Consider the following 42946-nt stretch of genomic DNA (forward strand, 5'->3'; position numbering starts at 1 on the left):
GCCCCGAACTCACCACGATCGGCGGCGAAGCCGACACCTGCACCGACGACACCTGCGCCGTCCCTCCGCAGTAGCCCGGAACGGGATGATCAAAGTGTGATCATCTGAGCGGGCTTCGGCGGTGAACGGATACTCGATCGCGCGCGTCGACTCCATACCAGTATCAAGTGGAGAGGTCCTCCGTTGCGCCGATCGTTCGCCCTCCTCGCGGTTCTCGCCGCGGTTCTGTCTCTGACCGCCGTCCCGGCGGCCGCGATGCCCCATCTGCGGTACCGGACCGCCGACGGCGCCATGGCACCGCTGGTGGACGCCCGGCTTCACCTGACGCGGTCCGACGGTGGGGCCGCGACGGCGGTCACCAGAGCGGACGGCCGCGCTGAGGGCACCATCGACTTCTTCCGCTCGGCCAACCGGCCGAAGGACTACGTGGACGTGCGCTGACGTAGGCTGCGTGGGTGGCCAAGGACTTCGATCTTTACGAGCGGGAACTGTGGGCCGGGCGCGCCTCCGCGTACGAGCGGGGGTTCGCCCGGCTCACCCGTTACATGGTCGGCCCGCTGCTGGACGCCGCCCGTGTCGCCGGCGGGACGCGGTTCCTCGACGTGGGGACGGGCCCGGGATTCGTGTCCCAGGAGGCGGCCCGCCGCGGCGCCGACGTGTCGGCGATGGACGCCGACCCGGACATGGCCGAGACGGCCCGCCGGAACGTCCCCGGCCTGGACGCGCACGTCGCGATCCTGCCCGACGTGCCGTTCGGGGACGGGGCGTTCGACGCCGTCGCCGGCAACTTCGTCATCAACCACGTCGGTGCGCCGGACCGGGCGCTCGCGGAGCTGCGGCGCGTCCTGCGGCCGGGCGGGCGGCTGGCGCTGAGCTGCTGGGTGATGCCGGGCAGCGGTGCCCTCGCGGTCGTCCGGGAGGCGATCGAGGAGGCGGGCGTGCCGTGGCCGGACGACATCCCGGAGCCGCCGTTCATGGAGTACGGCGAGGCGGTGGAGTTCCGGCGGCTGGTGAGGGAGGCCGGGTTCACCGACGTGGCCGTCGAAGAGGTGACGTGGGAGCACGTCGCCGACCCCGAGGACTGGTGGGAGACGGGCGCGCTGTCCAGGGTCGGCACGAACGGCGTCATCGTCGGGCGGCAGGACGCGAAGACCGTCGCGCGGATCAAGGAAGCCTACGACGGGATCATCTCCGGCTACGCGGTGGAGGACGGCAAGGTCGCGCTGCCCGCGCACGCGCTGCTGGCGAGCGGCGCCCGCTGAACCGGCGATACTCGCGCGCGGACGAGGGGCCGGGCCGGTAGCCTCGGGTCTGTGATTGACCTGCGAGCTCTTCGAGAGGATCCCGAGCGGCTGCGCGCCTCGCAGCGCGCCCGCGGTGAGGATGACGCCGTCGTCGACCGGTTGCTGGACGTGGACGGGAGGCGCCGGTCGGCGCTGACGTCGTTCGAGCAGCTCAGGGCGGAGCAGAAGAGTTTCGGCAAGTCGGTGTCCAAGGCGCGGGGCGACGAGCGGCAGGCGCTGCTGACCCGCGCGAAGGAACTGGCGCAGCAGGTCAAGGAGCGCGAGGCGGAGGCCGACCGGCTCGGCGGGGAACTCGACGCGCTGATGAAGGGCGTCCCGAACCTCATCGAGGACGGCGCCCCACCCGGCGGCGAGCAGGACTACGTCGTCCTGGAGCACGTCGGCGAGCCCGCGGCGTTCGACTTCGAACCCAAGGACCACCTGGAGCTGGGGGAGAGCCTCGGCGCCATCGACATGGAGCGCGGCGCGAAGGTGTCGGGCGCGCGGTTCTACTACCTGACGGGCGTCGGCGCGCGGCTGCAGTACGCGCTGCTCAACCTCGCCATGGAGCAGGCCGTCGCGGCCGGGTTCGTCCCGATGTACCCGCCGGTCCTGGTGAAGCCGGAGGCGATGGAGGGCACCGGGTTCCTCGGCGCGCACGCCGCCGAGGTGTACCAGCTCCCGCAGGACGACCTGTACCTCGTCGGGACGTCGGAGGTGCCGCTCGCCGCGTACCACATGAACGAGATCATCGATGAGCTGCCGCGGCGGTACGTGGCGTGGTCGTCGTGCTTCCGCCGCGAGGCCGGCTCGTACGGCAAGGACACCCGCGGCATCATCCGCGTCCACCAGTTCGACAAGGTGGAGATGTTCTCCTACTGCGACCCGGCCGACTCGCACGCCGAGCATCTGCGGCTGCTGGAGTGGGAGAAGGAGATGCTCGCCAAGGTCGAGATCCCGTACCGGGTGATCGACGTCGCGGCGGGCGACCTCGGGTCCAGCGCGGCGCGCAAGTACGACTGCGAGGCGTGGGTGCCGACGCAGAACACCTACCGCGAGGTCACCTCCACGTCGAACTGCACCGAGTTCCAGGCGCGGCGCCTCGCGGTGCGGCACAAGGACGCCGACGGCAGGAATCAGCCGGTCGCGACCCTGAACGGGACGCTGGCGACCACCCGCTGGATGGTCGCGATCCTGGAGAACCACCAGCGGGCGGACGGGACCGTCCGCGTACCGGAGGCGCTCCAGAAGTTCCTCGGCCTGGAGGTCCTGGAGCCGATCAAGCGTTGACGCCCGGCGGGGAGTGTGTCGGGGGTGTGGCTTATGGTGTGAGCCATATGCCCTGGAAGGTGACATGACCCATTCCCCGCCGCGTGTGATCGCCACTGACCTCGACGGAACGATCGTGCGCTCCGATGGGACGATCTCCGCCCGCACCGTCGCCGCCCTGGCCCGCGTCGAGCGGGCGGGGGCGATGCTCGTCATGGTCACCGGGCGTCCGCCGCGCTGGATGACGGAGATCGCCACCGCCGTCGACCACCACGGCGTTGCGATCTGCGCCAACGGGGCCGTGGTGTACGACCTGCACACCGAGACCGTCCTGGAGGCCAAGGAGATCCCGGCGCCCGTGATCGCCAAGACGGTCGGGCGGCTGCGCTCGGTCGCACCCGAACTGCGGTTCGCGGTGGAGCACCCGGACGGGTTCCTCTTCGAGGACAGCTACGACCTCGGCCGCTGGGACGCGAAGGCCCTCGGCGGCCGTCCCGTGGGCAGCGAGGAACTCGTGACCCACAACGGAACCAAGCTCCTCGCGTTCCATCCCGACGCCGACCCCGACTCGCTCACGGAGAAGGCGGTGAAGGCCGTCGGCGACCTCGTCACCGTCACCCACTCGTCCGGGCGGGGCCTGCTGGAGATGAGCGCGCAGGGCGTCACCAAGGCCAGTGCCCTCGCCGCCCTGTGCACCCAGCACGGCGTCACGTCCGACGGCGTCACCGCCTTCGGCGACATGCCCAACGACCTGCCGATGCTCACCTGGGCCGGTACCTCGTACGGCGTCGCCAACGCGCACCCGCTCGTCCTCGCCGCCGTCACCCACAAGACGTCACGCAACGACGACGACGGCGTGGCCGAAGTCCTCGAACGCCTCTTCCCGTAAAGGCGTCCCCACATGAGAACGGCCGCACCCCCGCGTGGGAGTGCGGCCGTTATCGCGGCGTCCTACAGGTAGGGGCCGGACGAACGCGGCCCCGGCTTGGGCTGCTCTTCCTCGGCGCCGGGCGGGATCATGCCGGCGGGCAGGGCGCGCCGCATCTGCTCAAGCTGGGCGCGCGCCGCCATCTGCTGCGCGAACAGCGTCGTCTGGATGCCGTGGAACAGGCCCTCCAGCCAGCCGACGAGCTGGGCCTGCGCGATCCGCAGCTCCGCCTCGCTCGGCACCGTCCCCTCGGTGAACGGCAGCGACAGCCGCTCCAGCTCCTCGACCAGCTCCGGCGCGAGACCGTCCTCGAGCTCCTTGATGGACGACTTGTGGATCTCCCGGAGCCGCGCGCGGGACGCCTCGTCCAGCGGGGCGGCCTTGACCTCCTCCAGCAGCTGCCGGATCATCCCGCCGATCCGCATGACCTTCGCGGGCTGCTCGACCATCTCGGTCACCGACTTGCCCTCGGACTCGCCCTCACCGCCGCCCTCGAAGGCGATGCCGTTCGGGCCGACCACGAGCACCTGGGGTTCCTGTTCAGACTGGTTCTTCGAAGGCTCGCTCATAATCCTCAATCCTCACACGGTCAGCAGGATCTTGCCGACGTGACCGCTCTGTTCGAGCAGGCGGTGCGCGGCCGCCGCGTCCGCCATCGGGATCCGCCGGTCCACGACCGTCCGGACCCGCCCCGACTCCAGCAGCGGCCACACATTCTCCCGGACACCCGCCACGATCTCCGCCTTCTCCTCCGGCGGGCGGGCCCGCAGCGTCGTCGCGTGCACCAGCGCCCGTTTGCGGAGCAGCCTGCCGATGTCCAGCTCCGCCTTCGCCCCGCCCTGCAGCCCGATCACCATCAGCCTTCCGCCGACGGCCAGCGCGTCGACGTTCCGGGCCAGGTACTTCGCGCCGATCAGGTCCAGGATCACGTCGTAGGGGCCGCTCTCGACGAAGTCCTCCTCGCGGTAGTTCACCGTCACGTCCGCGCCGAGGTCCCGGCAGCGGGCCGCCTTCTCCGCGCTGCCCACCGTCGTCACCACCCGCGCGCCGCGCGCCTTGGCCAGCTGGATCGCCAGCGTCCCGATGCCGCTGCCGCCGCCGTGGACCAGAAGCGTCTCCCCTTCGCGCAGCCCGGCGAGCATGAAGACGTTCGACCACACCGTGCACGCGACCTCCGGGAGTCCGGCCGCCTCGACGACGTCCACCCCGCGCGGCACCGGAAGCACCTGCGAGGCGGGCACCGCGACCCGTTCGGCGTACCCTCCCCCGCTGAGCAGCGCGCACACCTCGTCCCCGGCGTTGAAACCGGTCACGTCCGCGCCCCGCTCCGCGATCCGACCGGACACCTCCAGCCCCGGATAGGGCGGAGCGTCCGCCGGCGGCGGGTAGAAGCCCTGCCGCTGCATGACGTCCGCGCGGTTCACCGCGCTCGCCGCCACGTCGATCAGCACTTCACCCGGTTTCGGCGCCGGATCCGGAACCTGCGTCCACTCCAGGACTTCGGCGTCCCCCGGCTCACGGATAACGATCGCATGCATACCCGTCACGCTACCGGGCTCCGCACCCCCCGCCCCGCCCCAGCCGGAGGGGGCGCCAACGTCGATCTCCACGCGGGATACGTGGTATTGGTGCACAGGTATCCTGCACGGGGACCATTTTGCCCACCTGCTCCGTGTTGATCATCAGAGGCGTGCCCGAGGGGGAAGAACGGTGGCAAGGAACGAGCACGACGGGCGTTCCCTGGAGGAGCGGCTGGCCTCTCTGGACGCGATGAGCGGCGACACGACCGGGGCGCCCGCCGAGGGCGAACAGGAGGCGCAGCAGGCCCCGGCGCAGCAGGAGAACGCACCACCGGACGAGGGCGCCGCCCAGCCCCCGGCGGAGCCCGAGCAGGCCGACCCGAACGCCAACCCCTGGCTCGCCGCGCCCCCCTCGTTCCAGCAGGCCCCCGAGACCGGCTACCCGCCCCAGACCTTCGGGCCGCCGCAGCCTCCGCCCTACGAGGGCGGCCCCCAGCCGCAGCCGTTCGACGGCGGGATGCTGCCGCCGCCGTACGCGGCCGGCGGCTACGACCCGTCCCAGGTCCCCCAGCAGCAGCCTGCGTACCAGCCGCAGCAGTCGCCGTACGACGCCAACGGCAACACCGCCCCGCCCCTCGACCAGCTCCCGCCGTACACCGCCGACCCGAACGCGCCCGGCCAGCAGTACCAGCCGATCGACCCCACCACGGGGCAGCCCTTCCCCCAGGACACCGACGCCTCCGGCCAGCCCTACGTGCCGATCGACCCGAGCACCGGCCGCCCCCTCCCACCCGACGCCGGCGCCCAGCCGTTCCCGCAGGACCCGAACGCCGCCGGAGCCCAGTACCCGCCGCCGGACCCGACCACGGCCCAGCCGTTCCCCCAGGACCCGAATGCCGCTGGGGCCCAGTACCCCCCGGTGGACCCGGGCACCGGCCAGCCGTACATGCAGGATCCGGGTGCGGGCGGTGGGCAGTTCCAGGCGGTCGATCCGGCCACCGGCCAGCCGTACATGCAGGACCCGAACGCGGGCGGGGGTCAGTACCCGCCGGTGGATCCGGGTACCGGGCAGCCGTACATGCAGGATCCGGGTGCGGGCGGTGGGCAGTTCCAGGCGGTCGATCCGGCCACCGGCCAGCCGTACGCGCAGGACCCGAACGCGGGCGGGGGTCAGTACCCGCCGGTCGACCCGGCCACCGGCCAGCCCTACGCGCAGGACCCGAACGCGGGCGGTGGGCAGTTCCAGGCGGTCGATCCGGCCACCGGCCAGCCGTACGCACAGGGGCCGAACGTGGCGGGGCCGCAGTACCCGCCCGTTGACCCCAACACCGGGCAGCCTCTGCCTGGGTACGGCTACCCCGGCGGCCCGCCGCAGGATCAGCAGGGGTATCCGCAGGCGCTCAACCAGATGATGCAGCCCGCGCCGGGCTACCCGCAGCATCCGCAGCAGCATCCGCAGCAGCCGCAGGAACCGCAGAACGCCGACAGCCTCAGCTCCGAGAACCTTCTCGGTGAGCGGCGCATCGCCCCGTCGTCGGGGTGGCGGCGCGCCGTCTACAAGGCGACCGCGGGCGGCATCCACCCGGGTGAGTCGCAGACCGACCTGCGCCGCAAGGACCTGATAGCGCGGGCGCGCACCGTCGTGGCGGGCGGGCACCACCGGGTCGCCGTCATGTCGCTGAAGGGCGGCGTCGGCAAGACGACCACGACGACCGGGCTCGGCTCGATGCTGGGGTCCTTCCGCGGCGACCGCGTCATCGCGGTGGACGCCAACCCGGACCGCGGGACGCTGTCGGACAAGGTGAGGCTGGAGACGGCCGCGACCGTCAGGGACCTGCTCAACAACCGGGACCAGATCCAGCGGTACGCCGACGTGCGCGCGTTCACCTCGCAGAACGAGGCCCGGCTGGAGATCCTCGCGTCCGACCGGGACCCGGCGGTCAGCGAGGCGTTCAGCGCCGAGGACTACGCCGCCGTCGCCGTCGTCCTGGAGCAGTACTACTCGGTCTGCATCACCGACTGCGGCACCGGGCTGCTGCATTCGGCGATGGCGGGCGTGCTGAGCCTCGCCGACCAGCTCGTCCTGGTCAGCTCCCCGTCGGTGGACGGTGCCCGCTCCGCGAGCGCCACTCTGGACTGGCTGGAGGCGCACGACCACGGCCACCTCGTCCGCAACGGCGTGGTCGTGCTGTCGATGGTCCGCAACCGCACCCGCAGCCAGGTCGACCTGGACAAGCTGCAGGCGCACTTCGAGAGCCGCTGCCGCGCCGTCGTCCGCATCCCGTACGACGACCACCTGGAGGAGGGCGCCGAAGTGGAGCTGGAGCAGCTCGCCCCCGCGACCCGCGAGGCGTACCTGACCCTCGCCGCCGTCGTCGGCGACGGCTTCGCCTTCCAGCGTCCCACCGAATCCTGACCGTAAGGGCTACGGTCGCGACCTGTGGACGGCGTGTACGTGGGGAAGGCGGGCCCGGACGCCGCCGGTGACCGCGGCTGGCTGCTCGGGCACTTCAAACCGGCGGGCGACCTCCGCCACAGCGGCGAGGTGGAGATCAAGTGGGGTGTGCATCCGCGGGGTGAGCGCCGCGCCGAGTGGACGGACGGTGAGAAGCGCACCGCGCTGCTCATCTTGATCAGTGGCCGTTTCCGCCTGGAGTTCCCCGAGGGGGACGTGGTCCTGGCCGAGCGGGGCGACTACGTGGTGTGGGGACGCGGTGTCGACCATTCGTGGCAGGCCGAGGAGGAATCGGTCGTCCTGACGGTCCGGTGGCCCTCGATCCCCGGCTACGCCGTCCCGGACGCACCGGAACCGTGAGCGCCGGGGCCGCGTCCCAGCACCCGTGATCAGTGGATCTCGGCCGGTGCTGGCCGCGGCGGCGATGGCGTTGTCCCTGGGGTGCTCGTCCTCGTCGGACGGGGAGGTGATCTGCGCGCCGTGCCGGCCGCCGGTGATGGTCACGGTCACGGGGCTCGACCGGTTCGCGGGGGACGGGTGGAGCATGCGGATGTGCGTCGGCGAGTTGCCGTGCACCGAGTTCCGGGTCCCGCGCCGTGCCGGCTCGGGCTCCTGCGGGCCGCTGGCGTGTTTCCTGGACGAGAAGGGCGCCCTGCAGGTCACGCTCCAACAGAGGGACGCGCGGACGGTCGCCGACCTGCCCGTGCGGGTAACGGCGCACGGCACGGACGCTCTGCGCGGTTCGGGGACGATGACCTACGTCCCGGACAAGGGCCCCTGCCGATGCGACTACTCGTACGCCCGCGTCGCACTGACGTGAACCCGTGTTATGCGGTCGAAGGTACAGGCCCGTGACCGCTATCGTGGGCGATGGCCGTCGGGAAGACGGTCACCTGGAGAGTTCGCATAGTGGACTAGTGCAGGCGCCTTGAAAGCGCCCAGGGCTGGGGACAGTCCTCGTGGGTTCGAATCCCACACTCTCCGCTCGGAGTCCGGGATGGTGTGTCCGCGCTAGGGACGGACAGACCATCCCGTTGCGTATCCGTTACCCTCTTCGGCATGTCGCAGACACCCAATGATCCGGCAGGCACGACACACCAGTTCCAGAACTTCGCCAACCAGGCGCAAACCCAGAAGTCCGGACCGAACGTCGCCCTGATCGCGGGCGTCGCGGCCGCGGTGGTCATCGTCGCGGTCATCGTGATCGCGCTGATGATGATGTGACGCGGGCTCAGCGGCCGGTGCTGGAGAAGTGCTGGTAGTCCTTGGCGCCGCTCCACTCGCCGCCCCAGCCCCAGCCGATCGAGTCGAACGCGTCGACGACCTTGTCGCCGGCGTGGATCATGCCGGGGGCGTCCTTGTCGCGGTTCTTGTACTCCGCGCATTGCTCGTGCGCGATGTGCCCGTCGGCGTAGACGTAAGGGTTCTGGCAGGGGTTGATGTCGACGGCGAGGCCGTACGCGTGCTGGGAGAACGAACTCGACCCGGTCGCCCGGCGGCAGTTGAAGGCCGAGGTGTTGTTGGCTTCGATCGACTGGAAGTCGCTGCCCTTGTACTTGTCGACCGGTTCCATGCGCTCGATCGGGTAGCGCATGTCGTACAGGCTCCGGAACACCGTGACGAGGTCCTCGGCGGCCTTGGCGTTGACGACGAGCTGCCCGCCGGTGTGCGGCTGGTCGTCCATGCCCCAGTAGGTCATCTCGATCATCCGCAGCCCGGACGGCGCCACCGGGCAGCCCTCCCGCCAGGAGTGCTCAAGGTCCCCTGCGGTCACCTTCTTGATCTCCGCCTGGAAGCCCTGTTCGGCCGGCGGCGCCGAAGGGGTCGCGGCCGTCCCCGTCGCGGTGGGCGGTGTGGCAGGAGGCGTCGGCTCGTCGGAGCCGCGGCCACAACCGGTCGCGGCGGACGTCACGGCGACCAGGGCGGCGATCGCCGCCGCGCTGCGAATGGCCCTTCTACCTGGCATCTTTCCAGCATGGCATGTCAGGTGGACTGTGTGTGCCACCCTTGATCCGCTACCGTGCGTTTGAAGGCGCGCCCGCCGGAAAGGGGCCGGGACGGACGGGCCGTGAACCTCGATCATCCGCCGGGCATGTCGTCCGGCGGCTTCCGGCCCCAGGGGAGCGGGATGGCGGAACCTCAGGAGAGGGACCTCCCAAGCCTCGAAGACGAGATCTTCGCCGTGGCGCACAATGTGGAGGTCGAGCAGGCGGCGCAGGGGCGGCCGCGGCTGCGGACGGACAGGGCTCAGGTGCTCGTGGAACGGGCCCGGGCCTTCCTCGGCCGCGACGTGAAGTCGCTCGCGGCGGGTTTCGGCCTGTTCCTGTTCGTCGACGCCGTGATGATGTGGGCGCCGCTGATGATGAGCCGCCGCCCGAGCCTGCTGCCGCAGTTCATCACGCTGCTCGTCCTGGCGTTCGGGCTCGGCAGCCTGCTCGTATGGAAGGTCGGCGGGCGGTGGCGGACGTTCGGCATCGGCATGATGCTGGCCTGGGTGTTCCTGACTTTGGTATCCGTAGGCTTCCTCACCGGAGTCACCGTCCCCCTGTAGGCCGGGACGCCGAGCCGATGGGGGTGGAGGCCAGCCAAGGGTTGGGGGCGTGCGGCGATCGGGGGTCAGGTCGTGGGACCCAGGCGTTTGCGGATGAGTGCGAAGGCGCGGCCGATGGCTTCGAGGTCTTCGGGCTCGACGACGTCGATGAAGTAGGTCCGGACGGTTTCGACGTGGTCGCGGGCGGCCCGTTCGAGTGCGGCGTAGCCCTCGTCCGTCAGGTGGGCGAAGACGCCGCGCTTGTCGTTGGGGCAGCTGTCCCGCTTGACCAGGCCCTTGGACTCCAGACGGGAGCAGGTGTGCGACAGCCGGCTGCGTGACTGGCTGGCGTTCTCGGCGAGCTCCGCCATGCGCAGCCGCCGCTCGGGGGCCTCGGACAGCCGGACGAGGATCTCGTACTCCGACACCGAGAGGCCGTGCCTGGTCTTCAGATCCCGGTCCATGACCTCGGTGAGCCGGACGCTGCCGTCCACGTATGCCCGCCAATCGCGCTGCTGGGTGGCATCGAGCCAACGAGGTTCGCTCATACCGGCAAGTATAGGGCACAGGTTGAAGATTCAACCAATCCCGGCTATCTTCACGGTAGCAGGATCTCGCGACGGTCGTCCGCGGAAATAGTTGAAGCATCAACTACGTTGTGGCCTGCAGTGCACCGCCCGGTCGTGGACGGGCACCCGAACGAGGGGAGATCCCATGCCCGCCGTGATGGCCGATCCGCTGACCCTTCCCCGCCTGCCGCTGCTGCCGGAGGCCGACATCGACTGGCGCCGCGTCGCGAAAGTCGTGACCGCCGCGCGTCATCTCGAGGGCGAGGGCTTCGAGGTCAGGCGCCCGTTCCCCGGCGTCGACCTGTCCCTGGCCGACCCGTTCCTGCTCCTCGACCACATGGGCGCCGTCGAGTACGCGCCGGGCGAGGCGATGGGCACCCCGTGGCACCCGCACCGCGGGTTCGAGACCGTCACCTACATCATCGACGGAGCGTTCCAGCACCAGGACACGACCGGTGGCGGCGGCCTCATCTCCGACGGCGCCACCCAGTGGATGACCGCCGCGTCCGGGATCCAGCACATCGAGCAGCCGACGCCGGAACTGGTCACCAGGGGCGGCCTGTTCCACGGCATCCAGCTCTGGGTCAACCTGCCCCGCGCTCAGAAGTGGGTCCCGCCGCGCTACCAGGACATCGAGGCACGCGACGTCAAGCTGCTGGCCGCCGACGACGGCTCGTCCCTCGTCCGCGTCATCGCGGGGTCGGTCGCCGGCTACGACGGTCCCGGCGTCACCCACACCCCCATCAACTACCTGCACGCGACGGTCGCGCCCGGTGCGCGCCTCACCCTGCCCTGGCCGCGCGATTTCAACGCGATGGTCTACGTGCTCTCCGGGCGCGGAACGGCGGGCGTCGAGGAGGCCGGGCTGGACGAAGGACAGCTCGCGGTCTTCGCCGGCTCCCACCACAAGGGCACCGGTGACGGCCTCGTCGTCCGCGCCGCCGACACCCAGCCCGTCGCGAGCGCGAACGGCTGGGAGATCCTCATTCTCGGCGGCCTCCCGATCCGCGAGCCGATCGCGAGGTACGGCCCGTTCGTGATGAACACCCGCGAGGAGATCATCCAGGCGTTCGAGGACTTCCAGGCCGGCCGCATGGGCACTATCCCCGCAGAAAAGGTCCCACATAGGTCCGAAGCGGACGAGCCCCTCACCTGACCCCAGCTCCCGGCCGCGGTGGTGGTGCCCGCGGCCGGACCCCGCTCAACGGCCACGTGCCACCGGATGGTGGGCACGTGGCCGTTCTCGTTCCGAATCCGTCGCGGGAGTTCCCCGGGTTCGGATGACGAGGGCGGCGGCGTGCGCTAGTGTGTTCGAATAGTCGAACAGAGATTCGACGGACGTGAACGCGCTCGCCCGGGGAGGCGGCATGGTGGCGACGGTGGCCATGAGGGGGGTGGACGGTCCCGCGCGCTGTGGACGGCGGCGGGAGAACGCGACACGCCGCAGCGGTTTCTACGCAAATCTACGGCCTCAGCTATATCGCCTCATAGAGTCCGAGAGCGTGGACCCCGTGCGCAATCCCTATGCCCCTGGCGCCGGGCAGCGCCCCCCGGAGCTGGCCGGCCGCGACCGCGAGCTCAAGCAGTTCGAGGTGGTGATCGAGCGGGTGGCCCGCGGCCGCCCCGAGCGCAGCATGATCGTCACCGGGCTGCGCGGGGTGGGCAAGACCGTGCTGCTCAACGCGTTCCGTTCGATGGCGATCCAGCGCCTGTGGGGGACCGGGAAGATCGAGGCCCGGCCCGACCAGTCGATCCGCCGGCCGGTCGCCTCGGCGCTGCACCGGGCCGTCCGGGAACTGGCGCCCCGGCATCGCGCACCCGACCGCATCGAGGAGTTCCTCGGCGTGCTGAAGGCGTTCGCGCAGGCCGAGCCGGAGCCGTCCGGCAAGGGCAGGGCGCGGGCGCACCGCTGGCAGCCCGGCATCGACGTGCCCGCCTCGCGGGGACGCGCCGACTCCGGCGACCTGGAGATCGACCTGACCGAGCTGTTCGTGGACGCGGCGTCCGTCGCGACGGACGTCGGCGTCGGCATCGCGCTGTTCGTGGACGAGATGCAGGACATCCCCGCCGACGACGTGTCCGCGCTGTGCGCCGCGTGCCATGAGCTGTCGCAGGTCGGCGGTCCGCTGATCGTGGTGGGCGCCGGGCTGCCGCATCTGCCGGCCGTCCTGTCGGCCAGCAAGTCCTACTCCGAGCGGCTGTTCCGCTACGCCCGCATCGACCGGCTCGACCGCGAGTCAGCCGATTTCGCCCTGCTGGCGCCCGCCGAGCGGGAGGAGGTCACCTTCACCGAGGACGCCCTCGACGCCCTGTACGGCGCGGCCGACGGCTATCCCTACTTCGTCCAGGCGTACGCCAAGGTCGTCTGGGACGTGGCGCCCGACACCCCGATCACCGCCGACGACATCAAGGTCGCGGCGCCGGAGGCGGAGAGCGAACTCGCGGTCGGCTTCTTCGGCAGCCGCTACGAGCGCGCCACCCCGGCCGAGCGCGACTACATGCGCGCGATGGCCATGCTCGGCGACGACCCGGTGCCCACCGCGTCGGTCGCGGACGAGCTGGGCCGCAAACCGTCCAGCCTGTCGCCCGCCCGCGACGGGCTCATCAAGAAGGGCCTCATCTACAGCGCCGAACGCGGCATGGTCGCGTTCACCGTGCCGCATTTCGGCAAGTTCCTCCGCTCCCAACCCGCCTGACGGCCGGACGCTCCGGCTTCATAGAGATCTCTAGCGAGAATGCTAGAGATCGATAGAAGGCCGCATCGAGCCGCATCGTCAGCCGAATATTCGACTCTCTAGTGGTGAACGTAGAAAGCCGTAGATTCTTCTCGCAATGCCCTCTGGGCTTTTCTAAGCCTCTCTAGCATGTGACGTAGAAATCCCTAGAGAGTTGAAGAGGCGGCGTTCGCGATCGATTTCTACGCGCCTATTGGACGTGTCCAAGAAGGGGTTAGAGAGCGGCGGACAGGCTCGGCTCCGGCGCCACGAGCGCCGACCGGACGGACCTGTCGCGCTCGGCGGTCGACACCGCGAACACGACCTCCATGTCCTGGTCGTCCACCCGGGCGGGGAACACCACGAATCGCCAGCAGCCCTCCCGCCACACGTCCAGCGGCACGGCGCTCGCGATGACGTTCTCGTGCTCCACCCACGCGGCGCTGTCGTGCAGCGTCGCGTACGTCTCCCCGATCGGGCTGCGCCGCCGCTCGCACGGCATCACCGGACGCCCGCGGCCATGCGGCAGGCAGCGGCGTCCGAACAGCGCCGACAGCTCCGGTGACAGCGCCGCGAACAGCGCGACCTCCGCCGCGAGGACCAGCGCGACCTGCACCTGGACGTCGCGCAGCACGTCGAGGCCGGCGAGCGGCGCCCCCATCGAGGCTATGGCGGCGCCCGTGAACAGCACCGCCCGCAGCACGCTCCGCCGCCCGACCCGCTTGCCGCTGAGCCCGCCGAAACAGCCGCACCCGGCGTCCGGGCGGCTGACTCGCAGCTCGCCGACCACCCATGTCGCGGCGGCGAACGCGACCGTCGTCGCGAGCCGCACCGACAGATGCGACGTCACCAGCAGCGACAGTCCGAGGACGCCTTCGCCGATCCCCAGCCCGACCGTCATCCCGCGGCTGCCGCGCAGCGCCGACAGCCGCGCGAGCCCGGCCGGTACCGGCACGCCGTGGACACGGTCGGGCGCGTCCGCCGCCTCCTCCCGCACCGTCAGCTTCGCCAGGCACGCGGCCAGCAGCACGGCCGCCAGCAGCAGCACCTGCGTGTTCTGGAACGCCGTCACCATGACGCGGCCGTCCCCGGTGCCCCGGCCGGCGCGCCCGGCCGGACGGCGGCGTTGAAGCAGCCCGCCTCCAGATCGCCGCCGAGCCCCACGAACGCGGCGGGCGTCAGCTCGGCGATCCGGCCGCGCGGGGAGGCGCCGCATTCCACGCACCGGTCGCAGAAGCGGGCCGCCGCGCAGCCGCACTCCACCACCGGGACGGTGGCGGCGCGTCCGCCGCACTCGTTGCGGACGGCGACCTCGCTGCCGATCGACAGGTACGGGAACGCGGCGCAGCCGGACGGGGCGTCCGCGCATCCCCCGGCGTCCCCCTCGGAATCGACGGCCGGGTAGGCCGCCCCGTCCGGTGGCTCGCCGTCCGCGCTTCCGAACCAGGTCACCGTCCCGCGCAGCACGCCGGGCGCCGGTGCGGCGACCTCCGGCGCGGCGAGGTCGTCGGCCCGGTAGCCGGGCTGTGACGTGCCGGGGCGCACCGCCCGCGGCCCGTCGGGGGTCAGCACGCAGATCACGTCGACGAGGTATCCGGGCTCCAGGCGCGGATGCCGGACCAGGACCTGTTCGAAGGCGCGCGGGGGGATCACCACATGCGTCCGCCCCCGGTGGGGACCCATGTCCACGTCCACGGTGTTCTTCCCGCACGCCAGGATCGTGCCGCTGACCCGGCCGATGTCGACCCAGACGCGGTCGGCGCCGAGCCCGCCGTCCCTCGGCCGGACGATCACGGATCGGCCCGGCCGGAGCGCGGCGAGGCCCCCGCGCCCGCCGTGCCAGACGGCCGTGTCGGCGCTCATCGCGAGACGCGTCTCCGTGCCGCCCGGTCCCGGCCGGTCCGCCCTGCCCAGCACCAGCAGGTGCGGGCTGGCGTCCAGGACGATCCCGGTCACCACGTCCAGCGGACGCTCCGACCGCCCGGCGGGGCCATGGCCGGCGGATACCGCGAGGACGGCCGCGCGCCGTCGGCGTCGGGTCGCTCCACGGTGGTGGGGTGGCGGCATCGCGGTGCTCCGGCGTAGATCATCACTCTGGGTCATCGCTGCGAGGACAGCGAGTCAAGGGTCACGTGTGGTGACAGTCCTTGTCGACGGATTTGTCGCGATAAGTCAGCCGGTGGAAGACCTTTGATCTACCTTGGGTGAAGATTATGCACTGGTTGACCCGGATATAGGTTTTCTGTAGGCCCGAAATTACGATCTACGTGCGATCGTCAACCATATCGGGAGTGCGCACGGCCGGGACCCTGGACTCGTCCCGCCGGAGGCGGCTCCGCAACCCCTGGTCCGGTGGTGATTTGAACGACACGCGGCACGAGGAGTTCCGCTCGTACGTGACGGAACGCCGAGCCGTGCTGCTGCGCGCCGCGACCCAGCTCACCAGCGACCGCGCCGAAGCCGAAGACCTCCTCCAGGCCGCCCTCGCGAAGACCTACCTCGCCTGGCACCGTATCGAAGACCGCGCCGCCGTCGACGGCTACGTCCGCCGCGCCATGGTCAACACGCAGATCTCCTGGTGGCGGCGCCGGAAACTGGACGTCTATCCGACCGACCAGATCCCCGACCATCCCGTCGACGACCACACGAGCCGCAGCGAAATGCGCGACGTGCTCTTCCGCGCCCTCCGCCGCCTCCCCGAACGGCAACGCCTCACCGTCATGCTCCGCTACTACGAGGACATGTCCGAAAGGGAGATCGCCGAAATTCTCGGTGTCAGCGTCGGCACGGTCAAATCCACGGTCTCCCGCGCCATGGCCAGACTCCGAGACGACGACGGGTTGTACTGATCGCCTTTCTCCTCGCTGGGACCGAGTTGGCCTTCGGGGGGGTCGTCAAGCTGGGACAACACTGCAAGAATCCGGTTCTGGAATCCGCTGCGAGCTGGAGGGGCGGCGCTCATGTTGAGCACCATGCAGGATTTCCCGCTGACCATCACCACGATCATGCGCTACGGCGCGGACGTTTTCGGTGACGTCGAGGTGTCGACCTGGACGGGGGACGGTGCCCGGCGCCGCACCTATGCCGAGGTCGGTGAACGCGCGGCACGCCTCGCGGGGGCGCTGCGCGGCCTCGGCGTGGACGGTGACCAGCGGGTCGCCACGTTCATGTGGAACAACACCGAGCATCTGGAGGCGTACCTGGCGGTCCCGTCCATGGGCGCCGTTCTGCACACTCTCAATTTGCGGCTCTTTCCGGACCAGCTCGTCTACATCGCCAACCACGCCGAGGACCAGATCGTCATCGTCGACGGCTCGCTGATCCCGCTGCTCGCGCCGGTGCTGGCGCAGTTCAAGACCGTCCGGCACGTGATCGTCGTCGGGGAGGGCGACACCGCGCCGCTGGACGCCGCCGGCAAGGAACTGCACTCCTACGAGGACCTGCTCGCCGCCGCGCCCGCCACGTTCGACTGGCCCGAGATCGACGAACGGTCCGCCGCCGCGATGTGCTACACCAGCGGCACGACCGGGAACCCCAAGGGCGTCGTGTACTCCCACCGGTCCGCCTACCTGCATTCGATGGCGACGTGCACCGGCAACGCGATCGGCCTGAGCGCCTCCGACACCATCCTGCCGGTGGTGCCGATGTTCCATGCCAACGCCTGGGGGCTGCCGTACGCGGCGGTGATGGCGGGCGCCGCGCTCATCATGCCGGACCGGTTCATGCAGGCCGAGCCGCTCGTCCGGCTCATCGAGTCCGAGCGCCCGACGGTCGCCGGCGCTGTGCCGACGATCTGGTCGGACGTCCTACGCCACACCAAGGAGCACGGCTCGGACCTCAGCTCGCTGCGCCTCGTCCCGTGCGGCGGGTCGGCCGTCCCCGAGGCGCTGATGCGCGGCTTCGACGAGATCGGCGTCCGGATCGTCCAGGCGTGGGGGATGACGGAGACCTCGCCGGTCGCGACGGTGGCGCACCCGCCGGTCGAGGCGACCGGCGAGGAGGCGTGGCAGGCCAGGATCAGCCAGGGCCGCATCCTGGCCGGGCTGGAGATGCGCGTCGTCGGCGACGGCGACGTCGTGCTGGCCAACGATGGCGAGGCGGTCGGCGAGGTCGAGATCCGCGGGCCGTGGATCACCGGCTCGTACCACCTGGACGAGGATCCCGCGAAGTTCCACGACGGCTGGCTGCGCACCGGCGACGTCGGGACGCTGTCGCCCCGCGGGTTCCTGATCCTCACCGACCGGGCCAAGGACGTCATCAAGTCGGGCGGCGAGTGGATCTCGTCGGTGGAGCTGGAGAACCATCTGATGGCGCACCCGGACATCGTCGAGGCCGCGGTGGTCGGCGTCCCCGACGACCGGTGGCAGGAGCGCCCGCTCGCCTCCGTCGTCGTCCGCGACGGGGCCTCGGTCACGGCGGCGCAGCTGAGGGAGTTCCTGTCCGGGCGGATCGCGAAATGGCAGCTGCCCGAGCGCTGGGCGTTCATCGCCGAGGTGCCGAAGACGAGCGTCGGCAAGTTCGACAAGAAGGTGCTGCGGCGCCGCTACGCGGACGGTGACCTGCAGGTGCGCCGGGCGGACTGACGGGCGGCCGTCCGCTCCCCGGCCGGATCGGATCGCTGACTCGATTCTGACGCCGAGTCATTGATAGCGTGATCACGGAGAGAAGCGGCATCTCACCCCGGGGTCACCCTAATGGTGATTTCGGCAGATCGTGTGGTGCGGATGGGGTTCACGGGTGTATGCAAGGTGGGCTGATTGTCCGGACGACTCCCATGGGGACGGACGCCTCATGCCGCTGCCGGGAGCGTGAATGCCCAGGTTGTCCCCCTCCTTGCACACAGCCGACCGTAACCTCGTCAAAGGGCTGAACGAAGGCGACGAGGCGGCGCTCGCCGCACTCTATGACGAGTACGGTGAGCGCCTTTATGACTACGCGCTGTCAATGTCGGGGGACGCGAAAGTCGCCGCCGACATCGTCCACGACACGTTCATCGACGCCTGTCGCCGCGCCCCCCGGATGCGCGACCACCTGCACCTGAGCTCCTGGCTGTACGGGGCGGCCCGCCGCCGCTGCATCCGTCGCGGGCGGGCGAAGGTCCTGTTCTGGGACCGGGACGGCGAGTTCTCCGACATCCCCTTCCTGGACCGTGCCGAGCCGGACGATCCCGTCCCGGACTGGCCTCCTCCGGACGAGCTCCACGGGCTGCTCAACGGCGCGCTGGCCAGGCTTGAGCCCGTCGAGCAGGAGGTCATGCTGCTGGCGTTCCGGCACGGGCTGCGTCCCGCCCGCCTCGGCGCGGCGCTGGGCCTGTCCTCGCGCCGGGCCGCCATGCGGGTGCGGCAGGGCAGGGCCGAGCTCGAAGCCGCACTCCAGAAGGAGCTCAACCGCACCGTCCGGGCCTGCGCGGCGGGCTCCCCCGGCGAGGGGGAGGAGTCGCGTGCGGTCGCCGTCCTGGCCGCCCGGACCGCGCCCAAGACCGACGAGGCGGATCCGCCGACCACCCCGCCGCGCTCCGCCCGGCCGTTCTTGCGGGCCCTTCGCCGGCGCCCCGAGGTCTCCCCCGCCGACCCGTCCGCCGACCGGCACGTCGCCGGCTGCGCCGGCTGCCGGCGCCGCGGCCGGGTGACGGCGGCCGCGCTGCTGAAGCGGGCGCCCGCCCCGGTGCTGCCCGCGGCGCTGCGGCACCGCGTCATGCACACCGCGACCGACCCCGAGCTCGCCGGCTACCGCGCCGACATCGCCGCGCGCGGCGGCGCGCTCACCCCGTCCGGCCTGCCGAGCCAGCCGGACGTGCCCTCGCCGTTCACCCGCCGCTGGCTGTTCACCGGGGGCGGCATGGTGGGGGCGCTGGTCGCCGCGCTCGTCGCCGTGTTCGTCATGGGTCCCGGCATCAGCGGCAGCTCGCTGTCCTGGCCGCCGTTCCGGACGCAGCCGCAGCCGTCCATCACGCAGCATTCGCCGCCGGACGGCTCGGGCCGCGAGACGCAACCGTCCCGGGGACCGGACGGGGACGGGCCCGGCCGGCCGGGGCAGCAGCCCGTCAGGCCCCAGACCGACCAGAAGGACCCGGAGGAGTCCGCGGAACCCGGGCAGCCGCCGTCGTCGTCCAACCCGCCCGCGCGGCCCGGCGTCCTCGTCGTCGATCCCGCCAAGGTCGAGCTGTACGGCACCAAGACCGCCCAGGTGAGCCTCGCGGCCAAGAGCGGCCCCGTGACGTGGACGGCGATGACGTCGACGAACCAGCTCGTCCTGTCGGAGATGCAGGGCGGCATGCGCGAGGGCGGCAGCAGCCAGGTGACGATCAGCCTGCGCACCTTCGTCATCGGCCTGCCGGGCCAGGGCACCCTCACCTTCACCGACTCCGAGGGCGAGCCTCACACGGTGACCGTCGTCTGGGGCGCCTCGCTCCTGTGACGGCTCAGCCGGGCGGCTCGCCGAGATGGTCCCTGATCGTTTCGAGGTGCTCGCCGAGGGCCTCCTGGACGCGGGCCTCCATCGCCCTGGCGATGAACGGCTCGACGACCGTCTTCACCAGCGGCCGCATCCGGCGGACCACCGCGGCCACCTCGGTGACCTTCTCGCCGTCCGGGACGGGCGGGTCCCCGAGCCGGTCGAACACGTGCTCCTGGACGAGGTTCACGAACCGGCCCGCGATCACGTCGCAGTCGTCGCGGATCTGCCCGGCGATGTCGAGGACGGCGTCGAGCGGGACGCCCGCGGCGACGAGTTCGGCGCCGACGTGCAGCAGCCGGGGGCTCGGCACCCGGTACTCGTCGCCGTGCGGTTCGATGAGGCCGAGTTCGATGGTCCGGTCCCGCATGCGGGCGAACTCGTCGGCGTCCAGCCCGGTCCCGAAGATCTCGGCGAGCTCGTCGTAGGTGGTGGTGCCGGGGATCTCGTCCGACCACGGGTCGGTGAGCACCTTCTCCAGCCCGAGGACCTCACCGACGTCCTTGCCGGTCTCCCACGCCGACAGCAGGTCCTTGATGACCGCGAACGTGTAGCCGCGGCCGAGCAGCTTGCCGATGAGCCGGAGGCGCGCGAGGTGCGAGTCGCCGTACAGCCCGACGCGGCCCTCCAGCCGGGGCGGCGGCAGCAGTCCCCGGTCCTGGTAGGCGCGGATGTTGCGCACGGTACTTCCGGCCAGCCGCGCCAGCTCGTCGATTCGGTACTCGGCCATGCCCCCGCCCGCCGGACTCGTCCACCTTGACCGCCGTGATCTTACTCCGGCACTATTGTTACATCGGTCAATGACACATAGGGGCTGGCGTCATGGCGGACGCGGACGACATCGAGGAGACACTCCTCGGCGGCCCGCTGCGCTACACACGTAAAGAGGTCGAGGCCCTCGCGGAGGTCCCCGACGAGTACGCGCGCCGCATCTGGCGGGCGCTCGGCTTCCCGACTCCCCCCGACGAGGAGGTCGCCTTCACCGACGGGGACGTCGCCGCGCTCCGCGAGATCAAGGACCTGCTCGGCCATGACATGGTCGACGAGGACATGGTCGTCCAGCTCGCCCGCGCCGTCGGCCAGACGATGGGCCGCCTCGCCAGCTGGCTCGGCGACGTCTGGCTGCAGCGCCTCGGTGAACTTCCCGCCGACGAGCCCGCCGCGGCCGATCTCGTCGCCGGCGCCCTCGCCGCCACCGAGGAACTGCGTCCCGCGTTCGAACGCCTCCTGCTGCACGGCTGGCGCCGCCAGCTCACCGCCGCCGGGATGCGCGCCGCCGCCACGACGGCCGCGGCGCAGTCCGATCCCGCCGCCGGCATCGCGCATCTCGCGGTCGGCTTCGCCGACGTCGTCTCCTTCACCCGCCTGAGCCGCCGCCTCGACGGCGACGCCCTCGCCGCCTTCATCGAACGGTTCGAGGTCACCACCGCCGAGATCATCGCCGAACTGGGCGGGCGGGTCATCAAGACGCTCGGCGACGAGGTCATGTTCGTCGCGTCCGCCCCCCGCGCCGCCGCCGACATCGGCCTGCGCATCGCGGAACGCTTCAACGAGGACCCCGACTTCCCCAAGGTCCGCGTGGGCCTCGCCTACGGCGAAGTCATCCAGCGTCTGGGCGACGTGTTCGGAACGCCCGTCAATCTCGCCGCCCGCCTGACCGCCGCCGCCCACCCCGGAACGGTCCTCGTCGACGGCGATCTGGCCTCGTCCCTCCCCGACGACACCCACGACGTCACCTCCCTGCGCCCCCGCCCACTCTGTAAGGACGCGGGGCCGTGGTTCAGGCGCGTACGGGCTCGAAGTGCAGCGCGGTGATCCCGCAGTCGAACGGTCGCGCGCTGACGAGGTGAAGCCGGTGGCGGACACCGTGGTCGGGGAACACCGGCATGCCGGCCCCCAGGGCGACCGGGTTGACGAACAGGTGCAACTCGTCGAGCAGACCCTTGGCGATCAGGTCCCGGGCGAGCGTGCCGCCCCCAGAGGTGATCATGTCCTTGCCCGGCTCGGCCTTGAGCCGGCGCACCGTCTCGGCCAGGTCGCCGCCGGCGACGACGGCGTTCTTCCACGGCGACTCGGTGAGGGTGTCGGAGATGACGACCTTGGGCGTGTCGTTCTCCTGTCGATGGCCTCCCGGGTCTCGCCTCTGGTGGAGAGCGGGACGTGTCGCTGGGTCGTTGCGGTTGCCGTCATGGCGCGCTCCTTCGGCCTTGTGCCGGGTAGGGTTCTGCCATTCAGCGTCGCCATCGGGCATTCGCCTCGGTAGTGCCACATTCAGCAGTTCGTTGTGAAGGATTCACCGGAGGTCTCGTGATCCGGATCATGATCGCTGAGGACGTCCGGATCCTGCGCGAGACGCTGATGGCGGTGCTGGCGCTGGAGGACGACCTCGAGGTGGCCGGCGCGGTCGAGCGCGGTGACCAGATCATCGGCACCGCCATCCGCCTGCGGCCCGACGTGGCGATCCTGGACATCGACCTGCCGGGGGCGGACGGGCTGTCCGGTGCGCAGGAACTGCGCGTGCGGCTGCCGTCCTGCCGCGTGCTGATGCTCACCGGTCTGGCCCGGCCGGGTTACCTGCGCCGGGCGCTGTCAGCGGACGTCGCGGGGTTCGTGCTCAAGCACTCGCCGGCCGAAGACCTGATCGAGGCGATCCGCAAAGTGGCCGCGGGCGAGCGGGTGGTGGACCCGCAGCTCGCCCTCGCCGCGCTGTGGAAGCCGGAGTGCCCGCTGGCGGCGCGCGAGGTCGACGTCCTGCGGCTGGCCGCGACCCGGGGCGGAGGCCGACGAGATCGCGGTGACGCTGTCACTCGGCCGCGGAACCGTCCGCAACTATCTGTCCTCCGCGGTCATGAAGCTCAACGCCAGGAACCGGATCGACGCCATCCGCATCGCCACCGACGAGGGCTGGCTGTAGGCCCGGCTCGATCGGGATCCGCACGACGAGGACGTAGGTGTCCCCGGTGAGCCGGGCGTCCAGCGTGCCGCCGGTGGCTTCCACGCGCTCCTGGAGGCTGGCGGTTCCCATCCCGGTCGCCGCGGTGGCGGGCGCCATGGCCGGCCGGGCGTCGTTGTTGAGCACGCGGAGCCGCACGGCGCCGTCCACCGTCTCGGCTTCCAGCGTGCAGTGGTCACCGTCGCTGTGCCGCAGGACGTTGGTGACGCCCTCGCGGAGCACGGTGGCCAGGATGGTGCTGTGCTCCGCTCCGAGCACCGGCAGCGTGACCGTACCGGTGACCTCGAAGCCGGCGGCGGCGAGCGCCTCCCGGGCCGACCGGATCTCGTCCTCCAGCGACATGGCGCGATGGCCGGTGGCGACCGCGTCGATGTCGATGAGCGCCTGCCGGGCGGCGGCGACGCCCTCGGCAAGCTCCCGCCGGGCCCGTTCGTTGTCTCTGCCGAAGAGCCGGAAGGCCAGCTCGCTCTTGAGCACGATGACCGAGAGCCCGAATCCGAGCAGGTCGTGCAGATCCCGAGCGAACCGCAGACGTTCGCGGGCTATCTCGGTCCGGGCGAGCTCCAGCCGGGCCCCCCGCAACTCGCCGGCCAGCCGCCCCATGCGGACGAGCCCGTAGACGACGATCGCGCGCTCGCCGATCCACACCATCTCGTACAGGTGGTCAACCGGCCTGGGCCCCTGCAACAGGTAGTCCCAGCCCAGGAAGAAGATCAGGTCCTGGCCGATCAGCGCCGGAGACGTCGGCCTCGGCCACCTGGCGGACCGGCGCTGGGACGATCATGAGGCAGATCGTGGCCACCGTGAGCACGCCCACCGCGGTGGTGGTCAGATCGTCGGCGACCGGCCGCCGCCCGGCCGGTCCGCCGCCGTGGTAGCCGTGGGCGACCGAGCGGGCCTCGTGCAGGGCCGTGCGGGCGGTCTGCAGCCCGGCGTCCAGCCGCTCGCGCGCCGATTCCGGCTCGGCCGCCCTGCCGATCGCCTCGCCGCTCCGCACGATCTCCCGCAGGCTGGTGCCGATCCGGCCGTGCAGCCGCTCGGCGAAGGCCAGCCGCTCCCGGGCGACCTCGGCGGCCGCCGGGTCGTCGCGCGTGTTGTGCAGGTCGGCCACCAGGTCGGCCAGCCGCGCCACCCCGTACAGCGCGATCCCGACGAAGGCCGCGTGCCCGGCCGCCAGATAGAAGGCCTCCCACGCCGTCGGCCGTACCGACAGGCCGGAGAGGAACTGGAGCACGACGACGAGGCTGACCCCCGTCCATGCCAGTGCAGGTGGTCTGACCAGCAGCAGCACCGCCGCCGCGACGCCCTTGCGCCACCCCGGAGCGTCGGAGTCGGTGATGCCGATGAACCCGCCGAACGAGAAGCCGACGCTCACCACGACGGCGACCAGCCGCGCAAGCTGGAAGGCCGCCCCGGACGCCGAGGAGCCCGAACCCATCTGGCCGTTCGCGAGCCGGCTCATGGCCGCCATCGTCCCGCATGGCGGGCGTCATAGGGTGCGGCTTCCCATACCGGCCAACCCTTGGGCGGAGGCGTTCACCCAGTCGACGCTGTACGCCACCGCCTCCACGCACGGCCTGGTGAGCATCGCCGCTTCGGTGGCCGGTGTGCCGGCGATCTCGGCGGGATGATCAGGCGGCCGAACCGGTCGCCGCGTCGAGGTTCCGGGTCACGTTCTGCAGGGTCCGGCGGAGCTGGGCCAGCTCGTGCGTGGTCAGGCCGGTCGAGTCGAGCATCCGCCGGGGGACCTCCACGGCCCGGTCGCGGAGTCCGTTGCCCTCCTCGGTCAGGTGCACCGACACCGAACGCTCGTCCTCGCGGCCTCGGCGGCGCTCCACGAGACCGGCGCTCTCCAGTCGCTTGATGAGCGGCGACAGCGTCCCGGAGTCGAGGCGGAGGCGTTCACCGAGCTGTTTCACCGTGAGGCCGTCGGCCTCCCAGAGAGCCAGCATGGCCAGGTACTGGGGGTAGGTCAGCCCGAGCTCCCGCAGCCGTATCCGGTAGAGCGCGTCGAACGCCCGTGAGGTCGCGTGCAGCGCGAAGCAGACCTGCGTGTCCAGCTTCAGCAGCTCGTCGTCGGCCATGCCCGTCATCCCCCCATCCTACGTTCGTGCCGATCGAGTCGGCCGCGATCAACGTGCGCGGTCGTTCGCGAGCCGTTCGGCGACGATCGGAATGATGATCGCCGCGGCGATGAGGTGCGCGAGGCAGAGCATCAGCTTCGTCGACACCGCGGTGTCGCCCGCGGCAAGCGGGCCGGCCAGCGAGAGCACGGCGAGCGGGACGGTGACGCGGACGAACGTCCGGGACGGGCGGGAGGCGTGGCGGGCGAGGAGCATCGCGATCACGACGCCCCAGAACGTGGAGATGAGGGTGCCCATCGCGAACATGCCGACGGTGATCGGCTCGGCCTCGGCGGCGCCGATGCTCCCGGCCTCCATCGGGACGCCGGCCGCGCCGGCGACCAGCCCGTACACCTCGGTCACGACGCTCGCCGCCACCCCCGCGGCGGCGCCGACCAGCCAGAGCGGACGGTTGAGGAGGGCGGCGGAGTGGGTGATGTCCATGGGGTCGCTCCCTTCAAAGCGGTGGTGCCTTTGAAAGGACGTCGAAGCGACCACGGCGATTTCGACATGGCGCGTCCACCGGTTTCGGCGGAGCGGCAGTGCTCCCCGTGCGGGCGGGGAGCACTGCCCGGGCGACCGGGGCCGCCCCTCAGTCCTTGCCGACGTCCGAGCGGATCGCGTCGATGCGGTTCTGCCGGGCGTCCGCCCGGAGCAGGTAACCGTCCCGCATGTTGTGGACGTCCGCTTTCGTGACGGCAGCGACGTAACGGCCGTGGGACGCGTAGAGCGAGTCGAGCTGCGCCTTGCCGAACGGGACGTGGGTGCCGAACAGGAAGCAGAACGTCTCGCCGGAGTTGTCCCCGGTGTTGAGAGCCGTGGGGGCCTCCACCTGGGACAGGCGGATCCCACCCTTGGCCAGTCCCAGCGAGTCGCGGACCTTGCTGCCGTCCGGGTTGAACTGGAGCGGTGGCGCGGACGGCGGCGGCACGTCCCGCTTGGTCCACCGCACCAGGTGGGCGTACGCCGTGGCGATCACGTGGTGCAGCGGGACACGGCTGAACGGCGGCCGGTCGCACTGGTAGGTGGGGGCGGCACCGAGGTCGCGGGTCAGGATCGGCTGCCGGTACCGCTGCCCGTGCCAGCCGGAGTGCGCGGCTCCCGCGACCTCCCAGCGGCGGAACGTCTCCGTGTCCGGTGGCCGGGCGGGCGAGCGGACGTCGGTCTCCGAAAGGACCTGGAACACCGGCTCGGGACCGCGCCGGCTCGGGGCGGTGCCGACGATGAACCCGTACCCGTCGAAGACCTTCTCGGTCTGGGGAAGGACCGCGTCGTAGTACGTGGTCATCCGGAACGCCGACTGTGAGGCGCCCACACCCAGCAGCGTGTCCGCCTTCAGCCCGCCCAGCGGCGCCGAGGCTCCGCGTTCGCGCAGCGTCTTGGCCACCTGCGCGAAGATGTCGTAGGACAGCTCGTCACCGGTGAACCGTCCACCGCCGGTGACGTCCAGGTCGCCGTAGCGGGCCGGGCTCCACTCGACGAGGTGTTCCACACCGACCCGCTGCGCGGAAATGCCCGCCCAGACGTACCCGTCCCGGATGATCTGTTCGCTGCTCCAGAGGGCGTCCAGGTCGTATCCGGCCGTGACGTTCTGCCATTCGGCGACCACCGTGCCGTTGAACCGGTGGGGCCTGGCCGGTCTCCGGACGATGACACGCGTCTTGTACGGGACGCCGGTCGCGAGCCGTTCCCCGGTGGCGCTGTACGCGCTGGCCTCGCCGGAAACGAAGAATTCCTGTTCCACGTACCCGTGCGAGGCCAGGTCGACGTTCGTGGCCATCCACGGATAGGTGTCCTCGACGTCCGGGGACGACGGGTCGCCGGGCGGCGCACCCGGTATCGGGCCCTCCACGGCGGGGGCGCCCTGCGCCTGAGCGGTCCCGGGGGCGGTGGCGAGCCCGACGGCGACCAGCGCCGCGACCAGCAGCCGGGTGACTGGCGAGTACCTCACTTCGTTCCCTCCACGGGACGGCAGGTGACGGAGTCGGTTCATGATCTCCGCACCCCCCGGTGCCCGCATCGGCAGAATCACCGGCCACCACTTCGCTCCGGCGGCGAGGACGCGGCCGAAGGTGAGGGTGGGGTGACGAGCATGCCGCCGCAGAAACTGTTCCCGCAGGCGGCGGCCCGCATATGGCCGCCTCTTTCCGGTCGGGGGGATGGGCACCCGCCGGGTCAGCGGTCGCAGCTCGCGCTTGAGCCCCTGCGGCGTGCCGCCTCTCTTCTCAGCAGCCAAGAGTGCGGCACGTCGCAGGGCCCCGGCTCGGAGCACCACGGTCGGGTGCTCGTGTGCCGGTCACGCCTTGCGGAGCCGACCGCGAACTGCGGACCGGCTCAGCGGCCCGCCAGCCCCCCGAGGATCGGGGACGTGAGGTGTCCGACAATGTCGGTGATGGGATCGAGCGGGCCGTCCGGGCGCGACCGCCCGTCCGGCCGCGGCTCGGGCGACTCCTGCTCGGGCGGGGGCGTCTCCTGACGCGAGGCCGGCGGGGTGGGGGAGGACGTGGACGGGGTGTCGTGCTCAGGGGGCGTCGCCGGGGCGATCGCACCGCCGCCCGAACGCGCGGGCTCCTCGGGGGCGGGGACCCGCTCCTCAGTCGTCGGCGTCGGGGCCGGGGTCGGGGTCGCGTCGTTCCGCCCGGCGTCCGGACTCTCAGAGGCGCCCGGCTCGTCGGTGATGCCGCCCGCCGGGACGGGCCCGGGACGGGTGTTGCTTTCGTGCGGCCCCAGGGCGCTCATCGTGCCGCTATCGGCGGACGGCCACGTCATCATCAGACCGGCCGCGACCGTGGCGGCCAACCCGGTCACGCCGCCGACGCCCTTGAGGGCGGCCCTGCGGCGGGCGCGTTTCCGTTCCGGGGCGGCGGTGTCGGGACCGGAGCCGATCACCACGAGCGGGCCGGCCGGGGCGGCGTGCTCCGCCGGTGCGCGGCCGAACTCATCGCTGTCGCGGTCGGCGGCGGCCAGCACCTGGTCGCGCAGCGGGGCGGGCGCCCAGGTGGAGGCGCGGCGGGCCAGCAGGTGCGGGAGCCGCCCCTTTTCGAACGCCGCGATGACGTCCATGTGCTTTCCGGGGTCGGCGGTTCCGCGTATGAGGACGTCGAGGACGAAGCGTTCCAGCGCGCCGCGCGCCTCGTACAGGAGCTCGCGCACGCTGTCCGGCGAGATGCGCAGGACGCCGGCGATGTCGCGGACCTCCAGCCACTTACCCGCGGACAGCAGCAGGACCTCACGGTGGCGGGCGGACATGTTGCCGATCCCGTCCAGCAGCGGGTCGATGGCCGCCTGAACGAAGACGGGACGGCCATGGCCGCCGAACGCCCCGCGCTCGGCGCAGACCGCGCGGGCCACTTGATGCAGCCACAGCACCGTCTCACCGCGCGGCGGGTGCCGCACCGCCCTGGTGAGCGTGTCTCTGAGAGCGTCGGCCGCACCATGGTCGCCCAGCAGCGACCAGCAGTGCGCATATAGACGGTGTGCGTGGGCGTCGTAGAGGGTTTCCAGGTCTCCGTGCATGTGACCTCCTCGTGAGGTGGCCGTGGGAGCAACCGTTTCAGGAGCGGACCAGAGGGGCAGACCGCCCGAAACCCGCTTGGGCACGGGACTCTAGTGCACAGTGCGGACGGATGAGAAGCGAATGGTGCCTGAGCGTAGCGATACGCCTATGGAAAAGGGTCACCGGTTGCGATTCCCCACGGGGCGACCCGGCCGTCCTCGTCCAGGGACGGGCTGGCGACGCCGGTGGTGAGGGCGTCTTCCACGTCGAGGCCGGTGGAGAAACCGCGGTCGCCCGCGCCGGCGGATTCGAACCGCTGCTGGCCTGCGACCTGATGCTGATAGCCGACACGGCGTGGATCGCCGACGCGCACGCCGACGTCCCCGAGATCGAGAGGTTCGTCGCCTACGTCGCGCCACCGGACTCCGACGGGCGGGAAGGCTTCCGCGCCTGCCGCGAGAACCGCCCGCCACCTGGCCCTGACGCCCTCCAGGTCAACGAGCTCGGCTTTCGTCGTAGGCGGGGCGGATGTAGCGCAGGTGGTCGCGCATGGCCGCGCTGGCCGCCTCGCCGTCGCCCGCTTCGAGCAGCGTGATGATCTTCCCGTGCTGGTCGTCGACCTGTGCCCAGAACTCGGTGGGCTCGTCGGCGTTCAGGAACCGGCTCCGCAGGACGTGGAAGACCGGCTGCGTCATCATCGTGAGCAGCCCGTTCCCGGTCGCCTCCATGATGATCCCGTGGAAGTGCCGGTGCTCCTGGAACTTCATGCTCCGGCCCCGGGAGCGCTTCTCGCGCTCCATCGCGGCGTGCAGGGCGTCGAGGTGCTTCTGCTCGCGGCGCTCGGCGGCGAGGGCGGTGGCGGGCACCTCCAGCATCTCGCGGGCTTCGAGGATGGCCGCCAGCGGCAGCGCCGCCGAGCCCGACATCAGCCCGATCCCGGCCTCCAGGAAGTCGCTGATCTGGTCGGGTTCGATGTGCGAGACGAACGTGCCGCCGGTGGTGCCGCGGACCGTCTTGACCAGGCCCTGGGAGGCCAGCACGCGCAGCGCCTCGCGGACCGTGCTGCGGCTCACCCCGAAGTTGCCGCCGATCTCGCCCTCCGGCGGAAGGCGGTCGCCCGGGGCGAGCGAGCCGTCCAGGATCAGCTCCCGCAGCTGGTCGGCGACCTGCTGGTAGGCAGGACGCAGCCGGCTGACCGGCAGTGCGGTCGCCGCCCCCGTGCCGGAGCGGCCGCCGGAGGTGTTGTCTTTGGTGCTGGACACGTCGCCGTCCCCCTGGTCGGGCCTTCGAGGTGCTGGATCATTGAGTCGGGAACTCCGCGCCACCGGGACTCACAGCACGGTCGAGCATACATCGGACATCATGCTCGTCCGGGTGGTACACGCGGCGGGGACGCTCGGGCCGGAGGTGCCTGTCCTGCCGGTACCGGCCTTGCCAGGTGGCCCGGAGTAAACCTCGGACACCGTGGTGAACACTTCCCGGCAGGCCGGTGACGGCGCGTGGGTGCCGCCCTTCGCGGTGCACTCCGATAGCCTTGTAACGGAAAAAGGCAATACATCAGACTTTACAGCGGCGAGGCTTGCGACGGCACGTGGCGACAGTCAGGCGTACGACTCGCTTAATTGAATGATTCAAGAAAAGCGGCTATGGTCTGGCCATGCCGACCATCGATGCCGCCGCTCTCCTGCGGGGCGCTTCACTGCGGGTGACCCGCCCGAGGGTCGCCGTGCTGGCGATGGTCGCGGAGAACCCCCATGCGGACACCGACACCATCGCGACGGCCGTCCGCCGCGAACTGGGTTCGGTGTCCACACAGGCGGTGTACGGCGTCCTGCACGCGCTCACCGGCGCGGGTCTGGTACGCCGCATCGAACCGGCCGGCTCGCCCGCCCGGTTCGAGACCCGTGTGGGAGACAACCACCACCACCTTGTGTGCCGGACCTGCGGCGCCATCGAGGACGTCGGCTGCGCGGTCGGCGAGGCGCCCTGCCTCGACGCCGAGGACCCGCGCGGATTCGTCCTCGACGAGGCCGAGGTGACCTACTGGGGAACCTGTCCCGGCTGCCTGGCACGCGACGAATGAGCCCCGAGCAAATCACTGAGGAGCGAGCTTTGCCTGAGAACAACCAGAAACCACTGACGACGGTCGCCGGCGCACCGGTCCCCGACAACCAGAACTCCGTGACCGCCGGTCCCCGCGGCCCGATGCTCCTGCAGGACGTGTGGTTCCTGGAGAAGCTCGCCCACTTCGACCGGGAGGTCATCCCAGAGCGCCGGATGCACGCGAAGGGGTCGGGCGCGTTCGGCACCTTCACGGTGACCAACGACATCACCCGGTACACCAACGCCAAGATCTTCTCCGAGGTCGGCAAGAAGACCGACATGTTCGCCCGCTTCTCCACCGTCGCCGGTGAGCGCGGCGCGGCCGACGCCGAGCGCGACATCCGCGGCTTCGCGCTGAAGTTCTACACCGACGAGGGCAACTGGGACCTCGTCGGCAACAACACCCCGGTGTTCTTCTTCCGCGACCCGCTGAAGTTCCCCGACCTCAACCACGCCGTGAAGCGCGACCCGCGCACCAACATGCGCGACCCCGAGAACAACTGGGACTTCTGGACGCATCTGCCCGAGGCGCTGCACCAGGTCACGATCGTGATGTCGGACCGCGGCATCCCGGCGTCGCTCCGCCACATGCACGGCTTCGGATCGCACACCTACAGCTTCGTCAACGCCGAGGGCGAGCGGTTCTGGGTGAAGTTCCACCACCGCACCCAGCAGGGCGTCAAGAACCTCACCGACGCCGAGGCCGAGGCGCTGATCGGCAAGGACCGCGAGTCCCACCAGCGCGACCTCTTCGAGTCGATCGAGAACGGCGACTTCCCGAAGTGGAAGCTGTGCGTCCAGATCATGCCGGAGGCCGACGCCGAGACCTACCGGTACCACCCCTTCGACCTCACCAAGGTCTGGTCGAAGAAGGACTACCCGCTGATCGAGGTCGGCGAGTGGGAACTGAACCGCAACCCGGACAACTACTTCGCGGACGTGGAGCAGGCCGCCTTCACCCCCGCCAACGTGGTCCCGGGCATCGGTTTCTCGCCCGACAAGATGCTGCAGGGCCGGCTGTTCTCCTACGGTGACGCCCAGCGGTACCGCCTGGGCGTGAACCACCACCAGATCCCGGTCAACCAGCCGAGGAGCCCGGTGAACTCCTACCACCGCGATGGCGCCATGCGCGTCGACGGTAACCAGGGCGCCGCACCGGGCATCGAGCCGAACTCCTACGGCCGCTGGCAGGAGCAGCCCTCCTACCGCGAGCCGAGCCAGGCCGTGGGCGCCGTCGCCGACCGGTTCGACTTCCGCGAGGACGACGACAACTACTTCGAGCAGCCCGGCATCCTGTTCCGCAACATGAGCCCCGAGCAGCAGCAGGTTCTCTTCGAGAACACCGCACGAGCGATCGACGGCGCTTCGCAGGCGACCGTCGAGCGGCACATCGCCAACTGCACCCAGGCCGACCCCGCCTACGGCGAGGGCGTCCGCAAGGCGATCGAGGCGCTGGCCGCCGGCCGGCTCTGAGCCCGGCTCCGTCCCCGGCGTGGTGCGCGATCACGTGCACCGCGCCGGGCATGGACAGGGCAGGAGGATCTACTCATGAGCGACGCTGCACTGACTCCTGAACAGACCGAGCGCGTCATGGCGATTGCCATGGACCTCGCCCGGGAAGGCGATACCGGGCAGCTGACCGAGTTCATCGACCACGGGCTCCCGGTCGACGTGGCCGACCGGAACGCGAACACGCTGCTCATGCTCGCGGCCTACCACGGACACACCGAGACGGTGCGCGCCCTGCTCGCCCGCGGCGCGGACCCGGATCTGCGCAACGCCCGCGACCAGGCGCCCATCGCGGGTGCCATGTTCAAGGGCGCGGACGAGGTCGTGACCGTCCTCCGCGAGGCCGGCGCGGATCTCGACGCGGGCACACCGAGCGCACGGGCCACCGCGGCCATGTTCGGACGGCAGCACTTGCTGACCGACTGAACCGCGGAGACGTCCCGCCCGGTGTCCCCTCCCGGGCGGCCGTGGCCCGAAAGGGCTCGGCACCTCTCTCTACTTTACCTTCCAGAAGGTAAAGTAGCCGCCGTGGAGATGAACGCGCGACAACGCATCCTGGACGGCGCGCTGGAACTCCTGCGCGCCGAAGGCGGCGGGAAGATCACCCTGGACGCCGCCGCCCGCCAGGCCGGCGTGACCAAACCAGGGCTGATGTACCACTTCGCCACCAAGGACGCCTTGATGCTCGGCGTGGTCGAGTACGCCGCCGACCGGTGGGAACGGCGTCTGCTGGACTACCTGGGGCAGCCGCTCGAGACCGCCGCACCGCACCAGCGGATCCGCGCCTACGTGCGGGTGTCCCTGACCGAGGAGTTCGACCGCGCCGATTTCGCGATCTTCGCCGACGCCCTGTACCGCGACGCGCTCGGCGCCGCCTGGGTACGGCGTTTCGATCCCTGGCTCGCGCTGCCCGACGACCTGCCCGAGGCGGAACGGGGCCGGCTCACCGCCGCGCGCCTGCTGGCCGACGGCTACTGGACCGCCGCAGCCACCGGCGTCTTCCCCGTCCCCGAACGCGACCGCGCCCAGATCCTCGCGGTCGCCGACCACCTACTGAACGACGAGGCGTCCCGATGAAGAAGTGGGTGCCGCTGCTGGCGGCGATCCTGCTGGAGGTGACCGCCACGCTGTCGCTGCGCGCGGCGGTGGACCATCCCGCCTGGTACGCACTGGTGGCCGTCGGCTACATCGCCTCGTTCGTCGCGCTCAGCGTCGCGCTGAGGGCCGGCCTGGGCATCGGCGTGGCCTACGGCATCTGGGCCGCCACCGGCGTCGTGCTGACCGCGGTGCTCGCCGCCGTCATCTTCGGCGACGCGCTCACGGGCACCATGGGCGTCGGCATCGCCCTGGTCATCGCCGGGGTCCTGTGCGTGGAACTGGGCTCCCAAAGCGCCCGACGCCACGAGGAGGAGTCCCCCGCATGATCTGGCTGATGCTCATCGGCGCGATCCTCAGCGAAGTCGCGGGCACCCTGGCGCTGCGGATGGCCTCCCAGCCCGGCGGGAACAAGGCCTGGATGGTGGCCGTGGTCACCGGCTACCTGGCCGCCTTCACCTTCCTGACGCTCGCCCTGTACGACGGCCTGGGCATCGGCGTGGCCTACGGCATCTGGGCCGCCACCGGCGTCGCCCTGACCGCCATCGCCTCACGCGTGCTCTTCAAAGAGGCCCTGACCAAGGTGATGGGCCTGGGCATCGTCCTGATCGCCGCCGGCGTCCTGTTCATCGAACTCGGCGCCACCCACTAGACCCACCTCCGCGCGCGAGGCGATCGCGGGCCTCCACGTTTCAGTTCACTCGGCATCGCCTTTCGTCGAGCTGGCATTGCGCTAGGCGAGCGAGCGTTCGCCAAGAGTTTCGAGGCGGGCAGCGGCCGCCCGCGGACCGACCGTCGGTCCGACTACGCCCTGCTGATCTACACCGAACCCCGCCAAGCGGCCGCCCTCTGGGCGGCGGGGTGCTCGGTGGGACGTCTGCAGGTTGTCGTGGGTTTTGGAATTCGGGCGTGCATAAAGTGCAGACCTTTGACGCTCGGTATCCCGCGCGGCTGGTACGCCTACGACTACGGCGAACTCGACTACGACCTCAGGTTCGACGTCGAGTTCACCGAACGCTGGGCGGCGGAGGCGGACGCCCGCGGCACGCAGGCACGCCGCACCCGCTACGACGGCTTCCCCATCGACACCGGCCTGATCGTGGCCTCCGCGCTCCTCGACCCGGACCGCGCGCTGCGCTTCTCCCAGGTGTCGTGCAACCTCTACGCCGACGCGGCGACCCTGGCCGAGGTCGGCGCCGCCGGCGCCGCCGCCGCCCGCGAGGCCGGGGTACGGGCCGCCGTGGTCGCGGTGTCGGGCCTGTCGTCCGGCCTGATCCAGAAGTGGATCGAACCGGCGGAGGACCACATCGCCGAGCCGTCCCACGACCGCTGGAACAACCGGATGCTGGGCCTGCTCACCGAAGGCCGGATGGACGAGGTACTGGCCGCCCGGGACGACTTCGCCCGGCAGGCCCAGGCCGACAGCCAGTTCCGGGCACTGGCCTTCCTGAACGGCACCGGCGCCGCCCGGGGACCGGCCCGCCGGCACGCCTACGGGCCGCTGTGGGGGACCGGCGGAGCCGTCCTGTCCTGGAACCTGCCATGACCCGCCGGCACGAGCCCGCGTCCCTACCCGACAACCGTGAGGAGCACACATGCGCAACGTCGCAGCGGGATTCATCGAGGCCGAGGGCTTCGTCCCGATCTTCGACGCCGTCGACGCGATGGTGAAGGCCACCGAGGTCGAGGTGACCGGCGTCGTCCGGCTGGGCGGCGGCATCGTCGCCGTCGCGGTGCGCGGCGACCTGGCCACCGTCGAGGAGGCGGTGGACGTGGGCGAGGAGGTCGCCCGCGCCAAGACCGGCCGCAGCGTCAAGTCCATCGTGTTCGCCAGCCCCTGCGAGGCGGTCCGGGCGCTCAACGCCGAGCCGCGCCTGCTGGGCAACTAGCCGCACGAGACGAACGAGTCGAAGGGAGAACACCCGATGTCCACCGAGATCGCGATCGGCATCGTCGAGACCCGCGGCGTGGTCGCCCTGTCCGCCGGGGTCGAGGCGATGATCAAGACCGCCGATGTGCAGTGCGTCGCGATCGAGCGGGTCACCAGCGGCTACCTGGCCGCCGCCGTGCGCGGCAGCCTGGCCGCCGTCCGGCAGGCCGTCGCCTCCGGCGAGGCCGCGATCCAGCAGCACGGCGAACTGCGCAGCTCCCAGATCTACCCCAAGCCCGACCCGGCCACCGTCGCGCTGCTGGAGGCCCCCGAGGCCGCCCGCATCCGCGAGGTCATGGCCGCGCTGAAGGGCGGTGGCTGATGCTGCTGGCCGAGGTGGTCGGCAAGGTCTGGGCCGACCGCATCACGCCGCCGCTGCGCGGCCGCCGGCTGGTCCTCGTACGGGAGCGGCCGGACGGCCCCGAACGCGTCGCCGTGGACCTGCTGGACGTCGGCATCGGCAGCCTCGTGCTGGTCACCACGGACGAGGCCGCGGCCGCCGCCACCGGCGAGGCGACCTGCGACGCCGCCGTCGTCGGCCTCATGGCCGAACCGTCCACCGAATCCGCCTCCGAGCCGGCCCCGCACGACCCCGGCGCGCCGCATACGGAGGGCCGCGTCCACATGACCACCGCGGTGAACACGGGCCCGGCCCTCGACCCCGACCTGATCAGGGGACGCTCGCCCCGCGGCCCGGCCCGGCTGCCCAACTTCGTCGACGGCCGCTTCGTCCAGGACGGCCCCACGTTCGACAAGGCCAGCCCGGTCACCGGCGAGGTGATCTGGCAGGTGTCCCACGCCGGCGCCGACACGGTCGACGCCGCGGTCACCGCCGCACGCGCCGCCCTCCGGGGCCCGTGGGGACGGATGGACGAGCACCAGCGGGCCGCCATGCTGCGCCGCGTCGCCGACGAACTGGAACGGCGCTTCGACGACCTCGTCCTCGCCGAGGTCGCCGACACCGGCAAACCCGTCTCCCAGGCACGCACGCTCGACATCCCGCGAGGCGCGGGCAGCTTCCGCGCCTTCGCCGACATGATCACCGCCGCGCCGGGCGCGACGTACACCACCACGACGGCGTCCGGGGGACGGGCGCTGAACTACGAGGTCCGCAAACCCGTCGGCGTGGTCGCGGTGATCGTCCCCTGGAACCTGCCGCTGCTCCTGCTCACCTGGAAGGTCGCGCCCGCCCTCGCCTGCGGCGACACCGTCGTGGTCAAGCCGTCCGAGGAGACCCCGGCCAGCGCCACCGTCCTCGCCGAGGTCATGGCGGCCGCGGGTGTGCCCGACGGCGTGTTCAACCTCGTCCACGGGTTCGGGCCCGGCTCGGCGGGCGAGCACCTCACCCGCCATCCCGGCGTGGACGCGATCACCTTCACGGGCGAGTCCGCCACCGGCGCGTCGATCATGCACGCGGCGGCGGACGGGGTGAAGGCGGTCTCCTTCGAACTCGGCGGCAAGAACGCCGGACTGATCTTCGCCGACGCCGACCTGGACGCCGCCGTCGCCGGGGCCGCCCGCTCCTCGTTCACCAACGGCGGGCAGGTCTGCCTGTGCACCGAGCGTCTCTACGTGCAGCGCCCCGTCTACGACGAGTTCGTGGAACGGCTCGGCGAACGCGCCCGCGCACTCCGCGTCGGCTGGCCGGACGACCTCGACACGGCCATGATGCCGATGATCTCCGCGGGCCACCGCGCGAAGGTGCTGGGCCACTACCGGCTGGCACGCGACGAGGGCGCCGACGTCATCGCGGGCGGCGGCGTCCCGTCCTTCGGGGACGCCCGGGACGCCGGCGCCTACGTGCAGCCGACCGTCCTGACCGGCCTGCCGCCCGACGCCCGCACGAACCGTGAAGAGATCTTCGGCCCGGTCTGCCACATCGCCCCGTTCGACACCGAGGAAGAGGCGTTCGCCCTGGCCAACGACAGCTACGGCCTGGCCTCCACGGTGTGGACCCGGGACGTCAAACGCGCGCACCGGGCCGGAGCCCGGCTCGACACCGGCATCGTCTGGATCAACACCTGGTTCGTCCGGGACCTGCGCACCGCATTCGGCGGCGTCAAGGCGTCCGGGATCGGACGGGAAGGCGGCACGCACTCGCTGGCCTTCTACTCCGAACTGACCAACGTGTGCCTGGACCTCTCCGAGGGAGGGACATGACCGTCCTGGAGGACCTGGCCGAGCGGCTGGACAATGCCGCGCTGACCGCCACCGCGATCGAGCAGATCAGCGAGCGCACCGACCTGTCCGTGCATGACGCCTACCGTGTCCAGGACCTCTCCATCAGCCGCCGCCTGGACCGGGGCGAACGCCCGACCGGCATCAAGATGGGCTTCACCAGCCGCGAGAAGATGCGCCAGATGGGCATCGACGAAACGATCTGGGGACGCCTCACGGACGCCATGGAGATCACGGAAACCCTGGACCCGGACCGCCACATCCACCCCCGCGCCGAGCCGGAGATCGCCTTCCGCCTCTCCCGCACACCCGAACCGGACGAGCCGCCCGCCTCCCTCGCCAACGCCGTGGGGGCCGTCGCACCCGCAATCGAGATCATTGACTCCCGCTACGCGGACTTCCGCTTCAACCTGGCCGACGTCATCGCGGACAACGCCTCGTCCGCCGCCTATGTGCTGGGAGAGTGGCACGCCTGCACCGGCACGATCAACGGCCTGGACGTGACACTGACGGTCGACGGAAGGGTGGCGGAGTCGGGCTCGACCCCCGCGATCCTGGGCGACCCCCTGGCCGCCCTCGCGGCCGGAGCGCGGCTGGCCGCCCGATACGGCCGTCCCTTGGCCGCCGGAGACCTCGTCCTGGCCGGGGCCGCCACCGCCGCCGTGCCCCTGCGGGCGGGAACACTGGTCGAAGCCCGAGTCGAGGGACTGGGCTCGGCCCGCTTCCACGTGGCCGAGGACACGACGTGACAGCACCCGAACCCCCCGGCCTGATCGCGGGCAAGGCGACCCCGCGAGGACGCTTCCCCCATGTCCGCGTCACCGGTGACCTGATCTTCGTCTCCGGGACGAGCAGCCGCCGCCCCGACAACTCCATCGAGGGCGCCGAAGCCGACGAACTCGGCACGGCCAGGCTCGACATCCGCGCGCAGACCCACGCGGTGATCGCCAACATCCGCGACGTCCTCCAAGCCGCCGGCGCCGACCTGGCGGACCTCGTCCAGGTCACCGCCTACCTCGTCAACATGAACGACTTCGGCGGCTACAACGAGGTCTACGCCGAGTACTTCGACGAGACGGGCCCCACCCGCACGACAGTCGCAGTGCACCAACTCCCCCACCCCCACCTCCTCCTAGAAATCCAAGCAATCGCCGCCCTACCGTCATAGACCGGACCGAGCGGACGCTCAGGAGCGGCCCTGTTGACGACGGGTACCGGGACCGCTCGGCGATGACGCGGTCCGCAGCGGCCGACTCGCCGCGCTCAACCATCGAGGGCTTCGGCGTCCGGACGGTCTCGGGGCGGTTCGCAGGAGCCGCGCCGGACGAGTTGCGCGTCGACGCGGTAGGCGCGGCCGCAGATGTGGCGGTGGCCGAGGTCCAGCAGATGCCGGGTGGCCTCGTGGGCACCGTCGCGGTCGGCCGCGAGCACGGTCGGGGCGGCGCTCTCGGCGGCGCCGCGGATGAGGTTGACGACGGCGGTGGCGCTCGCCAGCAAGGCGTTGGAGGCGGCGGCGTTCGAACCGGTGCCGATCAGGATGAGGCCGTCCACGCCGTGCTCGCCCAGCGTCTTGAGGATGGTCCCAGCGGCCGGGGGACGTCGGTGTAGGGGCCGCATCGCGCGGCCGGACACGTCGACTGGGCCGGACTATGGCGCGGGGACGTTCCACGCGCTGATCACCGGGCGGTCGTGCTCGGTTCCCAGCGCCGACACGGTCCCGGTGTCCAGCGCGAACAGCCGTCCCCGTGCAGGCTCCAGGCCGAGCCACCGCGCCGTGAGCACCCGCAGGACGTGACCGTGCGCGACGAGCGCGACGTCACCCCCGGCCAGTTCCGGCCGGGCCCGCGCCAGGACGGCGTCCACCCGCCTCCCGACCTGCTCGACGCTCTCGCCGGGATGGTCGGCGTCACCGGGGATCACCCCGTCGTCCCACAGGAACCAGCCGGGCCGGTCCTCCCGGATCGCCGCCGTGGTGATCCCCTCGTAGCCGCCGTAGTCCCACTCCCACAGGTCGGGGTCCAGGTCGTCCGCCGGCAGCCCGGCCAGCTCGGCGGTCCGCCGCGCCCGCTCCGCGGGGCTGACGAGCGTCCGCGCGATCCGGCGCCCGCGCAGCGCGCCGCGCAACGCCCGCGCCTGCTCCTCACCCCGCCCGGTCAGCGGCAGATCGGTGCGCCCGGTATGCCGACGCGCCCGGCTCCATTCGGTCTCCCCATGCCGCACCAAGATCAACTCTCCCACGCCCCCAACCCTAGGGGCCGACCCCACTCCAAACTCGAGGCCGGTGGGACGAACGGAATGACGTGGGCTTCGTCGGCGGAGGTACTGAGGCCGCGGGCGAGGGCGGAGTTGGCGCGCAGGGCGTCGAGCCACCCTCGGCCGGCAAACTGGACAGCGCAGGGAGGACGGCCGGTTCGTGGGTGAGCACACAGTTCACGCCACCGCTGTGGGCCGCAGCGGCCGAATGCCCGCTTGCGTGAGGCGGCGGTCGAACGCGTTTGCAGCCGGGCATTACCTCCGGTCGCCATGCGTCGCGGGCGGGGCGACTAGGGTTCCGCCATGGCAGTCCCCGAGATCATCCCCATCGTCTACGACCCGGACTATCGGACCAGCATGATCGGCCGATACGCGGACGGCCAGTTCCTCGCTTCGATCACCTACGCCTTCCCAGAAGGACTCCGCCGCGGCGAAGGCTGGGAAGACGCCAAACGCCTCTACGCCGTACTCCATCGGTTCGACTTCGACGGCCACCACGTCGACTCCGACATCTGGTGTGCTGGAACATGGCGTGAACAGCAACAACGCCGCGACCAGGCAGCCTCTGTCCTCGCCCGGGCCGAAGCGCGCATGGCCGAACTTCTGAACGCTCTGCCCCGACGCGAGTACCAGGACATCGGGATCCGCCCGTTCCGGCTGACCGTCGACGACGTGCTGTTCGGTCTCGTTATCGAGCAGCACGGCGAGAACGAGGACGAAGACGACTGGGCCGAGCTCTATCCCGACCGCCTTGGATTTTGCGAGCCCTGGGACGGCGAGTACTCCACCTGACGGCCCGCGCCGAGACGTCGCCGCCCCTAAGAACAGGCCGCTGGATGCTTACTCAAGCCACCTGGGAAGGGGTTCGCGGGAGTCGAGCCATTCGGGTGGGATGCCGACGATTCCGGTTCTGGTGGCGATGATGCCGCCGGCGATGGCGGCGGTGGTGTCCATATCGCCGCCGGCCGTGACGCAGGCGCGGACGCCGGCCGGGTAGTCGTTGTGGTACCGGGTGGCCGCCCAGAGCGCGAACGGCACGGTGTCTTGGGCGGTGATGCGCGATCCGTTGCCCAGTACGCGTGCGGCTTGTTCCACTGTCGCTTTCTTGAGGTTGCGCGCTCGCTGGAGTCCCCGCCGGACGTAGGTTCCGGGGGTGTGATCGAGCGCTGCCTCGATCAAGGTTTCGGGGGTGCCGGTGGCGGCGAGGGAGGCGGTGACGGCGACCGCGACCGCGCCTGCGATGCCTTCGATGTGGGCGTGGGTGATCTCGGCTTGGAGGGCGGCCTGGTCGGCGGCGTGTGCCGGGTCACCGGTGAAGTAGGCGCCCAGCGGAGCGACGCGCATGGCGGCGCCGTTGCCGAAGGACCCGCTGCCGCCGAAGGACTCGGCCGAGGCGATCCGCCACGGGTGCCCGTCGCGGATGCGTTCGAGGAGTTCCAGGGCCCCGGCGCCGTAGCGGCGGCCTGTGTCCATGCGAGCGGCGAACGCGGCGGCGAGGGCGTCTTGGTCGATACGTCCGTGACGGTGCAGGCAGGCGACGACCGAGCAGGCCATCTCGGTGTCGTCGCTCCATTCCCACGGCGGCGGCGGAACGTCCATGGCGGTCAGATGGCGGTTGGCGTGCAGGAAGAACTGATCACCGAAGGCGTCACCGACCGACAGTCCCGCCAGGGACGCGTGCATCAGCGCGGTTCCTTGTTCAGGAGCCCCCGCGCGATCGCGGTGGCCGTCGTTCACGACATGGATCCCAACTAGCTTTGCTGTGGTGGCTGCCGACCCCGGCAGCCTACGCCGAATCAAAGACAGTCACGCTGGCCCGTGTCGCCGTGCTTCACCGTGACGATCGATAGGAGGGGCGTGCGGCAGGATGCCGATCTGGCTTGGTGTTGTGCCGCTCGGGCACTTGGTGAACCCGTCGAATCACGTCAGTGAACGGTCGGGTTGGGGGACCGGGTTGGTTGCCACGCATCTCGTGACGAGACCCTCCGCGGTCTGCAGCAGGCCGGGGATGACGATCGGCTGGAGGACCCGGAACAGGCGGGTCTCGGCTTCCTGCGCCGCGATGGTCTGCTGCCTGCGGTGTGCGCCGGCACGCCACTCGCGCCGCCACTCCATGTAGGCGCTGGAGATGTTCCGGACGGTCGCGATCAGATCGGGGACGTGGTCCTCGGCACCGGCCAGATGACACCAGGTCTTGATGTCGTCCTCGCTGGGAGTCTGCTTGCCGTGCTCGATCTTGGAGGCCTTGCTCTCACGCCAGCCGGCCAGCGTGGCCAGACGACGCTGGGCGAGCCGCCCGTCCTGACGCAGTTCGCGCAACCACAGGCCCAGGGCCTCGCGTGCCTGCTGGTGAGACGTGGAGATGATCGCCCGCTAGAGGCTCCGTAGGAACGCGTCCCGGCTGACCGAGGCGTCCCAGGCGATCCGTCGCCACGCCTTGTGCTGCTCGACGGTGCCGGGGTCTTCCAACAGTTGCGCGACTGTGAAGACGTCGTCCTCGTCGAAATGCAGGACGGCCACACGCTCATCGTAGAACAGCCACGCGTCCATGGGGGGTGTACCGGTAAGCCGAGCCCGGCGGCACGATCGCGGTCGAGATAGCGGATCTCCTCGCCCGCGACGAGGTTGCCCTGCGCCGACCACAGCGCGTACCGCGAGTAATCCCCTAGCGGGACGGTCACGACCCGGACACGAGAGAACGGGCGGCCCTCCCCGAAGGCTCGCCGGGTCATGTCGTACCAGGGACCGGAGCTGACCGATTCGTCCAGCTCCTGGCCACCGGCCATGAACCTTTCGAACGAAGGACGTTCGTCGGGCACGTTGTACCGGTCGCGTGTCTCTAGCCGGAAGGCGGAGCGCCGGACGGTCTGGAACAGCCTTCCGAGTTGGTCGCCGGTCAGCAGGTCGACCACCGATCAACCTCCTTGGTGGTGCTCCTGGTAGTGCTCGATCAGGTGCCGGACCAGGCCCGGATCGATCTCAACGAGCGTCTCGTCCACGGCCAGATCGCGGCCGTCGCCGAACGCCGAGCCATCGCTGACGACCTTGCCCTGAACCATGTAGGTGCTGCGGTCGGTGGCGTACATGGCCGGACAGGTGCCTTGGTTCGAGTCCGTACCGAGGAACCGTAGCCGCATGATCTCCCCTTCATCAGACGCTTGCCAAGGCGCTTGCTCCAGGACTCAGTTGCCGGACTTGCGGCGTCAAGGGTCGATCATGCCTGCCCCTGCGGTGCCTACCGTGTCGGTCGGGCGAACGCGGCCAGGCTGCGCCCGAGCCGGCGTCCTGGGCGTCGCGTACCGGGAGGGAGGCGGTGTGAGTACAGGACCGGGAAGGCACGCGCCTGCGGGAGCGGATGAGCGGGCGCACGTCGGAGGCGATGCAAGGCTGCCGAGAGCGGACGTAGAGGGAACATCCTCTTCCGGCTCCCCTCTGTGTCAAGGGGCCGTGCTGAGGGCGGTCGTAGGGTGGGTGGTGGCGGGTCCGGGAAGTGGCTTGTCCGAAGTGCCGGTATGGGGATGTGAGCGGGCCGCGCTGGAGTCTGTAGTCGCTCCCCGGTGTCCTCCCGGGCCCGTCGCCGCCTGG

52 protein-coding genes, 1 tRNA gene and 3 pseudogenes (1 of these 56 running past the window's edge) are annotated in these 42946 nt (G+C 71.1%); 33 read left to right on the forward strand and 23 right to left on the reverse strand.

What is annotated here, in order from left to right:
* The 5 genes from ACTWPP_RS07545 to ACTWPP_RS07565 all read left to right on the forward strand — a co-directional run.
* Window positions 1-100, forward strand: partial view of a DsbA family oxidoreductase gene (locus ACTWPP_RS07545; RefSeq protein ID WP_443103350.1) — the end only. 335 nt of this gene lie to the left of the window's left edge; only the last 100 of its 435 coding nucleotides appear in the window; its start codon lies beyond the left edge, outside the window; its stop codon occupies window positions 98-100.
* An 83-nt stretch (window positions 101-183) separates the two neighbouring features.
* Window positions 184-441: a hypothetical protein gene (locus tag ACTWPP_RS07550; protein WP_443103351.1), complete on the forward strand. Its 258-nt coding sequence runs from the start codon at window positions 184-186 to the stop codon at window positions 439-441.
* 14 nt (window positions 442-455) lie between these two features.
* On the forward strand, window positions 456-1262 hold the full coding sequence (locus tag ACTWPP_RS07555; protein ID WP_443103352.1) for a class I SAM-dependent methyltransferase: 807 nt from the start codon (window positions 456-458) through the stop codon (window positions 1260-1262).
* A 51-nt stretch (window positions 1263-1313) separates the two neighbouring features.
* Window positions 1314-2573, forward strand: a complete 1260-nt coding sequence (serS, locus tag ACTWPP_RS07560) for a serine--tRNA ligase (protein WP_443103353.1) — start codon at window positions 1314-1316, stop codon at window positions 2571-2573.
* A 64-nt stretch (window positions 2574-2637) separates the two neighbouring features.
* The gene (locus ACTWPP_RS07565) at window positions 2638-3441 is read left to right on the forward strand and encodes a Cof-type HAD-IIB family hydrolase (RefSeq protein ID WP_443103354.1); all 804 of its coding nucleotides are present in this window, start codon (window positions 2638-2640) and stop codon (window positions 3439-3441) included.
* 62 nt (window positions 3442-3503) lie between these two features.
* On the opposite strand, the gene ACTWPP_RS07570 is transcribed toward ACTWPP_RS07565, so the two are convergent.
* Window positions 3504-4049 carry a bacterial proteasome activator family protein gene (locus ACTWPP_RS07570; protein WP_443103355.1) on the reverse strand — a complete coding sequence of 182 codons (546 nt, stop codon included), beginning with the start codon at window positions 4047-4049 and terminating at the stop codon, window positions 3504-3506.
* 12 nt (window positions 4050-4061) lie between these two features.
* The gene (locus ACTWPP_RS07575) at window positions 4062-5018 is read right to left on the reverse strand and encodes an NAD(P)H-quinone oxidoreductase (protein ID WP_443103356.1); all 957 of its coding nucleotides are present in this window, start codon (window positions 5016-5018) and stop codon (window positions 4062-4064) included.
* A gap of 172 nt (window positions 5019-5190) precedes the next feature.
* Between ACTWPP_RS07575 and ACTWPP_RS07580 the strand changes: the two genes are divergently transcribed.
* The 5 genes from ACTWPP_RS07580 to ACTWPP_RS07600 all read left to right on the forward strand — a co-directional run bounded on the left by ACTWPP_RS07580 (window position 5191) and on the right by ACTWPP_RS07600 (window position 8679).
* Window positions 5191-7416 (forward strand): nucleotide-binding protein, encoded by a 2226-nt coding sequence (locus ACTWPP_RS07580; protein ID WP_443103357.1) that lies wholly within the window; start codon window positions 5191-5193, stop codon window positions 7414-7416.
* Between the two features lie 24 nt (window positions 7417-7440).
* Window positions 7441-7815, forward strand: a complete 375-nt coding sequence (locus ACTWPP_RS07585) for a signal peptidase I (RefSeq protein WP_443103358.1) — start codon at window positions 7441-7443, stop codon at window positions 7813-7815.
* A 46-nt stretch (window positions 7816-7861) separates the two neighbouring features.
* Entirely contained in the window at window positions 7862-8275 is a 414-nt protein-coding gene (locus ACTWPP_RS07590) for a hypothetical protein (RefSeq protein ID WP_443103359.1), read from the forward strand.
* Between the two features lie 75 nt (window positions 8276-8350).
* Window positions 8351-8439 (forward strand) — tRNA-Ser (locus tag ACTWPP_RS07595).
* Between the two features lie 75 nt (window positions 8440-8514).
* Window positions 8515-8679 (forward strand): hypothetical protein, encoded by a 165-nt coding sequence (locus ACTWPP_RS07600; RefSeq protein ID WP_443103360.1) that lies wholly within the window; start codon window positions 8515-8517, stop codon window positions 8677-8679.
* Window positions 8680-8686: 7 nt separating this feature from the next.
* Here the strand turns inward: ACTWPP_RS07600 and ACTWPP_RS07605 are convergent, their stop codons facing one another.
* Window positions 8687-9421, reverse strand: a complete 735-nt coding sequence (locus ACTWPP_RS07605; RefSeq protein ID WP_443103361.1) for a M15 family metallopeptidase — start codon at window positions 9419-9421, stop codon at window positions 8687-8689.
* Between the two features lie 162 nt (window positions 9422-9583).
* Between ACTWPP_RS07605 and ACTWPP_RS07610 the strand changes: the two genes are divergently transcribed.
* On the forward strand, window positions 9584-10006 hold the full coding sequence (locus ACTWPP_RS07610) for a hypothetical protein (RefSeq protein ID WP_443103362.1): 423 nt from the start codon (window positions 9584-9586) through the stop codon (window positions 10004-10006).
* Window positions 10007-10071: 65 nt separating this feature from the next.
* Here the strand turns inward: ACTWPP_RS07610 and ACTWPP_RS07615 are convergent, their stop codons facing one another.
* Entirely contained in the window at window positions 10072-10533 is a 462-nt protein-coding gene (locus tag ACTWPP_RS07615) for a MarR family winged helix-turn-helix transcriptional regulator (RefSeq protein WP_443103363.1), read from the reverse strand.
* Between the two features lie 166 nt (window positions 10534-10699).
* On the opposite strand from ACTWPP_RS07615, the gene ACTWPP_RS07620 reads away from it, so the two are divergent.
* Window positions 10700-11710 (forward strand): pirin family protein, encoded by a 1011-nt coding sequence (locus ACTWPP_RS07620; RefSeq protein WP_443103364.1) that lies wholly within the window; start codon window positions 10700-10702, stop codon window positions 11708-11710.
* 355 nt (window positions 11711-12065) lie between these two features.
* Window positions 12066-13250, forward strand: coding sequence for an ATP-binding protein (locus tag ACTWPP_RS07625; RefSeq protein WP_443103365.1), 1185 nt, complete (start codon window positions 12066-12068; stop codon window positions 13248-13250).
* A 253-nt stretch (window positions 13251-13503) separates the two neighbouring features.
* On the opposite strand, the gene ACTWPP_RS07630 is transcribed toward ACTWPP_RS07625, so the two are convergent.
* Together ACTWPP_RS07630 and ACTWPP_RS07635 are read right to left on the reverse strand one after the other, a co-directional pair.
* Complete coding sequence (locus tag ACTWPP_RS07630; protein ID WP_443103366.1) at window positions 13504-14343, reverse strand: MauE/DoxX family redox-associated membrane protein; 840 nt, start codon at window positions 14341-14343, stop codon at window positions 13504-13506.
* On the reverse strand, window positions 14337-15224 hold the full coding sequence (locus ACTWPP_RS07635; protein ID WP_443103367.1) for a hypothetical protein: 888 nt from the start codon (window positions 15222-15224) through the stop codon (window positions 14337-14339). The genes ACTWPP_RS07630 and ACTWPP_RS07635 overlap by 7 nt, the downstream gene beginning before the upstream one ends.
* A 404-nt stretch (window positions 15225-15628) precedes the next feature.
* Between ACTWPP_RS07635 and ACTWPP_RS07640 the strand changes: the two genes are divergently transcribed.
* The 3 genes from ACTWPP_RS07640 to ACTWPP_RS07650 all read left to right on the forward strand — a co-directional run bounded on the left by ACTWPP_RS07640 (window position 15629) and on the right by ACTWPP_RS07650 (window position 19685).
* On the forward strand, window positions 15629-16117 hold the full coding sequence (locus ACTWPP_RS07640; RefSeq protein ID WP_443103432.1) for a SigE family RNA polymerase sigma factor: 489 nt from the start codon (window positions 15629-15631) through the stop codon (window positions 16115-16117).
* Between the two features lie 123 nt (window positions 16118-16240).
* A complete protein-coding gene (locus ACTWPP_RS07645) occupies window positions 16241-17851 on the forward strand; it encodes a long-chain fatty acid--CoA ligase (RefSeq protein ID WP_443103368.1) in 1611 nt (536 codons plus the stop codon).
* Between the two features lie 250 nt (window positions 17852-18101).
* On the forward strand, window positions 18102-19685 hold the full coding sequence (locus ACTWPP_RS07650; RefSeq protein WP_443103369.1) for a sigma-70 family RNA polymerase sigma factor: 1584 nt from the start codon (window positions 18102-18104) through the stop codon (window positions 19683-19685).
* Between the two features lie 4 nt (window positions 19686-19689).
* Here the strand turns inward: ACTWPP_RS07650 and ACTWPP_RS07655 are convergent, their stop codons facing one another.
* On the reverse strand, window positions 19690-20451 hold the full coding sequence (locus ACTWPP_RS07655; RefSeq protein WP_443103370.1) for a MerR family transcriptional regulator: 762 nt from the start codon (window positions 20449-20451) through the stop codon (window positions 19690-19692).
* Between the two features lie 92 nt (window positions 20452-20543).
* On the opposite strand from ACTWPP_RS07655, the gene ACTWPP_RS07660 reads away from it, so the two are divergent.
* Window positions 20544-21536, forward strand: a complete 993-nt coding sequence (locus ACTWPP_RS07660; RefSeq protein WP_443103371.1) for an adenylate/guanylate cyclase domain-containing protein — start codon at window positions 20544-20546, stop codon at window positions 21534-21536.
* On the opposite strand, the gene ACTWPP_RS07665 is transcribed toward ACTWPP_RS07660, so the two are convergent.
* Window positions 21502-21972, reverse strand: coding sequence for a dihydrofolate reductase family protein (locus tag ACTWPP_RS07665; protein WP_443103372.1), 471 nt, complete (start codon window positions 21970-21972; stop codon window positions 21502-21504). The two genes, ACTWPP_RS07660 and ACTWPP_RS07665, sit on opposite strands and share 35 nt — an antisense overlap.
* Window positions 21973-22079: 107 nt before the next feature.
* Between ACTWPP_RS07665 and ACTWPP_RS07670 the strand changes: the two are divergent.
* A pseudogene (locus ACTWPP_RS07670) lies at window positions 22080-22316 on the forward strand (response regulator); the annotation flags it as partial.
* 199 nt (window positions 22317-22515) lie between these two features.
* Window positions 22516-22635: a LuxR C-terminal-related transcriptional regulator gene (locus ACTWPP_RS07675; protein WP_443103433.1), complete on the forward strand. Its 120-nt coding sequence runs from the start codon at window positions 22516-22518 to the stop codon at window positions 22633-22635.
* Window positions 22636-23037: 402 nt separating this feature from the next.
* Here ACTWPP_RS07675 and ACTWPP_RS07680 read toward each other — a convergent pair.
* Window positions 23038-23325, reverse strand: a pseudogene (locus ACTWPP_RS07680) (histidine kinase); the annotation flags it as partial.
* A gap of 13 nt (window positions 23326-23338) precedes the next feature.
* Window positions 23339-24136 (reverse strand): hypothetical protein, encoded by a 798-nt coding sequence (locus ACTWPP_RS07685; RefSeq protein ID WP_443103373.1) that lies wholly within the window; start codon window positions 24134-24136, stop codon window positions 23339-23341.
* On the opposite strand from ACTWPP_RS07685, the gene ACTWPP_RS07690 reads away from it, so the two are divergent.
* The gene (locus tag ACTWPP_RS07690; RefSeq protein WP_443103375.1) at window positions 24135-24305 is read left to right on the forward strand and encodes a hypothetical protein; all 171 of its coding nucleotides are present in this window, start codon (window positions 24135-24137) and stop codon (window positions 24303-24305) included. The two genes, ACTWPP_RS07685 and ACTWPP_RS07690, sit on opposite strands and share 2 nt — an antisense overlap.
* Here ACTWPP_RS07690 and ACTWPP_RS07695 read toward each other — a convergent pair whose 3' ends face one another.
* The 6 genes from ACTWPP_RS07695 to ACTWPP_RS07720 all read right to left on the reverse strand — a co-directional run bounded on the left by ACTWPP_RS07695 (window position 24306) and on the right by ACTWPP_RS07720 (window position 29555).
* Window positions 24306-24767, reverse strand: coding sequence for a MarR family winged helix-turn-helix transcriptional regulator (locus tag ACTWPP_RS07695; RefSeq protein WP_443103376.1), 462 nt, complete (start codon window positions 24765-24767; stop codon window positions 24306-24308).
* 39 nt (window positions 24768-24806) lie between these two features.
* Complete coding sequence (locus ACTWPP_RS07700; RefSeq protein ID WP_443103377.1) at window positions 24807-25241, reverse strand: DUF6069 family protein; 435 nt, start codon at window positions 25239-25241, stop codon at window positions 24807-24809.
* Window positions 25242-25389: 148 nt separating this feature from the next.
* Window positions 25390-26748: an alpha/beta hydrolase domain-containing protein gene (locus tag ACTWPP_RS07705; RefSeq protein ID WP_443103378.1), complete on the reverse strand. Its 1359-nt coding sequence runs from the start codon at window positions 26746-26748 to the stop codon at window positions 25390-25392.
* Window positions 26749-27131: 383 nt separating this feature from the next.
* Window positions 27132-28313 carry an RNA polymerase sigma factor gene (locus tag ACTWPP_RS07710; RefSeq protein WP_443103379.1) on the reverse strand — a complete coding sequence of 394 codons (1182 nt, stop codon included), beginning with the start codon at window positions 28311-28313 and terminating at the stop codon, window positions 27132-27134.
* Between the two features lie 146 nt (window positions 28314-28459).
* A complete protein-coding gene (locus tag ACTWPP_RS07715) occupies window positions 28460-28666 on the reverse strand; it encodes a hypothetical protein (protein ID WP_443103380.1) in 207 nt (68 codons plus the stop codon).
* Between the two features lie 121 nt (window positions 28667-28787).
* Window positions 28788-29555 (reverse strand): FadR/GntR family transcriptional regulator, encoded by a 768-nt coding sequence (locus ACTWPP_RS07720; protein WP_443103381.1) that lies wholly within the window; start codon window positions 29553-29555, stop codon window positions 28788-28790.
* Window positions 29556-29950: 395 nt separating this feature from the next.
* Between ACTWPP_RS07720 and ACTWPP_RS07725 the strand changes: the two genes are divergently transcribed.
* The 12 genes from ACTWPP_RS07725 to ACTWPP_RS07780 all read left to right on the forward strand — a co-directional run bounded on the left by ACTWPP_RS07725 (window position 29951) and on the right by ACTWPP_RS07780 (window position 38276).
* The gene (locus tag ACTWPP_RS07725; protein WP_443103382.1) at window positions 29951-30376 is read left to right on the forward strand and encodes a Fur family transcriptional regulator; all 426 of its coding nucleotides are present in this window, start codon (window positions 29951-29953) and stop codon (window positions 30374-30376) included.
* Complete coding sequence (locus ACTWPP_RS07730; RefSeq protein WP_443103383.1) at window positions 30373-31869, forward strand: catalase; 1497 nt, start codon at window positions 30373-30375, stop codon at window positions 31867-31869. The genes ACTWPP_RS07725 and ACTWPP_RS07730 overlap by 4 nt, the downstream gene beginning before the upstream one ends.
* A gap of 75 nt (window positions 31870-31944) precedes the next feature.
* On the forward strand, window positions 31945-32331 hold the full coding sequence (locus tag ACTWPP_RS07735; protein ID WP_443103384.1) for an ankyrin repeat domain-containing protein: 387 nt from the start codon (window positions 31945-31947) through the stop codon (window positions 32329-32331).
* Window positions 32332-32439: 108 nt separating this feature from the next.
* Window positions 32440-32982 (forward strand): TetR/AcrR family transcriptional regulator, encoded by a 543-nt coding sequence (locus tag ACTWPP_RS07740; RefSeq protein ID WP_443103385.1) that lies wholly within the window; start codon window positions 32440-32442, stop codon window positions 32980-32982.
* A complete protein-coding gene (locus ACTWPP_RS07745; protein WP_443103386.1) occupies window positions 32979-33329 on the forward strand; it encodes a DMT family transporter in 351 nt (116 codons plus the stop codon). The genes ACTWPP_RS07740 and ACTWPP_RS07745 overlap by 4 nt, the downstream gene beginning before the upstream one ends.
* Complete coding sequence (locus ACTWPP_RS07750; RefSeq protein WP_443103387.1) at window positions 33326-33652, forward strand: DMT family transporter; 327 nt, start codon at window positions 33326-33328, stop codon at window positions 33650-33652. The genes ACTWPP_RS07745 and ACTWPP_RS07750 overlap by 4 nt, the downstream gene beginning before the upstream one ends.
* 276 nt (window positions 33653-33928) lie before the next feature.
* The gene (locus ACTWPP_RS07755; RefSeq protein ID WP_443103388.1) at window positions 33929-34546 is read left to right on the forward strand and encodes a hypothetical protein; all 618 of its coding nucleotides are present in this window, start codon (window positions 33929-33931) and stop codon (window positions 34544-34546) included.
* Between the two features lie 49 nt (window positions 34547-34595).
* On the forward strand, window positions 34596-34889 hold the full coding sequence (locus tag ACTWPP_RS07760; protein ID WP_443103389.1) for a BMC domain-containing protein: 294 nt from the start codon (window positions 34596-34598) through the stop codon (window positions 34887-34889).
* Window positions 34890-34925: 36 nt separating this feature from the next.
* Window positions 34926-35252 (forward strand): BMC domain-containing protein, encoded by a 327-nt coding sequence (locus ACTWPP_RS07765; RefSeq protein WP_443103390.1) that lies wholly within the window; start codon window positions 34926-34928, stop codon window positions 35250-35252.
* Window positions 35252-37090: a 2-hydroxymuconic semialdehyde dehydrogenase gene (locus ACTWPP_RS07770; RefSeq protein WP_443103391.1), complete on the forward strand. Its 1839-nt coding sequence runs from the start codon at window positions 35252-35254 to the stop codon at window positions 37088-37090. Before ACTWPP_RS07765 ends, ACTWPP_RS07770 begins: the two co-directional genes overlap by 1 nt.
* On the forward strand, window positions 37087-37857 hold the full coding sequence (locus tag ACTWPP_RS07775; protein ID WP_443103392.1) for a 2-keto-4-pentenoate hydratase: 771 nt from the start codon (window positions 37087-37089) through the stop codon (window positions 37855-37857). Before ACTWPP_RS07770 ends, ACTWPP_RS07775 begins: the two co-directional genes overlap by 4 nt.
* Window positions 37854-38276 (forward strand): RidA family protein, encoded by a 423-nt coding sequence (locus tag ACTWPP_RS07780; RefSeq protein WP_443103393.1) that lies wholly within the window; start codon window positions 37854-37856, stop codon window positions 38274-38276. The genes ACTWPP_RS07775 and ACTWPP_RS07780 overlap by 4 nt, the downstream gene beginning before the upstream one ends.
* Window positions 38277-38371: 95 nt before the next feature.
* Here the strand turns inward: ACTWPP_RS07780 and ACTWPP_RS07785 are convergent, their stop codons facing one another.
* Window positions 38372-38725 carry a hypothetical protein gene (locus ACTWPP_RS07785; RefSeq protein WP_443103394.1) on the reverse strand — a complete coding sequence of 118 codons (354 nt, stop codon included), beginning with the start codon at window positions 38723-38725 and terminating at the stop codon, window positions 38372-38374.
* Window positions 38726-38755: 30 nt separating this feature from the next.
* Entirely contained in the window at window positions 38756-39346 is a 591-nt protein-coding gene (locus ACTWPP_RS07790; RefSeq protein WP_443103396.1) for a histidine phosphatase family protein, read from the reverse strand.
* Between the two features lie 318 nt (window positions 39347-39664).
* On the opposite strand from ACTWPP_RS07790, the gene ACTWPP_RS07795 reads away from it, so the two are divergent.
* The gene (locus ACTWPP_RS07795; protein ID WP_443103397.1) at window positions 39665-40153 is read left to right on the forward strand and encodes a hypothetical protein; all 489 of its coding nucleotides are present in this window, start codon (window positions 39665-39667) and stop codon (window positions 40151-40153) included.
* Between the two features lie 48 nt (window positions 40154-40201).
* Here ACTWPP_RS07795 and ACTWPP_RS07800 read toward each other — a convergent pair whose 3' ends face one another.
* From ACTWPP_RS07800 to ACTWPP_RS07820, 5 genes and pseudogenes are all read right to left on the reverse strand, one after another.
* The gene (locus tag ACTWPP_RS07800; protein WP_443103398.1) at window positions 40202-41044 is read right to left on the reverse strand and encodes an ADP-ribosylglycohydrolase family protein; all 843 of its coding nucleotides are present in this window, start codon (window positions 41042-41044) and stop codon (window positions 40202-40204) included.
* A gap of 237 nt (window positions 41045-41281) precedes the next feature.
* On the reverse strand, window positions 41282-41728 hold the full coding sequence (locus ACTWPP_RS07805; RefSeq protein WP_443103434.1) for a helix-turn-helix domain-containing protein: 447 nt from the start codon (window positions 41726-41728) through the stop codon (window positions 41282-41284).
* Between the two features lie 6 nt (window positions 41729-41734).
* Window positions 41735-41881 (reverse strand): DUF6879 family protein, encoded by a 147-nt coding sequence (locus tag ACTWPP_RS07810; protein ID WP_443103399.1) that lies wholly within the window; start codon window positions 41879-41881, stop codon window positions 41735-41737.
* Window positions 41882-41904: 23 nt separating this feature from the next.
* A pseudogene (locus tag ACTWPP_RS07815) lies at window positions 41905-42273 on the reverse strand (DUF6879 family protein); the annotation flags it as partial.
* A gap of 3 nt (window positions 42274-42276) precedes the next feature.
* Window positions 42277-42498, reverse strand: a complete 222-nt coding sequence (locus tag ACTWPP_RS07820) for a hypothetical protein (RefSeq protein WP_443103400.1) — start codon at window positions 42496-42498, stop codon at window positions 42277-42279.
* Between the last annotated feature and the right edge of the window lie 448 nt (window positions 42499-42946).

The sequence above is a fragment of the Actinomadura sp. 3N407 genome (assembly GCF_052245875.1).
Lineage (GTDB): Bacteria > Actinomycetota > Actinomycetes > Streptosporangiales > Streptosporangiaceae > Spirillospora.

Coding starts and splice junctions, on each gene's coding strand:
- ACTWPP_RS07800 (WP_443103398.1), bottom strand. CDS start 41,044: ATGCACGCGTCCCTGGCGGGACTGTCGGTCGGTGACGCCTTCGGTGAT.
- ACTWPP_RS07770 (WP_443103391.1), top strand. CDS start 35,252: ATGCTGCTGGCCGAGGTGGTCGGCAAGGTCTGGGCCGACCGCATCACG.
- ACTWPP_RS07615 (WP_443103363.1), bottom strand. CDS start 10,533: ATGAGCGAACCTCGTTGGCTCGATGCCACCCAGCAGCGCGATTGGCGG.
- ACTWPP_RS07685 (WP_443103373.1), bottom strand. CDS start 24,136: ATGAGCCGGCTCGCGAACGGCCAGATGGGTTCGGGCTCCTCGGCGTCC.
- ACTWPP_RS07565 (WP_443103354.1), top strand. CDS start 2,638: ATGACCCATTCCCCGCCGCGTGTGATCGCCACTGACCTCGACGGAACG.
- ACTWPP_RS07795 (WP_443103397.1), top strand. CDS start 39,665: ATGGCAGTCCCCGAGATCATCCCCATCGTCTACGACCCGGACTATCGG.
- ACTWPP_RS07620 (WP_443103364.1), top strand. CDS start 10,700: ATGCCCGCCGTGATGGCCGATCCGCTGACCCTTCCCCGCCTGCCGCTG.
- ACTWPP_RS07740 (WP_443103385.1), top strand. CDS start 32,440: ATGAACGCGCGACAACGCATCCTGGACGGCGCGCTGGAACTCCTGCGC.
- ACTWPP_RS07600 (WP_443103360.1), top strand. CDS start 8,515: ATGTCGCAGACACCCAATGATCCGGCAGGCACGACACACCAGTTCCAG.
- ACTWPP_RS07735 (WP_443103384.1), top strand. CDS start 31,945: ATGAGCGACGCTGCACTGACTCCTGAACAGACCGAGCGCGTCATGGCG.
- ACTWPP_RS07575 (WP_443103356.1), bottom strand. CDS start 5,018: ATGCATGCGATCGTTATCCGTGAGCCGGGGGACGCCGAAGTCCTGGAG.
- ACTWPP_RS07775 (WP_443103392.1), top strand. CDS start 37,087: ATGACCGTCCTGGAGGACCTGGCCGAGCGGCTGGACAATGCCGCGCTG.
- ACTWPP_RS07665 (WP_443103372.1), bottom strand. CDS start 21,972: ATGCCCGATGGCGACGCTGAATGGCAGAACCCTACCCGGCACAAGGCC.
- ACTWPP_RS07785 (WP_443103394.1), bottom strand. CDS start 38,725: ATGCGGCCCCTACACCGACGTCCCCCGGCCGCTGGGACCATCCTCAAG.
- ACTWPP_RS07745 (WP_443103386.1), top strand. CDS start 32,979: ATGAAGAAGTGGGTGCCGCTGCTGGCGGCGATCCTGCTGGAGGTGACC.
- ACTWPP_RS07760 (WP_443103389.1), top strand. CDS start 34,596: ATGCGCAACGTCGCAGCGGGATTCATCGAGGCCGAGGGCTTCGTCCCG.
- ACTWPP_RS07655 (WP_443103370.1), bottom strand. CDS start 20,451: ATGGCCGAGTACCGAATCGACGAGCTGGCGCGGCTGGCCGGAAGTACC.
- ACTWPP_RS07690 (WP_443103375.1), top strand. CDS start 24,135: ATGGCCGCCATCGTCCCGCATGGCGGGCGTCATAGGGTGCGGCTTCCC.
- ACTWPP_RS07750 (WP_443103387.1), top strand. CDS start 33,326: ATGATCTGGCTGATGCTCATCGGCGCGATCCTCAGCGAAGTCGCGGGC.
- ACTWPP_RS07660 (WP_443103371.1), top strand. CDS start 20,544: ATGGCGGACGCGGACGACATCGAGGAGACACTCCTCGGCGGCCCGCTG.
- ACTWPP_RS07605 (WP_443103361.1), bottom strand. CDS start 9,421: ATGCCAGGTAGAAGGGCCATTCGCAGCGCGGCGGCGATCGCCGCCCTG.
- ACTWPP_RS07730 (WP_443103383.1), top strand. CDS start 30,373: ATGAGCCCCGAGCAAATCACTGAGGAGCGAGCTTTGCCTGAGAACAAC.
- ACTWPP_RS07710 (WP_443103379.1), bottom strand. CDS start 28,313: ATGCACGGAGACCTGGAAACCCTCTACGACGCCCACGCACACCGTCTA.
- ACTWPP_RS07695 (WP_443103376.1), bottom strand. CDS start 24,767: ATGACGGGCATGGCCGACGACGAGCTGCTGAAGCTGGACACGCAGGTC.
- ACTWPP_RS07610 (WP_443103362.1), top strand. CDS start 9,584: ATGGCGGAACCTCAGGAGAGGGACCTCCCAAGCCTCGAAGACGAGATC.
- ACTWPP_RS07570 (WP_443103355.1), bottom strand. CDS start 4,049: ATGAGCGAGCCTTCGAAGAACCAGTCTGAACAGGAACCCCAGGTGCTC.
- ACTWPP_RS07645 (WP_443103368.1), top strand. CDS start 16,241: ATGCAGGATTTCCCGCTGACCATCACCACGATCATGCGCTACGGCGCG.
- ACTWPP_RS07725 (WP_443103382.1), top strand. CDS start 29,951: ATGCCGACCATCGATGCCGCCGCTCTCCTGCGGGGCGCTTCACTGCGG.
- ACTWPP_RS07700 (WP_443103377.1), bottom strand. CDS start 25,241: ATGGACATCACCCACTCCGCCGCCCTCCTCAACCGTCCGCTCTGGCTG.
- ACTWPP_RS07820 (WP_443103400.1), bottom strand. CDS start 42,498: ATGCGGCTACGGTTCCTCGGTACGGACTCGAACCAAGGCACCTGTCCG.
- ACTWPP_RS07630 (WP_443103366.1), bottom strand. CDS start 14,343: ATGGTGACGGCGTTCCAGAACACGCAGGTGCTGCTGCTGGCGGCCGTG.
- ACTWPP_RS07765 (WP_443103390.1), top strand. CDS start 34,926: ATGTCCACCGAGATCGCGATCGGCATCGTCGAGACCCGCGGCGTGGTC.